General features: G+C 41.2%; 54 protein-coding genes, 4 tRNA genes, 1 pseudogene and 1 riboswitch (2 of these 60 cut by a window edge). Of the genes and pseudogenes, 5 read left to right on the top strand and 54 right to left on the bottom strand.

Annotated elements, in window-relative coordinates; translation table 11 throughout:
• From DW152_RS09460 to DW152_RS09360, 21 genes and pseudogenes are all read right to left on the bottom strand, one after another.
• A protein-coding gene (locus DW152_RS09460; RefSeq protein ID WP_025489603.1) for a CD3337/EF1877 family mobilome membrane protein crosses the window boundary here: on the bottom strand, nt 1-94 show its beginning. It extends 2,096 nt beyond the left edge of the window; only the first 94 of its 2,190 coding nucleotides appear in the window; it begins with the start codon at nt 92-94; the stop codon falls past the left edge of the window.
• Nucleotides 94-2,544, bottom strand: coding sequence for an ATP-binding protein (locus tag DW152_RS09455; RefSeq protein ID WP_025489602.1), 2,451 nt, complete (start codon nt 2,542-2,544; stop codon nt 94-96). Before DW152_RS09455 ends, DW152_RS09460 begins: the two co-directional genes overlap by 1 nt.
• Nucleotides 2,522-2,920: a conjugal transfer protein gene (locus DW152_RS09450; RefSeq protein ID WP_003061368.1), complete on the bottom strand. Its 399-nt coding sequence runs from the start codon at nt 2,918-2,920 to the stop codon at nt 2,522-2,524. The genes DW152_RS09455 and DW152_RS09450 overlap by 23 nt, the downstream gene beginning before the upstream one ends.
• Nucleotides 2,921-3,028: 108 nt before the next feature.
• Nucleotides 3,029-3,532 carry an antirestriction protein ArdA gene (locus tag DW152_RS09445; protein WP_002323345.1) on the bottom strand — a complete coding sequence of 168 codons (504 nt, stop codon included), beginning with the start codon at nt 3,530-3,532 and terminating at the stop codon, nt 3,029-3,031.
• 17 nt (nt 3,533-3,549) lie between these two features.
• Nucleotides 3,550-4,053, bottom strand: coding sequence for an antirestriction protein ArdA (locus DW152_RS09440; protein ID WP_025489601.1), 504 nt, complete (start codon nt 4,051-4,053; stop codon nt 3,550-3,552).
• Nucleotides 3,972-4,268 carry a conjugal transfer protein gene (locus DW152_RS09435; protein WP_074038079.1) on the bottom strand — a complete coding sequence of 99 codons (297 nt, stop codon included), beginning with the start codon at nt 4,266-4,268 and terminating at the stop codon, nt 3,972-3,974. Before DW152_RS09435 ends, DW152_RS09440 begins: the two co-directional genes overlap by 82 nt.
• 88 nt (nt 4,269-4,356) lie before the next feature.
• Entirely contained in the window at nt 4,357-4,983 is a 627-nt protein-coding gene (locus DW152_RS09430) for an alpha/beta fold hydrolase (protein ID WP_022620533.1), read from the bottom strand.
• A gap of 70 nt (nt 4,984-5,053) precedes the next feature.
• On the bottom strand, nt 5,054-5,275 hold the full coding sequence (locus DW152_RS09425) for a hypothetical protein (protein ID WP_002323342.1): 222 nt from the start codon (nt 5,273-5,275) through the stop codon (nt 5,054-5,056).
• Nucleotides 5,276-5,389, bottom strand: a pseudogene (locus tag DW152_RS13205) (DUF3789 domain-containing protein); the annotation flags it as partial. It lies immediately after the preceding gene.
• 33 nt (nt 5,390-5,422) lie between these two features.
• Nucleotides 5,423-6,619 carry a MobT family relaxase gene (gene mobT, locus DW152_RS09415; RefSeq protein ID WP_025489600.1) on the bottom strand — a complete coding sequence of 399 codons (1,197 nt, stop codon included), beginning with the start codon at nt 6,617-6,619 and terminating at the stop codon, nt 5,423-5,425.
• A 149-nt stretch (nt 6,620-6,768) separates the two neighbouring features.
• Complete coding sequence (locus DW152_RS09410; RefSeq protein ID WP_009905022.1) at nt 6,769-7,260, bottom strand: hypothetical protein; 492 nt, start codon at nt 7,258-7,260, stop codon at nt 6,769-6,771.
• A complete protein-coding gene (locus DW152_RS09405) occupies nt 7,253-8,644 on the bottom strand; it encodes an FtsK/SpoIIIE domain-containing protein (protein WP_004843351.1) in 1,392 nt (463 codons plus the stop codon). Before DW152_RS09405 ends, DW152_RS09410 begins: the two co-directional genes overlap by 8 nt.
• 91 nt (nt 8,645-8,735) lie before the next feature.
• Nucleotides 8,736-9,221 carry a DUF6560 family protein gene (locus tag DW152_RS09400; RefSeq protein ID WP_004843350.1) on the bottom strand — a complete coding sequence of 162 codons (486 nt, stop codon included), beginning with the start codon at nt 9,219-9,221 and terminating at the stop codon, nt 8,736-8,738.
• 86 nt (nt 9,222-9,307) lie between these two features.
• Entirely contained in the window at nt 9,308-9,691 is a 384-nt protein-coding gene (locus tag DW152_RS09395) for a YdcP family protein (protein WP_004843349.1), read from the bottom strand.
• Between the two features lie 15 nt (nt 9,692-9,706).
• Nucleotides 9,707-10,033 carry a YdcP family protein gene (locus tag DW152_RS09390; protein WP_004843348.1) on the bottom strand — a complete coding sequence of 109 codons (327 nt, stop codon included), beginning with the start codon at nt 10,031-10,033 and terminating at the stop codon, nt 9,707-9,709.
• A gap of 81 nt (nt 10,034-10,114) precedes the next feature.
• Nucleotides 10,115-10,255 carry a hypothetical protein gene (locus DW152_RS09385; protein ID WP_118288496.1) on the bottom strand — a complete coding sequence of 47 codons (141 nt, stop codon included), beginning with the start codon at nt 10,253-10,255 and terminating at the stop codon, nt 10,115-10,117.
• 12 nt (nt 10,256-10,267) lie between these two features.
• Nucleotides 10,268-13,312 (bottom strand): SrtB-anchored collagen-binding adhesin, encoded by a 3,045-nt coding sequence (locus tag DW152_RS09380; RefSeq protein WP_009273766.1) that lies wholly within the window; start codon nt 13,310-13,312, stop codon nt 10,268-10,270.
• A gap of 436 nt (nt 13,313-13,748) precedes the next feature.
• A tRNA-Leu gene (locus tag DW152_RS09375) sits at nt 13,749-13,833 on the bottom strand.
• 136 nt (nt 13,834-13,969) lie between these two features.
• On the bottom strand, nt 13,970-14,524 hold the full coding sequence (locus tag DW152_RS09370) for a DUF5662 family protein (protein ID WP_118288495.1): 555 nt from the start codon (nt 14,522-14,524) through the stop codon (nt 13,970-13,972).
• Nucleotides 14,525-14,625: 101 nt separating this feature from the next.
• The gene (locus DW152_RS09365) at nt 14,626-16,284 is read right to left on the bottom strand and encodes an alpha-amylase family glycosyl hydrolase (protein ID WP_118288494.1); all 1,659 of its coding nucleotides are present in this window, start codon (nt 16,282-16,284) and stop codon (nt 14,626-14,628) included.
• Between the two features lie 29 nt (nt 16,285-16,313).
• Complete coding sequence (locus tag DW152_RS09360) at nt 16,314-17,315, bottom strand: sugar ABC transporter substrate-binding protein (protein WP_021860703.1); 1,002 nt, start codon at nt 17,313-17,315, stop codon at nt 16,314-16,316.
• Between the two features lie 128 nt (nt 17,316-17,443).
• On the opposite strand from DW152_RS09360, the gene DW152_RS09355 reads away from it, so the two are divergent.
• A complete protein-coding gene (locus tag DW152_RS09355) occupies nt 17,444-17,743 on the top strand; it encodes a DUF1292 domain-containing protein (protein ID WP_021860704.1) in 300 nt (99 codons plus the stop codon).
• On the opposite strand, the gene DW152_RS09350 is transcribed toward DW152_RS09355, so the two are convergent.
• The 22 genes from DW152_RS09350 to DW152_RS09245 all read right to left on the bottom strand — a co-directional run bounded on the left by DW152_RS09350 (nt 17,738) and on the right by DW152_RS09245 (nt 44,842).
• On the bottom strand, nt 17,738-19,570 hold the full coding sequence (locus tag DW152_RS09350) for an ATP-dependent helicase (protein WP_118288493.1): 1,833 nt from the start codon (nt 19,568-19,570) through the stop codon (nt 17,738-17,740). The two genes, DW152_RS09355 and DW152_RS09350, sit on opposite strands and share 6 nt — an antisense overlap.
• Before the next feature lie 8 nt (nt 19,571-19,578).
• Entirely contained in the window at nt 19,579-21,039 is a 1,461-nt protein-coding gene (gene gltX / locus DW152_RS09345; RefSeq protein WP_021860706.1) for a glutamate--tRNA ligase, read from the bottom strand.
• Between the two features lie 23 nt (nt 21,040-21,062).
• On the bottom strand, nt 21,063-21,548 hold the full coding sequence (locus DW152_RS09340) for a threonine/serine exporter family protein (RefSeq protein WP_021860707.1): 486 nt from the start codon (nt 21,546-21,548) through the stop codon (nt 21,063-21,065).
• Nucleotides 21,545-22,774: a GNAT family N-acetyltransferase gene (locus tag DW152_RS09335; protein WP_118288492.1), complete on the bottom strand. Its 1,230-nt coding sequence runs from the start codon at nt 22,772-22,774 to the stop codon at nt 21,545-21,547. The genes DW152_RS09340 and DW152_RS09335 overlap by 4 nt, the downstream gene beginning before the upstream one ends.
• A gap of 54 nt (nt 22,775-22,828) precedes the next feature.
• Nucleotides 22,829-23,974, bottom strand: a complete 1,146-nt coding sequence (locus DW152_RS09330) for an InlB B-repeat-containing protein (RefSeq protein ID WP_118288491.1) — start codon at nt 23,972-23,974, stop codon at nt 22,829-22,831.
• A gap of 130 nt (nt 23,975-24,104) precedes the next feature.
• Nucleotides 24,105-25,259, bottom strand: a complete 1,155-nt coding sequence (grdD, locus tag DW152_RS09325) for a glycine/sarcosine/betaine reductase complex component C subunit alpha (protein WP_118288490.1) — start codon at nt 25,257-25,259, stop codon at nt 24,105-24,107.
• Nucleotides 25,260-25,273: 14 nt separating this feature from the next.
• On the bottom strand, nt 25,274-26,812 hold the full coding sequence (grdC, locus tag DW152_RS09320) for a glycine/sarcosine/betaine reductase complex component C subunit beta (RefSeq protein WP_118288489.1): 1,539 nt from the start codon (nt 26,810-26,812) through the stop codon (nt 25,274-25,276).
• Nucleotides 26,813-26,945: 133 nt separating this feature from the next.
• Nucleotides 26,946-27,416, bottom strand: a complete 471-nt coding sequence (grdA, locus tag DW152_RS09315; protein WP_118288488.1) for a glycine/sarcosine/betaine reductase complex selenoprotein A — start codon at nt 27,414-27,416, stop codon at nt 26,946-26,948.
• A 77-nt stretch (nt 27,417-27,493) separates the two neighbouring features.
• Nucleotides 27,494-27,811: a thioredoxin TrxA gene (gene trxA, locus DW152_RS09310; protein WP_021860714.1), complete on the bottom strand. Its 318-nt coding sequence runs from the start codon at nt 27,809-27,811 to the stop codon at nt 27,494-27,496.
• Between the two features lie 48 nt (nt 27,812-27,859).
• Complete coding sequence (gene trxB, locus DW152_RS09305) at nt 27,860-28,804, bottom strand: thioredoxin-disulfide reductase (RefSeq protein WP_021860715.1); 945 nt, start codon at nt 28,802-28,804, stop codon at nt 27,860-27,862.
• 40 nt (nt 28,805-28,844) lie between these two features.
• Nucleotides 28,845-30,155: a glycine reductase complex selenoprotein B gene (gene grdB, locus DW152_RS09300; protein ID WP_117537329.1), complete on the bottom strand. Its 1,311-nt coding sequence runs from the start codon at nt 30,153-30,155 to the stop codon at nt 28,845-28,847.
• A 20-nt stretch (nt 30,156-30,175) separates the two neighbouring features.
• Nucleotides 30,176-31,456 (bottom strand): glycine/sarcosine/betaine reductase component B subunit, encoded by a 1,281-nt coding sequence (locus DW152_RS09295; protein ID WP_021860718.1) that lies wholly within the window; start codon nt 31,454-31,456, stop codon nt 30,176-30,178.
• A 67-nt stretch (nt 31,457-31,523) separates the two neighbouring features.
• A complete protein-coding gene (locus tag DW152_RS09290; RefSeq protein ID WP_021860719.1) occupies nt 31,524-31,910 on the bottom strand; it encodes a GrdX family protein in 387 nt (128 codons plus the stop codon).
• Nucleotides 31,911-32,098: 188 nt separating this feature from the next.
• Nucleotides 32,099-32,211: riboswitch (glycine riboswitch) on the bottom strand.
• Between the two features lie 262 nt (nt 32,212-32,473).
• A complete protein-coding gene (locus DW152_RS09285; protein WP_118288487.1) occupies nt 32,474-33,838 on the bottom strand; it encodes an alanine/glycine:cation symporter family protein in 1,365 nt (454 codons plus the stop codon).
• A gap of 317 nt (nt 33,839-34,155) precedes the next feature.
• Nucleotides 34,156-35,589 (bottom strand): adenylosuccinate lyase, encoded by a 1,434-nt coding sequence (gene purB / locus DW152_RS09280; protein ID WP_118288486.1) that lies wholly within the window; start codon nt 35,587-35,589, stop codon nt 34,156-34,158.
• A 47-nt stretch (nt 35,590-35,636) separates the two neighbouring features.
• Entirely contained in the window at nt 35,637-37,064 is a 1,428-nt protein-coding gene (gene purF / locus DW152_RS09275) for an amidophosphoribosyltransferase (RefSeq protein WP_021860722.1), read from the bottom strand.
• Nucleotides 37,065-37,145: 81 nt separating this feature from the next.
• On the bottom strand, nt 37,146-37,832 hold the full coding sequence (locus tag DW152_RS09270) for an amino acid ABC transporter ATP-binding protein (protein WP_021860723.1): 687 nt from the start codon (nt 37,830-37,832) through the stop codon (nt 37,146-37,148).
• Nucleotides 37,833-37,843: 11 nt separating this feature from the next.
• Entirely contained in the window at nt 37,844-38,494 is a 651-nt protein-coding gene (locus DW152_RS09265; RefSeq protein WP_117537331.1) for an amino acid ABC transporter permease, read from the bottom strand.
• 75 nt (nt 38,495-38,569) lie between these two features.
• A complete protein-coding gene (locus DW152_RS09260; RefSeq protein WP_117537332.1) occupies nt 38,570-39,391 on the bottom strand; it encodes an amino acid ABC transporter substrate-binding protein in 822 nt (273 codons plus the stop codon).
• A gap of 113 nt (nt 39,392-39,504) precedes the next feature.
• Entirely contained in the window at nt 39,505-40,275 is a 771-nt protein-coding gene (locus tag DW152_RS09255) for a hypothetical protein (protein ID WP_021860726.1), read from the bottom strand.
• Nucleotides 40,250-41,533 carry a DUF5716 family protein gene (locus DW152_RS09250; protein WP_021860727.1) on the bottom strand — a complete coding sequence of 428 codons (1,284 nt, stop codon included), beginning with the start codon at nt 41,531-41,533 and terminating at the stop codon, nt 40,250-40,252. Before DW152_RS09250 ends, DW152_RS09255 begins: the two co-directional genes overlap by 26 nt.
• Nucleotides 41,534-41,551: 18 nt before the next feature.
• Nucleotides 41,552-44,842 (bottom strand): DUF5717 family protein, encoded by a 3,291-nt coding sequence (locus DW152_RS09245; protein ID WP_118288485.1) that lies wholly within the window; start codon nt 44,840-44,842, stop codon nt 41,552-41,554.
• A 128-nt stretch (nt 44,843-44,970) separates the two neighbouring features.
• Between DW152_RS09245 and DW152_RS09240 the strand changes: the two genes are divergently transcribed.
• The gene (locus DW152_RS09240; RefSeq protein ID WP_118288484.1) at nt 44,971-46,059 is read left to right on the top strand and encodes a pyridoxal phosphate-dependent aminotransferase; all 1,089 of its coding nucleotides are present in this window, start codon (nt 44,971-44,973) and stop codon (nt 46,057-46,059) included.
• A 29-nt stretch (nt 46,060-46,088) separates the two neighbouring features.
• Here DW152_RS09240 and DW152_RS09235 read toward each other — a convergent pair whose 3' ends face one another.
• From DW152_RS09235 to DW152_RS09225, 3 genes are all read right to left on the bottom strand, one after another.
• Complete coding sequence (locus DW152_RS09235) at nt 46,089-47,099, bottom strand: GNAT family N-acetyltransferase (protein ID WP_118288483.1); 1,011 nt, start codon at nt 47,097-47,099, stop codon at nt 46,089-46,091.
• Nucleotides 47,100-47,185: 86 nt separating this feature from the next.
• Nucleotides 47,186-47,734 (bottom strand): 2-C-methyl-D-erythritol 2,4-cyclodiphosphate synthase, encoded by a 549-nt coding sequence (ispF, locus tag DW152_RS09230; RefSeq protein ID WP_021860731.1) that lies wholly within the window; start codon nt 47,732-47,734, stop codon nt 47,186-47,188.
• Nucleotides 47,735-47,764: 30 nt separating this feature from the next.
• Entirely contained in the window at nt 47,765-48,151 is a 387-nt protein-coding gene (locus DW152_RS09225; protein WP_021860732.1) for a hypothetical protein, read from the bottom strand.
• Nucleotides 48,152-48,357: 206 nt separating this feature from the next.
• On the opposite strand from DW152_RS09225, the gene DW152_RS09220 reads away from it, so the two are divergent.
• From DW152_RS09220 to DW152_RS09210, 3 genes are all read left to right on the top strand, one after another.
• Nucleotides 48,358-48,430: transfer RNA gene (locus DW152_RS09220), tRNA-Val, on the top strand.
• A gap of 23 nt (nt 48,431-48,453) precedes the next feature.
• Nucleotides 48,454-48,527: transfer RNA gene (locus DW152_RS09215), tRNA-Met, on the top strand.
• A gap of 73 nt (nt 48,528-48,600) precedes the next feature.
• Nucleotides 48,601-48,674, top strand: a tRNA-Met gene (locus DW152_RS09210).
• A 153-nt stretch (nt 48,675-48,827) separates the two neighbouring features.
• Here the strand turns inward: DW152_RS09210 and DW152_RS09205 are convergent.
• The 8 genes from DW152_RS09205 to DW152_RS09170 form a co-directional block, all read right to left on the bottom strand.
• Nucleotides 48,828-49,355 (bottom strand): hypothetical protein, encoded by a 528-nt coding sequence (locus DW152_RS09205; RefSeq protein ID WP_118288482.1) that lies wholly within the window; start codon nt 49,353-49,355, stop codon nt 48,828-48,830.
• A gap of 38 nt (nt 49,356-49,393) precedes the next feature.
• On the bottom strand, nt 49,394-49,609 hold the full coding sequence (locus DW152_RS09200; protein WP_158549890.1) for an ankyrin repeat domain-containing protein: 216 nt from the start codon (nt 49,607-49,609) through the stop codon (nt 49,394-49,396).
• A gap of 140 nt (nt 49,610-49,749) precedes the next feature.
• Nucleotides 49,750-50,301, bottom strand: coding sequence for a hypothetical protein (locus DW152_RS09195; RefSeq protein WP_118288481.1), 552 nt, complete (start codon nt 50,299-50,301; stop codon nt 49,750-49,752).
• A 214-nt stretch (nt 50,302-50,515) separates the two neighbouring features.
• Entirely contained in the window at nt 50,516-51,847 is a 1,332-nt protein-coding gene (locus DW152_RS09190; protein WP_118288480.1) for a hypothetical protein, read from the bottom strand.
• Between the two features lie 33 nt (nt 51,848-51,880).
• Nucleotides 51,881-52,345 (bottom strand): ankyrin repeat domain-containing protein, encoded by a 465-nt coding sequence (locus DW152_RS09185; protein WP_118288479.1) that lies wholly within the window; start codon nt 52,343-52,345, stop codon nt 51,881-51,883.
• 39 nt (nt 52,346-52,384) lie between these two features.
• Nucleotides 52,385-52,900: a hypothetical protein gene (locus DW152_RS09180; RefSeq protein WP_118288478.1), complete on the bottom strand. Its 516-nt coding sequence runs from the start codon at nt 52,898-52,900 to the stop codon at nt 52,385-52,387.
• Nucleotides 52,901-53,079: 179 nt separating this feature from the next.
• The gene (locus DW152_RS09175) at nt 53,080-53,580 is read right to left on the bottom strand and encodes a hypothetical protein (RefSeq protein ID WP_118288477.1); all 501 of its coding nucleotides are present in this window, start codon (nt 53,578-53,580) and stop codon (nt 53,080-53,082) included.
• Between the two features lie 10 nt (nt 53,581-53,590).
• Nucleotides 53,591-57,671, bottom strand: the 3' portion of a protein-coding gene (locus DW152_RS09170; protein WP_118288476.1) for a DNRLRE domain-containing protein. 3,065 nt of this gene lie beyond the right edge of the window; 4,081 of the gene's 7,146 nt are visible here — the last part of the coding sequence; its start codon lies off the right edge, out of view; the stop codon is at nt 53,591-53,593.

The following is a 57,671-nucleotide window of genomic DNA, read 5'->3' as shown; positions in this document are numbered from 1 at the left end:
GCAGGATAAGGGAGAGTGCCACCACGAACAGAGCCATTTTGAGAAAGTGAAGTATCTTCCTTTTTGTGAACGCACCTTTTATCCTTTCTTTCATCACTCCACCTCATTTCTCTGTACGGGCGGTCTGGTATCAAAGGCGTGTAGCAGTTCTTCAAAAACTGGGTGTATCTGTACCACACCGACACGCCCGTATAAGTCCTGCAATAAGCATTGTCCGTTCTCCAAATCACGAAGCCGTTTCTGGTTGTTTTCATCGTCCTTGTCGATACCGAAAAATTCTAAGGTCTGTTTTATCTCGTTGATGTCAGTAGAACGGAAAGCGAATTTTAAGCCGATATTGTTTTTCAGACTTTCCTTTGCCACGTCCCCAGAAGATTGTGTAACGAAATAAACACCTGCCTGCATAGCTCGTCCAGCACGAACCAGCTTGTTAGAGAGCGTTTCTCCTTGTGCCACATTTAAGAACGCCCACGCTTCGTCCAAATCGACAATCTTAAAAATACTTCTGTCCGAATGGATAAAATCAAGGGCAAAGGTACTAATCACAATCAGCATAGATACCGACAATAATTCAATAGTCGTGTATTCTTCAAAGGTCGTGTCCTTATCTGGCAGTACAAGGTCGGCTACTTGAATGATATTGAGCTGGTTATCAAGGCTGATTGCATTTTCCACCGTACCGTCTGAAAACAGCAGATGTGCAAAGTCGTAGTCCGTGAAGCTGTCGATATGGTCTGCGATATTTCTTGATATGGGCGTATCTTCACGGCGTAGCTCGTCTATTACATGGAGCAAGCCCCGACTGTCGCTCTGGGTAACGGAACGAACCGCTTTTCGTAACACGGGGAATTTTTCGCCGTCCCTAGAGGAAATACCCGTAAGGAATGTCAAGATGTCGATTGCCAGACTTTCAGCGTCTTTTACATTCTTCATAATCACGAATGGGTCAAGAAGTCCTGCATTGTCTTTATCGCTGGTAAGATTTACGATATTGATTTCATGGGCGATTTCTGGAAGTGTTTCTCTCCAGTTGCCACGCTCGGCTTTGGGGTCTAAAATGACTGCTTGACCGCCAAACAACACCGAATAATACACCAGAAGATTGTTGCAGAACGACTTTCCACCGCCAAGCGAACCGACAAAAGCAGACGCTAAAGCGTTGGTAACTGTACCTTTTACGCCCTGCGAAGCTAAAGACGGTTGCAGGTACACATTTCTTCCCGTATCAACGGAATAGCCCATATAGATACCCGTAGTTTCCCCTAACTGCTGGGTCGCTCCAAAGCCAAGCCCTGCCAAGAAGTCTGATTTTACATACTGCACATAGTCATTGATATATCGCTTGCTGGCAGGTAAAAATTCAGAATGAAGCCCCAGCATATCCCCAGCAGGACGTACCAGCTTTACATTGAGGTCGTCGTAAAAGTCTTTGACTTCATCACAACGGCGTTTCAGCTCGTCAAGATCGGGTGCAGACACCCGTATAACGTAGCTTAACTTATACATACTTTCTTTTGTCTGGTCTAAGTCCGTTTCCAGCTCGTCCACGCTGTCTAAAGCGTCCACCACATTTGAGCTGGTTTCACCTCCTGCTTGATAAGCGTGATTGTCAAGGTCTTTCAATTCCTTTTTCTTGTTGCGTACGGTTGTTAATGCTTTTCGGTTCTCCACGATTTCTACATTCATAGAAGTATCAACGGGGAATGTGAATTGCTGTTGCTGGAAATAGAAGATTTCACTTGACGGAAAATCAAGCTCGCCGACAATCGCATTGACGGTAAAATAGGACACATAACTTTCCTTGTCCTCATGTTCCAAGCGTAAATACCGCTGGCTTTCTTCAATCACACACCTTGTCGGACGGATAAGGTCGTAGTATTTTATCAGCGTTTCTTTGTTCAATTTTTTTTTTGGTAGCTGGTACGCATAATCTTCATAAGCGATACCGTCCCTGCCGTAAAGATGTTCCATGAGATACCCAAAATCATTGATTTCCAAGCGACGCACCTTAAAGCGACGGGAGATTTTATTTTCCAGTAACTTTTCCATTTTCATGTAACGGTTGATTTCATCATTCGGCATGGAAACAAAATCATTCATCAGCGTATGGTTTACTTCATGGAGAAACTCTTTGAATGTCAGCCACGCCGATTTTTTGATGTTCTTCAGATTGAGCTGTTCTTCCGTAACCATGAGCTTAAAGCCAAGAAAAAAGCGGTAGTCCACTTGATTGTTCCCAATCATAGATACTAACGCTTCGGTCTGTTCGTCTATTTTCTGGTAGGCAACTTCCTTTAATTTTCCCGTTACCAGTTTCTTTGACTGCTCCTGCATACTTCGTATGGAGCTTTCTGTGGCAATCTGCAACGCATGAATTTTACCCTCACGGGACTGTGCGATTAGCTGTCGGAAACTGTCATGCACGATAAATTTCTGCTCTGCGGATAGAAAAGAATAGTTGTATGGTACCAGCTCATAATAGGCAAACACTTCATTGTCCTTGTTCCAGACAAGGTTATTGTCAATATATTTTATCGGGAACATAGTTCACACTCCTTACTGCCGTGATTGTTTCATTTAATATCTGCTTATGCAGTTTTACGGCTTTTCCTGCATAAGTGATTTTTGGTCGCAGGGCATAGGTTATCTGTGATTTCAAAAAGCTGTACGGCTTCTTTCCGTCAAAGGTTTTCTGCGACATGAACCAAGTGAGAGCAACGGGAATACCAAAGTATTTGAGAAATGCTCCCTCAATCATGGAAAGTGGGGGAATATCCCCAAACAGAATGATGATAAATTCCGTAATCACAAACCATGTAATCTGTGTAAAAGTAACGGGAAAGGGTAAGTTAAAGTCATTGATTGCATATAAGACTTTTTCCACGTTCCAGATACCCGTGTAGCTTTTAATCTTTTTCAAGTTCTTTCAGCTCCTTTCAAAATAGAAAAGGACAGCCATTTTCAGACTGTCCCTTAAAAGAGAAATACGCTGTCAGTAGCAACAATGCTTGTCGCTGATCTTCCAGCGTTAATATGGTATCTCGCACATACCTCGGCTTGTTTCAATAAAGCAACCGCCCATATCCAAATCTCGCCCGTAGGCTTCATAGTCAATGTAGTTCTGTAAGCTGGGTGGAATGTCGCCAAGTGCCTGCAATTCGTCTATGTAGTAGTAGGCAACGTCTGTCATGGTTTCACAGTCGGGATAATAATAAATATCGTCCTTGTGTTCCACGACTTCTTCCAGCGTCCCGTAGTGGCTGATAAATTCGTCCAGACACTCTACGATATAGTCGGGAAGTTCCTCTATCATTTCATACATCTCATTGAGTTCTTCAATGGAAACATACTCGCCAATCGCAATGGGGAAGTTGTCGGTATCATGGATTGCGTATTCCTCATACTGTTCATTCAAGCCGATTTTTTCTTTTACATCTTCCTCATCAATGGGAAACGTGAACCAAGCACCGACTAAATATCCCTCATTGTATTTGCCAAGATTAGCAATGTAAACCGCCATATCATCAATCATAACCACCACCTCATTTCCTACTCTGGCAGTTCAAAGATACCGTGTTCTGTTACTAAAAATTTCCCGTGTTCCTGCAAGTGAGAAGCATAGGCTTCAAAGTCAAAGTAATATTCTTGACAGTCCTCGGATAAATGCTTAAATGTCGGGTCGTTCATCAGCTTTTGCCTTGCAACATCTATCATGCTTTTGCAGTCAGGATAAACCGTAATCACGTTCCTGCAAATATAAAGTGCTTCTAAATTGTCATATACGGTCAGAAGTGATACATATTCTTCCTGCATATCACTTGAAAGCTGGCGGTACATAAAATCTAATTCGTTGAGCTGATACACGCTTGTATGTTCGTGAACTTCATCAGCATAAGGCAACACCTTTTCGATAATACAGTAATCCCCACTTTCTGCACCGATACCTAACTTTTCTTCAAACTCGGCAACATCTATCGGCAGGTCGAACCAGTATGATATTGTTTCTTCGTCAGTTGTTCCTCTCGTTTCCACCAGTACCCTTGTTTCCTGCATTGTTCCTCACGTCCTTTCTGTTGGTTCATCACATCTTTTAAGTTCTGGTATGAGATACCAAACACATATTTAGAAAAATCTTCTAACTGTCTTTCTTCATAGTCGGCAGGGTTCAGCCGTTTCATTTCATGCCACACCTTACGCTTGTAAGAGGGCAGGTCGGAAATGTATTCACAGCCGACTTTTGCCTGCATATCCTTAAAAATATCGTTCATTTCATCACTCCAATCTGAAATTTAGGTATGAAAAAAGCAGTCAATCCTAAGACTAACTGCTTTGTGTGTATGGATATGAAATTGTTTATCAGACATATTGTTTGAAAAATACATTTAACTTTTGCCCTAGTAGTGTTGGGTTATCTGTATTTACTTCATGTCCTGCATTTTCAATAATAGCTATTTCTGCGTTTTCTATCTGTTGTTGCAATTCTAAAGAAGCTTTTTTATTTATCTTATCCTTATCGCCACAGACAACAAGTACCGAACATGATATTTTTTTCAGTTCATGTTTAAAATTAAGTTCTGTCATAGATTTGCATAGATTGATAAAATCTGTTTTCTGAAAACCCATTTTTTCAAATGCTGAACAAGGCATAATACGGAATATCAGATTTTGCATTTTTAACAGATACTTTGGCATTTCATATTGTGTGCCTATTAACACTAATGAGTTCATTTTTTCTGGGTGTTCTATCGCATACTGCATAGCAAGAATACCACCTAAAGAAAGTCCACAAATATTTAGCGGTTCTTCAAACTGTTCACAGTATGTTTCCAATGTCCGATACAATGTATCATAACATGGTATTTTTCCAAAAAGCCAATCTGATAAATTAGGGCATAAAACTTCAAAATCATCATTGAATACTTTTACGGTATCACTCCAACTTTCAGAAGATTGTCCCAAACCGTGAAGCATTATATATTTCATTCCATCACTCCTAGATACTGTGTTTCATATCCACATTATAACATTCGCATATCAGCACCACAATAAAATTTTATGCACCGATAATCTTATTGAACAGCTCTAACAATACATCTTTCACACCGCCAGCGTTGAATACCAAACCGACAGCAATCAAGGCAACTACCAAGAAGCCGATAAGTTTTGAAAACTCACGCTTGAACCCTAAGTAGATACCGATAACCACAATCGCCATAAGCACTAAGCTCTGTGCGTTTGATAAAAACCATTGATACAAATTTTGTCCGAAATTCATTTAATTGTCCTCACTTTCTTCTAATTGTTTCATTTCATAGTCAGCTTCTTTGCCGACATTCAAAATACACATCAAGACTACGCCGATACCCATTCCCATAGATACCAGCAGGAAATCTTTTAATAATACCCACATTTTTTATCACTCCTAACTTTCCACCAAATCTTTTGCAGGGGTCGTCTGCTGTTTGATTATCATTTTATGCTTTTCTGTGAGCTTTGCCTGCTGTTCGATTGTTTCCATGTAGTCTGTACCGTTTCCTTTATCAATCTTTTTCAGCATTTTCAAGGTTGGTGCTACCTGCCTTTGTACCCAACGCAATGTGCGGTCTAAGGTGTAAGGCTCTGGCTTTGTCGTCAGCTTCAAGCTCTGTCTGTTATCGCCAATAAACCAAGCCCAGCGGTCATTGAGTTTCCATTCATTTTTTCGCTTGTCGGGTTCTTCATCAACAAACCGTACATACTGGTTGATGATAGAAAAGGCGGTCTGCTCTGCGTCATAATAGGTCAGCAAATCTCGTACTGCATAATAGGCACGTTCATTTCTAAGCCGTATCTCAAAACGGTTGATAATGTCGGCTTCTTCAAGCGGTGTCCCTAACTTGACGTACTGCTCATAGTCCTTTTCATAGATACAAAAATACACATCTGATTTCAGCGAACCAAGATAAAGGGTGCGTCCCATATATTCTCTGTCGTCCTCTCTATGCTTGATAAGCTCGCCCGACTGGTAAAACTTATAACTTCTGGACTTTCCGATATATTCCCGTTTTCTGCATTTTTCCGCAAGCTCTGGAATATCCAAAATGCCCGTATGGTCGTTGATAGCAAGGTCGATACGCTTCATCACGCCACCGTCTACGAGTGCGTCCATGAGAAAGTCATACCAGCTTCTTTGCTGTGCCAGCAGGTAACTTTCAAACTGCCTGCAACCACGCCCCTTTAACTCTAAAAGGACACCTTTTTCTTCGTCAGCCGACGTATAGATAAAGATGTCCCCTAAAGAGTAATGCTCCGTATAACTGTAATGTCCATAATCTTCATGGAGCATATAGTTGATATTCAGTTTTAATATGTCTTTGATGATATGCTGTATATCCAGCGTGGGAAAACGAATTTTCACATAATCAAACAGCATGGTAAGCGGTGCTTCTGGATTGAACCTTGCCAGTTCTTTATGCAGAGTTTCCAAAAGCTCCTTTGACGGCTTCATTTTTCCGCTTTCTATCTTATTGAGATATTCTCTTGTGATACCAGAAGCCACCGCCAGCCTGCCTTGTGAGATACCGTAAGCAATCCGTTTCTCCCGTAATTCTTTTATCCATTGTTCTTCATTCAGAACCATACCCCCAATCTGTAAAGTGTGAAGTTTTTTTAGGCGACTTCACAGCCGATTTTTGCTAGGAAACCATGCCAGAAGCCTTATGTTTCCTATGTTTTTTGTCTATTGTCTATTTGCAAACGTACCCCTCTGTTAGATACCGAGGGGTTTTATCAGCGGACGGGACAAGCCCCGTCCGCCAAGAACGGAACTTGCGGTTGAGAACCGCAAAACCCGTCCTTGTCGTCCGTGTCTGTGTCCTGCTGTGAACCTTGTATGCCCTCATAGATAACCGCAAAATCTATTCTTTCATCTGAAAGTGCTTCTTTCATTTCTTCAGACAGCCCTTTAAGAAATACATTACATTGCAGACAAGCCTTATCTAAAACTCGAAATCGAAAATAGATTATCCTGCTTTCAACGCAATGTCTACTTTCCAACCTCATTCTAAACTTATGAGGAATGTTGATTTTTTCACGAATAACATCATCAATGATTTTATCTATCCTTGAATGAAATCGCAGATTTGGATTGACAGAATAATCTAAAAAACAATCTAACATATATTTCCTGCAATCCGTTGTAAAAATATCTGTATTCAAGCACAAACAGAGGTAGTTTTTCTCTGTGGGTGCGTGATAAACATTTAATGTGTCCTTATTCAATCACATCTTCCTTTCCTTGTTGTTCTGGCATGACTTGTCTTTCTTGTGCAAGCCTGCCGATTGTTTGTAAAAAATCATGTCCTTTGGGGACTAAAGGCGTGTAAAATTCGCTTATCACGCTTGTTCCCATATCACAATAGCCACGCCCCTTGATACGCTTCTGGAAAAACTGCTTTTTCACATCTGAACCGAACAGCATACCGTAACCTAATTCGCTGATACGCCCAAGTCCCACACGGAAATTGAAGTTATCTCTGATACCGTCAGAGAAATACTTTGCGTCTGGACGCTGGCAGGCAACGATAAGGAAATAACCTGCTTGTCGTCCTAACATAACGATTTTCTTTAACTGGCTAAGCAAGCCCACGCTTTCCTTTGTCCCCAGCATTTCAAAAAATGCCACATATTCATCAAAGATAAGAAAGCAGGGTGGCAGTCCCAGATAGGCGTAGTTTTCGCCCGTCTTATAGTTCGGGTGTTGCTTCATTTCCTCACTTCGCTGTACCATTCCCTCATAAAAGGCATTGACACAATCAATCATTTCTTCTTTGGTGTGATACACATTTCCCATAACTGTCCCTAAGTCTGCAAGGTCAGCGTTCTTCGGGTCTAAGATGTAAAGGACAGCGTTGGTATGCAGTAAGGCTTCAATAAGCGTCAGCAGAAAATAAGTTTTACCGCCACCCGTTCCACCAGCAATCAGAGCGTGAGGGAGTGCGTCATATTCCCAGACAAGATTTTTCATCAGTTTCAGACAGCCGTTTTCTGCCCGTACTTCATCAATGGTAATGCGGTTCGCTATCATATCATAAAGCAGGGTATATTCAATATAGCCGTCATGCAGGGTCTTGTCGGTCAGCTCACAATATAAGCCACTTTCCAATTTATCCTCTAACCGTAAAAGCTGGTCTTGATATTTTCCCAGCGTAATTTCACAGCGGATATGAAGCAGTCCCTTTTCCATTTGATAATAAATCTTTGGAAACCAGACGATTTTTTCCCTTGATCTGCTTTGCAGGTCAGTAAAAAAACCGCTGTCTTGTACGGTATCGGCTTCATACCACTTATTTTCCAGTACCATTCTTGCCAGCTTTTGACGGTGCAGGAGCTTCTTGAAACTATCGTAACAGAAGTGGTAATACAGAAAAACGACCAATGCACAAACACCAGTCGCTATCAGTATAGTTATGAAGTTGTAAGGGGAAAGCGTCAAGCCGTTCTCTAACAAGCTGAAATGTTCCCAATCAGTACGCATGAGCTGTTTGATATTCAGTAGCAGGAGAACCGCCACGAATACAAACAGAAGCGTTCCTATGGAAAAGTGGTAGACAAGGTGCTTGTCGCTGGCTCTGATACGGTGTCCTTTGTTAAAAATCTTTTGCATAAATCAATCACTCCTTTCTGGGTATGAAAAAAGCAGTCAATCCTAAGACTAACTGCTAAAATAATATAACTGTTTATTTGGGCGAAACGTATTAGAGTAAATTTTTCTCTTTTAACATTTCAAGAAATTCTTTATATCCAACACAGTCGCAAGAAACTGTACAAATTTTTTTGTTTCCTACAAATATTTTCAATCCTATTTGCTCTTTTTCTGTGCAACGGGAAATATCATTAAATGAAATTTCTCTTGTTCTTCCAACAGCAGGAGTAATACGCAAATTATTTCCGTCAATTACTACCTTATGTCTTTTTAATGCCCACGCACAAAATTCAATCAATAGAACAAAAATAGCAAAAACAACAGAGTGTCCCACCGTATTATCAAATCCCATGAACAATCCTAAAGCTATTGCAATTCCTACCATTATCAATGAACAAATATGACATACTGTTTGATAGGCGTGTGATACAAAAACAGTATTTGTGAATTTTTCTTTTTTAGTTGCTTTTTGTGTCTTATCTAATACGAGAGATATAATAGGGACAACGAATACAGCAAATATAATAGCTCTTATCATAAACAGCACTCCTTATAATTAAATTTTTCATACCCATATTATAACAGTTTTATATATCCGCTACAACGAAAATCTATTCAGCAAGCCTATTTTTTCGGCTGTCCCTGCGGTGTATGGTTCTGTGGACTGCCTACGTTTTGATTGCCTTTATTCTTCAATACAATATCCTCTGCCTTTACATACCAGTCCACATCTGCACCCGTATAGGTCTTTCTTGATACCGTATCGGCTACTGGATTGACAAGCTCCACAACTGCATTGTACGGAAATTCTCTTAACGGTACTTCTGGCGGTACAGACACGGGGATAATTCCACCATGCAAACTGCACTTCAAATCATAGATACGCTTTTTAAGCTGGGTACTCGGTGTCCCGTCCTCATTCTGTAAGAACACATCACGCACCGCTGTAAATTTTAATTCTCCAAATGTTTTCTCTTTGTCAATAACAAACCCGTTTGATAATCTCATAAATTCTTCACTCCTTTACTTTTCTTCAACTGCTACAATATCATCAGCAACTAACACATAATCGGTATGTCCCATATCCCCGATTGCATAACCTCTGCCGTATAACTTCGGATTGACAAGTTTTACTTTCTGTTCATACTTGAACTTTTTTTCGCCAGCCTGCACGGGAATTTCTACCACAACATTTTCGCCTTTCTGTACGTCAGAATAAAGGTTATAGCTTCGTCTTGCTAAGACCCTGCGGTTATTTTTATCTCTTTCAAAGACTGGCTCACTTTCGCCTGCAAATTCAAGAGTTCCAAAAGACTGTACCATATCTGGCACGACATATTTCATTTCCATATTGTTTTACCTCGTTTCTTTCTATTTTTGATAAATTGATTGTGATTTCTTATTCTGGCGGTTTGGGAAGTACCAGCAATCCTACAGATAGTAAAGGGTAAAATCAATGCTTACGCACCCTTGACTATCCGTGTTCTTGCAGGTTGTTGGCAGACAAGCCAGAATAAGCGGAAGTCTGCCGTTTGACAACTTCGGCGGAGAGCGTGATTTTTCTTTTCTCATACCGTTACCGCCTTATGATTTTTTCATTTTACGGCGTTTGTAGAAGAAGATACCTGCCAGTCCAGCACCAGAGGTCAAAAGAAGTGCAAGCAGTCCGTAAAGGTTTGTGTTATCGCCCGTTTTGGGACTGTCGCTCGGTCTGTTTGGCTTTTCTGGTGTCGGTGGTGTTTCGGGTTTCTCTGGTTCTTTTGGCTTTTCCTTAAAGGTAATCGTCTGTCCCTTATCCTCAATATCCTTATGCTCGGTAACTTTCTTCGGATCGTCTGGATTGCTTAAATCGTACAATTCTTCAAAAGTTACAAGCTGTTTGCCGTCAAGGGAAGTAGCGTCAAGGGTAAAGGCAACTTCCACTTTCATAGTTTCGCTGTCAGCAGTAAAAGTGTAATCACTTTCCACACGTTTCCCATTGATAAGAAGCTCGGCATTTTCTTTTTTCAACATCTGCCAGCCCACCAGTTTGTACTGTGTACCGACTTCTAAGCCCTCTAAGGTTACGGTATCAATGATTGTTACCTCTTTTCCAGCTTCAAGCTCTTTGTTGCCGTCCTTATCGGTAGCAGTCGTATGAATTTTGATGATACGCTCTGTGATAAGTACGGTCTGCCCGTCGTCCTCAATGTCTTTATGCTCCGCAACTTTCACGGGTTCGTCTGGATTGCTGAAATCATACAATTCTTCAAAGGTAACAAGGTTCTTGCCACCTAAAGCAGACGCATTGAATATATAGGAAATTTCCACTTTCATTTCTTCATCATCAGCGACAAAGGTATAATCGTTTTCTACACGTTTCCCGTCAATGATAAGCTCGGCGTTTTCTTCCTTTAACATCTGCCAACCTTTCAACTGATACTTTGTGCCTTTTGTAAGCCCGTTTAATTTGACAGTATCAACGATTGTTACCTCTTTTCCTGCAAGGATAGTTTTTTCGCCGTCCTTGCTGGTCGCTGTGGTATGGATAGAGATTTCTTTTTCGTATTCATCAGTCAACGTTCCTAAATCAATCACAAGGTTATTTCTTGATACCACGATTTCAAAAGGTGGGATAAGTTCAAAGCCTTTGTTACTGTCGCAACGCATTTCTTCAATGATGTAGGTATCATAAGGTAATGCACCCTTGCTGTCGTCTGGTTCAGAAGTTCCAAACCACACACCGTCCTCGCTGGTCTTGCCTGCGTTGGTATTGTGCTTATGCGAAGCCCATTCAGAAGAAGTGGAAAACTGCCCGTTATCATCAGTTACAACTATATGATTTTCGCCCGTTGTCTTGCTTGTGATCCTAAAAGGAACATCAGCAAGACGCTTGTGTGTGCCTGCACCGATTTTTACACCCTCAATATCTCCACGCTTAATCTGATTATAGATAGAATGGGCTTCGTCGGTTAAGTCCACGATTTTTCCATTTTCTGTGATTGTAAAATCAATCGGTTTTGCACCGTCTGTCAAATATCCGTCTGGTGCTTCGCTCTCAACGATACGGAAGTTTCCATAAGGTAAAAGGTCAGCAGAAGTAGAAGCGATACCCTCAATATCGGTACGAATTGTCTTTACCACTTCATTTTTCTTATAGAGCTTGCCCTCAACCAATACTGCATTATCATTTAAGGAAATGATGTCAAAGGCAGTATCTTTTAAAGTTGCACTTCCTTGTGGTTTGGTATCGCCCGTTTCTAAATCTCGTTTCTGAATTTTCACACCGCCACGGATAACCTTATCTGATACGGAAAACTGGTTACTTCCAGATAATACGGCAAGGTCGCCGTCCTCGGTAATCTGTGTAAGGTATAAGTCTTTTATCTGTTCGGACTTATCGCCAGCCTGCATATATGCACCGTCTAACAAGTATCCGTTTGGAGCTTTTGTTTCTTCAACGGTTAGCGTTCCAAGTGGAAGAACCGCTTTACCGTCCTGCATATAGAAGCTATCGCCAGATACTTTGTATGCGTCCGCAAATTTTGTGATGTAGTGGGTTGACCCGTCGCTGTCTGTTTCAGCGATTGTCTTTGTAACCCATGTACGAGTAGCTTCGGCAGGGAGATTGTCTTTATTATAGAAGCCTGCATAATACTTCCATGTAAATTCCGCACCTGCTAGAGAAGCGTTCCCCTGCGGATTGTCTTTCTGTGTTTCCATATCAATCTTGAAAAGCTCAATCAACGTGTCCGTTACTTTTGGTGTATCAGATACTTTCAAAGTCGCTGTTTTTCCAGCTTCAACCTTTAAGGAATATATAGTTTTATCTACTTTATATCCTGCTGGTGCGGATAATTCCTTGATATAGACTGTGCCTGCTTTTACCTCTACAACATCTGTATTTCCGTTTTCATCAGTCGTAAGAGTGGCAAGCTGTTTCGTGCAGTTCTTATCAGAAAAGACACCGTATGTTGCACCAGCGATAGAGTAATTCCCGTTACCGTCTGTAATGCTGGTATTACTGGTAGCCTTTTTAAGTTTCGCATTTCCGATATTTAACTTCGCCCAGAATTGCCCCAATTCCTGCCCCTCGCCAGAGTAGATATAACCGCCACATTCATAACGTCCTTTATTTTCTTTGACAAAGGCTCTTGCACCAGAGAAAACTTCGTCCTGCGTTGCCTTTGGAATTTCATCATAAGAAGCTCTCACGTTGTCGCATTGCCAGCCAAGATGTACGCTCAATCTCTGCCAGACAACAAGCTGTCTTAAAAGGTAGGCGTGATTGTTGCTTATTCCGCTGTGGCTGTCTGTGTACTGTTTCACATATTCGATAGATAAGGCAACGTCGCTTATCTGGTCGGCACTCATACGGGTGCTTGCGTCAATTCTGGTCTTGTAGCCATTCCTAAAATCTGTGTTAATGTCGATACAGTAAGCGTCCTCGCCCTCGACGGTCAAATGTCCCTCGTTAAAAGTAGAACCAATCGAACCGTCATTCATTACTTTTTCAACGATACCGACACGCTCTTTTGACTCCGTCCAGTATTGCTTGCTTTCTGCATGAACGGGTGTCGTCGGTAAAGTAGTAACGACAGTTGCAAGAGCTAAGAAGCCAGTACACAATCGTTTTAACATCTTTTTCATAAATCTAATGCTCCTTTCATTTTGGGTAATAAAATAGCCGTCCAATAAGAACGGCTGGAAATAGAAAAGGAACGTCATGTTAGGCGTTCCATAGTCTATAAGTTATTCAATTTTTTCTTGTTTCAATACTGATGTGTTGTACCATATCTTTGCATATCTAGGAAAACTTGCGTATCAAGGCTCATTCGTTAGTAGTAAATAAGTAGTAAATTGATGTGTTTGTTTCCTTGAAAATGCTGATAGATACTGTGTTTTAGCGGATAATCAGATTTTTATTGTGTTTTTATTATAAAAAATTAGATTTTGTCCGTCAATGAACAGCAACTCTAAATTAAGGCGGGAATCACAGGAATCACAGGAACCATTAAAACAATCCTATTCAAAAAAAGAGCGGGAGCCCTTGAAAAAATCAAGGATTCCCACCACAAATAAAAAATGCGGAAGATGGGACTTGAACCCACACAAGCGCAATGCTTACAAGATCCTTAGTCTTGCTCGTCTGCCAGTTCCGACACTTCCGCATAGGACGTTGAGCTTATTTTTATTTATCTCTCTCGCTCTGTCCGTAGATTATAATACTATAGCCCAACCCAAATGTCAACATATTTTTTAAACTTTTTTAATTTTTTTAAATCTTTTTTCAATCGTGACATTTTCCTATATCATATGCTGGCGTTTCAATTCTCTGACCTGCTCTCTTACATACTTGAATGTTGCACGCTCACCTTTTTCTGCCAACATCTTCAAAAGCTTATGTATAAGTGCCGCTGTCTCCGGATGGATCATCTTGCCAAGCTTCGCCGCACCTTTCTCATAATACTGAAGCGGCTCTTTGTCTGTATACTTATCACCCAGATAAGTTTTGGATGCTGCGATCCGGTCCATAAACATCTCATACACATACTTTACCGGCATCTTCTGTCCTACAATCCCCTCTCCCGGAACTATACTGTAATCAATCCAGTATTCATAATGATGCTTATTACGACCTTTGTGATGCAGCCACGCTGTAGAATATCCGGTTGCTTCACGTTCTGCATTATTCGGGCTTCTTGTTCCCTGATAATACTTACAGCCGACCAGAAATTCTGTCGGAGAATATTTGGACAGATCATGAAGCAGCCCTTGCTTGTATAATCCAACTTTAAAACAATGTTTCATAACCAATAGTTTGTGGTGATTGATCGTTTGCAGATGTTTTAACGCCTTCATACTTATATCTCCATTCCTCTTCATTTATTCTTTGTCATTTCTTTCACATACTTTATTATGCACTTTTTTTCAATAACTTTCAAGAGAGTATCCCTGTTTTCTTATTTTGCAACCAGGACAACTATTGTTCTTTCTTCAATTTCGATAGATTTCTGTCCACCCAAACAGATCATTTCAGCTTTTATACCGTCTTTTGTGGAAGCGGCAAGATACCATTTTTTATTTTTCGGAAGAGATGGCAGAGCAAATGTATGACGGATCCAGTGCATATTATAAGCGACATAGCAGTCCTCTGCTTCAAGCGATGTTCCACTGTAATATACGCCCAGCTGTCTACTTGCGACTTCCTTCTCTATTCTCCATGCATATTCTCCGTGGTAGGATACATCCGGAACTCCGCATCTAGTCGTATCTGTTCCGCTCATTTCCTGCGCCGGATGAAATACTTTATAACGTTTGCGGAATGCGATCAGATCCCGCACGAAATCATGCAGTTCCTGATGCGTCGTCAGTTTTTTCCAGTTCACCCAGCCTGTTGAATTGTCCTGACAATAGACATTGTTATTTCCTTTCTGTGAATTGCCAAACTCATCCCCCGCCAGCAGACACGGTGTCCCCTGTGCCAGAAATACAAGAAACAGCGCATTATACAGCTGTCCTCTCCTTAAGCTTACAACCGCTTTCTTCCTTGATGGGCCTTCTGCTCCGCAGTTCCAGCTGTAATTATAATCCGGTCCATCCTGGTTATTTTCTCCATTCGCTTCATTGTGTTTTCCTTCATAGGATACAAGATCCATAAGCGTGAATCCATTATGTGCCGCAATATAATTGAAGCTTCCTTCTTTCTCCGACAGGTGACGTAGCCAGTAAGTCACTGCTTCCACCATACCCTCGTCTCCTTTTAAGAAACGGCGCATCACATTCTGAAATTCCGTATGATGTACCATCAGCTTGCAGTCCTGTAAATACGGATCTTCATACGCTGCTCTGGTTGATGCTGCTGCCGGATTCAGGATATATCCGTCTATATGATATTCCTGCCTGTAATAGCGCAGGCAATCCAGCACCTGATAGATCGGCGTCTCCGGACAAAAGGGCATTTCCAGCACGACTTCAATCTCCGCTGCATGACATGCTTTCACCATGTTTTTCAACGAACGCACACCGTCAGATATAGCAGAATAGCTGTTCTTCGGTGCAAAGAAATACCCAGGTCCATATCCCCAGTAATTTGGCTTTCTTTTTCCTTCCAGAAATGAATAAACCGGCATACACTGAATCTGGTTGATCCCCAGGTCTTTCAGATAAGGAAGCTTTTCTATGACACCTTCAAAGGTTCCTCTGTGTGCAACCTTTGAATAACTATCCTGTGTAAATCCACGCACATGAAGGCTGTACGCAATAACATCCTTATATGCATAAGCCGGATATCTGTCATCCTCCCAGTCATATTCTGGGATCAGGACCTGACTCTTATTCTCTTTTGTAAATGCTTTTGTGTACGGATCAGTCACAACTTCTTCATCCATCAGATACTCATAGGCATAGGCATATGCATCTGATTGGATATCCGTCACCTTTACTGTATATACCGCACCTTCACTTTGCCGCATCGGATATCTGGCACATGGTTCTTTTTCCCCTGCATGATACAGGAGAAGGCAACATGCCTTCCCCTTCTTCGCTGCAACGGAAAAACTGACTCCATCTTCCTGTACCGTAACCCCCATCGGTAACTGCTGCCCTTGTGTATTCTTCATTCTTTGTGTCCTTTTTCCCTTTCTGTACTCTATTGCCAACCATCTGTGCCGTACATATCTACATTATCTTTATTGATCATAAAGACTTCTTCATAGACTTCCTTCTCATAATCGTTTCCATCCAGAATATTGTCTGCTGTCTCTGCAGCTTTCTTTCCTATGTTAATCGGTGACTGTGCTGCTGTTCCTACAATCTGGTTCTCTCTTTTCTTTAATTCTTTCTTAATATCCGGTGAACCATCCACACCGTAAATCAGTACTTTATCATTACCGACAACATTCACTGCTGTCTTTGCCGCAACCGCAAGCTGGTCATTGCCACACATGATCGCAGTCAGATTCGGGTATTTCTTCAACATCTTCTCTGCTGCCTTCAATGCTTTGTTAAATTTTCCTTTTGTATCTGCTCTGTCTACTACTTCAAACCCTTTTTCTGCTTTGGAGATCGCCTCTTCAAATCCGGTGATACGTTCATTCATGGAATTCTGTGTCGGGCATTCCAGAATTGCAACGGTTCCTCCGTCCGGACTCTTTTTGATTAGATCTTCTCCGCAGATATATCCTGCATTCTTATTATCAGAGCCTACGTAGGCATCCACATAGGACATCTCTTTTACCTGCGTATCTACATTAATGATCTTCACACCGGCATCCTTAAGTTTCTTAAGAGATGGTGTGATCTTCTCCCAGTCTACCGGACTTAAAATAATGGCATTGATACCATCCTTGATCATCTCATCAATCTGCTTTGCCTGTTTGTCCGCATTCCCGCCTGGATCTTTTGTGATCAGAGTAGAATCATCTGCTTCCACAACTTCTCTCGTCGCACTTTCCAATGTAATAAAATACGGGTTCTCCATATCGATCACGGAAAATCCGATTAAGTACTTTTCCTGATCTGCATTTTCGTCTGTATCTTCTTCGGCTGTTGCATTATCTTCCGGTGTTCCTACATCTTTTTTGCACGCAGTCATTCCTAACATGCAGACTAACAGGACTGCCAGAAGCAGTGATATTTTTTTTCTTAACATGCTGTTTTCCTCCTTATGTACACGCAGATTTATTTTACAACATTTTTCTTAATTTGGCTACTACATCCTTGCTTTTTGCCTGTTCCTTTGATAGAGTTAAGTTATCTTAGAAAAAGGAGAATTATATTATGAGTGAACAGAATATGAACACAGATGAAGAGCAGATCACAGTAACTCTTACAATGGAAGATGATGAAGAGATTGACTGCGCAGTTTTAACTACATATTCAGCAAACGGAAGAGAGTATATTGCGCTGCTTCCTCTGAATGAAGAAGGTGAGAGTGAAGACGGTGATGTTTATCTCTACCGCTACGAAGAAGTAGACGGCGAGCCGACACTTGGCAATATCGAAGACGATGACGAATACGACATCGCTGCCGATGCATTTGACGAGTGGATGGATGAGCAGGAATTTGAAGAATTATAAGAAGAGCTCTTTTACAAAACGGGAAGGACTGCAGTCTTTTCCGTTTTTTTCTTTTACATAACTGATGACAAGCTGGCGTTTTGCCCGTGTCATCGCCACATAGAACAAGCGCCTCTCCTCTTCCGTCTCATCCTGCATGACAGCCCGCCTGTATGGCATGCTGCCCTCATTTGCGCCAAGGATAAATACGGTATCATATTCCAATCCTTTCGCCCCGTGCATTGTCAGCATACAAATGCCTTCTTTTTGCGTTTTTCTGCTGTTTTCCCATAAATTTTCTTCATATTGTTCAATGTGCGCAAACCACTCTGGAATTGTCTCATACGCTTTTGCTCTCTCCTGAATCTCATCAAGCACCTCAAACAGTTCTTCTGTACACAGTCTGCGGTAAGCGGCATATTCTTTCAGAAATGCATCATAACCGACTCTTTTTCGTATATACTGGATCACTGCATACGGACTTTTTCCTGCAATCATCTTCATATCCCATTCCAGTTGATCAATGCGATCCTGCATCCATTTTTTATTCTGGTAATATTTCCTCAGGCTTTCATAATCTGCCCTGTCACTGCGCATGCTGTCCCGGCTGATGTAGCGGTTCGGGCGGTTTGCAATCCTTAAAAGGTCTTTCCTTGTGACAATTCCTTCTGCCAGATGCAGATAGCTTTTGATATCCTGTCCGATAAAATGTTCATATATATTATATAAATGTTCTTTCATCTGAAACGGTATCTGATGTTCCATCAATGTTTCCGCCATCACTCTTGCCTCAGCAGCAGTGCGGTATAAAACCGCAATTTCTTCATACTGTATCCCACTTTTTAAAGTTTCCCTTATCCGGTCCAGAATATACCTGCTTTCTTCAAACGGATCTCTCACTTCCTGTACATGAACTGTCAGATCTGCTTTCTGTTCTGCCTTGATTTTCTTCAAAAAGCGATTTTTATTATTTGTGATCACACGCAGCGCTCCATTCACAATATGTGCTGTTGAACGGTAATTCACATCCAGCAGGATTTGCTTTGCCTGCGGATAATCTTTCATAAACTGCTGCATAATTCCCGGACTCGCTCCGCGGAATCCGTAAATAGACTGGTCATCATCCCCCACTACAAACAGATTGGCGTTTTCGCCCGCCAGCATCCGCAGGACATCATACTGTACCCGGTTAATATCCTGAAATTCATCCACCAGAATATACGGGAAACGTTTTTGCCATTTTGCCAGTATATCCGGTCTGCTCTCAAACAGGAGGCTGCACTCCAGCAGCATATCTTCAAAATCCAGCTTATGAAGACGCTTCTTTTCCTTCTCATAAGCAGTATAAATATCCCGAAAACGATTTTCGCCATATTGCTTTGCTTCATATGTTTCTATATTGTAGCGGTGATTCTTCACATTTCCAATCTCCTCCGACAGATTCTTAAGAAAATCTTCTTCCCGGAGCAACTCTTCATCCTCACCCCAGTCCGTCTTCGAAACGATCCCTGTAAGCAGATTTTTTCGTTCTTCTTCTGTCAGAAGATTCGCGGAAGTAAGTCTGTAAGCCCACTTTAAAATTCCGTAATAAACACCGTGAAATGTTCCAAATGTCACCGCTGACGCCTGCTGTTTCATAACTTTGGCAAACCGCTGTTTCATTGACTTTGCCGCATACTTTGTAAAGGTAAGGACCAGAATTTCTTCTGGTCTTACCTTATAATTCATGATCAGATATTCAATTCTTTTTGCAATGGTAAGAGTTTTCCCTGAACCGGGACCGGCAAGAACCATACAAGGTCCTTCCTTATGGGCGACCGCCTCTTTCTGAGCATGATTTAATTGCATATATACCTCTATTTGCTTAATAATTCAATACCTTTTTTAATTCTGGCTACAGATTCTTCTTTGCCAAGAATCTCCATAATCTCTGTAGCACCGCCAGGTGTGCTCTGTTTTCCGGATACCGCAGTACGGATCGGCCACATAACGAAACCAGTCTTGACACCTTTTTCATCAACATATTTCTTCAGAAGAGCAAATAAAGCATCATTGCTGAAATCATACTGCTCTTCCAGGAGCGGAAGTACTTCTTTTAATACTTCCAGAGAATTTTCTTCGTTTGTTTTCATCTTCTTATGACAGTACATTGCTGTGTCATATTCCGGAAGTTCTTCAAAGAAATCAATCTGATCCTTGATATCCGGGAAAATCTCAATTCTTGTCTTTACTAATCCGGCAATCTTCTTCAGATCATAATCTTTTGTAATAACTTCCTGAATATACGGTTTTGCCATTTCAAAGAATTTGTCTTCGTCCATGGCTTTCAGATATTCTCCGTTCATCCATTTTAATTTCACAATATCAAATACAGCCGGAGACTTGCTCATATGACGGTAGTCAAATGCTTTCACAAGTTCTTCCAGTGAGAAAATCTCCCGATTATCAGATGGGCACCATCCAAGAAGTGCAACATAATTTACAACTGCTTCTTTCACAAATCCCTGATCGATCAGATCTTCATAAGAAGAATGTCCGCATCTCTTACTCAGTTTCTTATGTGTCTCGTCTGTGATCAGCGGACAGTGCACATAAGTCGGAATCTCCCATCCAAATGCTTCATAGATCTTGTTGTACTTCGGTGCAGAAGATAAATATTCATTTCCACGTACAACGTGTGTAATTCCCATCAGATGGTCATCAATAACATTCGCAAAATTGTAAGTCGGATATCCGTCAGATTTGATAAGGATCAGATCCTCCAGCTCATTATTCGGAACCGTAATATCTCCATAAATGTCATCTTTGAAAGTTGTTGTTCCTTCTGTCGGCATATTAAAACGGATAACGTAAGGCTTACCTGCATCCAGATTTGCCTGTACTTCTTCTTTGCTCAGTCCCAGGCAGTGTTTATCATAGACAACAATCTCTGCACTTCCCTCTCCGTCTACTTTGCTTTTCAGTGATTCCAGACGTTCCTTATCGCAGAAACAATAATAAGCATCTCCCTGCTCAATCAGCTGTTTGGCATATTTCAGATACAGTCCGGATTTGTTTCTCTCGCTCTGTACATATGGTCCAACTCCACCATCTTTGTCCGGGCCTTCATCATGAACGAGTCCTGTCTCTTCCAGTGTATGGTAGATGATCTCCAGCGCTCCGTCAACGAAACGCTCCTGGTCTGTATCTTCAATACGAAGAATAAAATCTCCATCCTCATGTTTTGCAATCAGATATGCATACAATGCTGTTCTTAAATTCCCGACATGCATTCTTCCTGTCGGACTTGGGGCAAATCTTGTTCTTACTTTACTCATGATTCTTATCTCCTAACTATATATTAATTTAAAATATTTTTCTTTTTTCTGTGATATTTCAGCTGCTTCCAGTAGCCTTTCTGGAACACATCTCTCGGAATGGATAATACAATGGCAATTCCAAGGACTATTCCAAACGAAACCTTGACTGCTTCCAGGCCTTTTGATGCTGCCATTCCCAACTGATTCATAACCAGATAATAAGTTGTATAATAAATCCCGGCACCCGGCACCATCGGAATCACTCCGGATACAAGGAATATCGTGATTGGGCATTTCATCCGCACGGTCAGCATACGTGATAATAATACCACTACCAGTGTACCACAAAAAGAAGCAATTGCAGCCGAAAGTCCTGCATATTCTTCCAGTATCAAATACACACACCAGCCTGCTGCACCTGTAATTCCACATCCGATGTAAAAATGTCTCGGTACACTAAATAATACTGCAAACGCAACCGCTCCTGCAAATGCACAGACTCCATTGGCAATCAGTTCTACTATCATCCGACAATTCCTCCTAACGTGTGATAAATGCTAAGAGTCAGTCCGACGCCGATCGCAATATACACAAATACTAATAATGTATCAATCATTCTGACTGTTCCCGACAGAAAATCACTGTCTGCAATCTCGCGGATTGAATTGACAAATGCCATTCCCGGAACCAAAGGCATAAGCGCACCAATGATCATACCATTTAACTGCACCGGTGCAAGCCATGGCACCTCTCTCGCTGCAAGCGCCAACCCGGTAATGATCACGCCACCTGCAATATTACTGATAATCTTAGACATATGATATCTTCTCGCCAGCAGTACCCAGCAATAGAGGATACAGCCAATAAAGAACGCAACAACGCTTTCTCTCGCCGTCGCTCCAAGAAGATATCCAAGACATCCACTTGCAAATCCGGCACCTATGATCTGTACACCCGGATGTATCGGCTCAATTTTGTCGATCTCTTTTAATCGTTTCTGCGCCTCTTCCAGTGACATCCTCCCGGCTGATATCGCTCTGGAAAGCGAATTTACTTCCGCAACAATCCCCAGATGTGTTCCCGATAAAGGTACATTCTTCACCTTTGTGTACACTTCCTCTTCTCCGCTCTTCGCCGTAACAAAGATGGCATGACTCAGAGTAAATATATCTACCTGATCAATATGAAAACGGTTGCATATCCGCGTCATCGTCTCTTCTACACGGAAGATCTCGCCACCATTCTTCAAAAGGATCCTTCCTGCTTCCAGTGCCACATCCACGACTTTTTTTATATCAATCTCTGCTTCCAGCCGCTTCTTAAAATATACCATATCTGTAAGCGGAATACCATCATCATAAACAGGTTCTTTGTATTTTTTCAGAAAATATCCTGCTAAAATATGAGAATTAGAAAATCCACATTTTTCAAAAAAGCCAAGCAGTTTTCTGCAATTTCCGATTCCCACATACAATTCGTCACACCGGTCACTGTAATGCTCACAAATATAATGAACCATATATTTACCGTAGCCACATCCACGCGCTTCTTCCATGGTTACAATGCTCAAAATCTCGCACTTCCGGTTTTTCCGGAATCTGACAGCACAGATCGTTTTGATCACTCCGTCTTCCTTTAACAGAAACAGATCCATTGTATCCAGTTCTTTTTCCAAAGCTTCTTCGTTCGGATCCGCAAACTGTAATAAATCAAGATATTGGATTTTGTTGTCTTTTACTTGTTGAATTCTCATGCGTAGCTCCTATGTACCTAATCCAACACATTATATCACCACATTTTCCAAATATCAACCTCGCGGTGTTGCAACAATTTCTCCATTTGTTCTGTACAATACACCTTCTTCACTGTAATAATAAGGATTTCCGGACGCTGCTTCTATATAAAGAAGATTTGGAAGTCTGTCAAAAATTCCTTCTGCGATATAATGAATGTTCGCCGGAATATATACTTCCATGATCCGATCTTCCACTCCATCAAATGCACTTGCCGCAATTCCTGTGCATGAAGCAGATGTTGGAAGCACAAGAAATCCGTCTCTCAGCATCGTATCTGCATTGGTACATGCTGTTACGTAACCATTTGCATCACATACAAATCCATCAAATTCTTTCCAGCCGGCATACAAACGGATATTTTTCACATCTATTACTCCTGAAAATGGCTTTGTACATCCTACATCTTCATACCATCCGGTAAATACTTTTCCAGGTCTTGTCGGTACTTCAAAATCCTTTTCTGAAAATGTCTTTTCTGCAAAAGAATACTCACGAATTGCCGGAATACCACCGTTAGCATCAAGTGTCACACTCCATGGAACTTCCGTCTCCAGCTTTTTCTTTGTATCTTCTGCCACCGAAGAATCCGAAAGAGCCGTCTTCACAGATTCTTTGACAGTTGCCGCCTTTGTCTCATTTTCAGATTCGCTAACTGTTGCTGCATACGATCTCTTCACAGACTTTTTCATAGCAGGCTTTGAAACTCTGGTTGCTGATCTCGCAACTGATGATCTCGCAACTGGTGCTTTTGCAGCGGTCGATTTTGCAACTGATGCTTTTGTTTTAAGTGCTGATTTTACATCTGTCTTTCCAGACACTGTCATTCCCATAGCTGCTTTTCTATGTTCAGACATATCTTTAAAATTAACTTTCGCTCCTGCTGTTCCTGCAAATAGGTTCGCTCCTGCTGTTCCTGCAAATAGGTTCGCTCCTGCCGGTCCTGTATGTGTTTCTTCTATCACCGCCTGGTGCATGGCGGCCCCATCCGGCAATCCTTCTCCTTTTCCCTTCCAGGTTGTCACGCCCAGATATAAGAGTGCCAGACTTACCAGAACAAATATTCCGGTCACAGTATTTCTTGTTGTCATCTTACTGCGGAATGCACATATTCCTTCCACTTCCAATCCCTGATTTAATTTCTTTAATACGAGTTCCATAATGCCACCAGCCTTTCCGGTTCTTTCTCTTATAAGTTCATTATAAATTGACTCACAAATAAAAGAAAGTGGCGTCTTGACACATTGTCAAAACGCCACCCGGTCAGACTATGACTTTTTTATCATCAGACTAATTAATATATCCGGCTTTCTTTAATTCTTCTTCAGCTTTTGCAAGATTTGCATCCGATACACGGATGATCGGTCCGGTACATCCCATTCCGCTCTCTGCATAAATATTGAGTTTCCACAGGACTTTAACTGCATCCTCAAGATCCATAACTTCGATTCCTGCGATCTGGCTTGTAACGATCTCCTTCGGTGGCTCTTTTACATCTTCTTCAGCCGCTGCCGGTTTGTTCGCTGCCTTTCTTGCTTCAAGAATCGCTTTTAATCCAGCTTTGTTTGCTGCTGCAAACTCTGCTTTTGCAATATCAAATACTTTGCTTCTTACAAGCTGCGCTGCATAGCGGATTGCTCCTGCGATAAGCGGTGCTCCACTTGCTCTGGATACGATCATGACTAACTGGTCATATCCTTCTCCGATTCCAGGTCCATATCCGTAACCTGTTGCCTCATAGCTTCCTCCCGTTGTGTATGAAGACAGCATCTTAATCAGGATATTTCCTGTAAGGGAATCTGTTACCATGATATCCGGAGTTCCCTGCAGTACGTCATTTCCTCTCATGACACATCCACCGTCTGCTCTTGCTGACTCTGCAAATGTAATGTCATATCCGTTTTCTTTTAATTCTTTTAATGCTTTTTCTGTCTGGCGTGCACCGTCTACATTCAGAATTCCAACTGTAGGATTTACTTTTCCACATGCTTTTGCTGCAATGATTCCGTAAATCGTATTCTTGATCATTCCTTCGATACGGTCTGCACTGGATGTTCCGGTTGTATTTGCCACGAACATTTCTTTTCCCTTGGATGGTGTGATCGCACGTCCGACTGTGGATACTCCGATCGGGAATGGGAAATGCATGGTGACTGCTCCGTCTACTTCCTTGTTTGCCAGCATTTCTTCCATCTTTTTGTGGCCTTCCTCATCATCTGCCACTTTGACGGTTGTAACGCCTTCTGCTTCCAGAGATCCGATGTAATAGACATCAATCCCTTCTTTTGCAGCCATGAGCGCTGCTTCCATCGCATTCTCTTCGCCATGCTCAGATCCCATTCCTGTAAGCGCGATCTTCGGTCTTTTACCAAAGCTTCCTGTTTCCAGTCCCTGCGCCATCTCAAGGAAGGTCTCTGCGATCATTTTTTCAATTTTATCTGCCATTATAATGTACCCCCTTATTCTGCCATCAGGGTCGCTGCAAAATCTTTCATTGCTTTTGCGATTAAGCCTTTTACTTCTTCCTCTGATACTCCGGATGCTGCTTCTTCTTCAGCTGCTGTATTTCCGTGAATTACGAAAGATACTCCATCGAATAAGTTTGTCATACGTCCAAGGAACAGACTTCCTTTTCCGATGATCATGGCATTTTTGATCTTTCCTTCTAAGATATCTTCACGTGCAAATCCTACAAATGGTACTCCTGACGGGATATGTCCCTGTGTCGGTGCCCATCCGGTCAATCCGTGATCTTTTGTAAATGCTGCCAGCTCTTTTCTGTCAAGCTCGCCTCTCTTTACTGCCAGAGCAGCGATCATCTTATAGTTTGCAAGCGGTACATCTCCTGCTCCTGCCGGTTTTGTGATATCCGGGTTCTGCATCTCCGGTGAGAATTTATCGATATCTGTAATCTTCATTCCTGCTCTGTCAAGCGGATCAGCTACCAGGCTTCCGATTACGTTCTGCGGTGCAGATCCAGTTCCTACTGTGTGGCGTCCTAACATGTTCAGGTCGATCTCCGGGTTTACTCCGTCGTTCTCTGCGATGATCACACAGAATCCACCCAGGCAGTCCTCTAAGATCGGAAGTTCTTTTTTCACATGGTCTTTTCCGTTCATTCCTAATTTAGCTGTACATCCACCTGCTGTAACAGCTACGCATTTGTATGCTCCGGATTTAACGAGTGCTGCTGCTTCGATCAGTGCGTGTGTCGGTGCTGCACAGAATCCTCTTGCGTCAGATCCTGTAGCGTTAGACAGTCCGGCAATCTCAGCTGCTGCTTTAGCGAAGTTTCCTCCACCTCTCTGGTTCATATCTCCACATGCTTCCTCAGCACAATCGATAACATACTCTACGTCAGATTTTTCAATTCCTGCATTTTTAACTCCGTAAAGCAGTGCTAAAACACTAGATGCTTTACTCATTAAGTTTTCATGCATAACGTGAGAAGATAAGTTTACATCGATATCATGAGCTGGTTTTACACATCCAACTAATTTGTCTTCGAAGTAAAGAGGCTCTGCGTGATCGTCTTTAATCAGTGCTTCGATCTCATCGATCTCTACACCTTCATGTAACAGAGCTACAATATCTTCAGTGATAACCGGGTCAGCTGCAAATGCATCTTTGTGTGCTGCTACGAATGCTTTCTCCAGTCTTACTACTTCAAACATATCACAAGCCTGAACTAAAAGAAGGAACTCTTCTTCCGGCATGATCTCACCATATTTTCCATAACGCTCTGCGCCTTCCATCTTCTTGTCGAAGTATGGGAACTCAACCTCAGCTAACTGATCCGGATGAGCATTTCCGATGTATGTCTGGTTCGGCCAGTAAGCTACAACATCCTCGTAAGAACGTAAGTGCTTCGGTACCTCTTTCAGATACTCTGATTCCGGGTTAACGATTCTTTCTGTTGTCTGAGTTGTTCCATTATATAAAACCATATCTGGAGTGTGTGCTAATACATAGCTTGCTCCCTTAATTACACTGTTCATTGGTTTTCCACCTTTCCTTTTACGTAAACTTTTCCTTTGTCGTATACAATCAAGACAAAAAGAGGGCTCCCCTTATGCGGGGATCGCACCGGGTTCGCCCTCTAAACACAACATGATCTTTAACAAAAAACGATTAGTTTTCTGCTGCCTGCTCTCTGATAGCATTCATCTCATCTACGATGTCGTCTACGTCAAGAACCATTTCCATCATGCTTACCTGTTCATCATAAACTGCTTCGTCAAATTCCTCTTTGATCTCTGGCTCACATACGTGATAAGTCGTAAGTCCAAGCTGGACTCCTGTCAATGGACCTGCGAAAGTAGGATCGCCTAACATTACAGTCTCAGCTGCAAGACCTGCAGCTTCGCCTTCTGCTGCACCAAGAACTACTACTAAGTTCTCTGCACCATACTCCTCTGCGAACTCTTTTACTCTCTTCTGGTTTTCCAGATCCATTGCGCCTGCGCTTGTTCAGACGAAACATTCCGTTGATGAGAAAATTACTTCAGCACCAGCTGTTTTTACGCATTCTGCGATAGCCGGTCCCGGAATTCCATCACGGTCTCCGATAATTATTGCTTTTTTGCCTTTTAAAATAGCCATAATTACTCTTTCTCCTTTCTTGTATTGTATACTAACAACTTGATCAAACATCTATGATTATAGAAACAACATCCAGATTAGATGTATTTCTTAATCAACTCTTCGATAGACTCTGGTGTACAATCATCTTTTACCAGCTCTTCTACTTTCTCTCCGTCTTTGTATATTGCCATAACCGGCAGACCTAAGATTTTCTGAGAGATTGCAAGACGACGTGCCTTTGTTGTATTCAGGCATGTGAATTTCATCTTGTCACCATATGTATCTGCATATTCATGTACTTTTGGCATCAGAGCCTGGCATGGAACACATCCATCACCGAAAAAGTCTACAAATACATATCCTTCTGCTTTTAATACTTCTTCTTCAAATGTTTTCTTATCTACTTCTAACATTGCTTATCTCTCCTTATTAAATACAAAATTTGACGAATTAAAAAGTTTTTAGAAATAATCTGACATACTTCTCTCAACCTGAACGGCTGCGATTGCTCCGTCAGCTGCTGCAGTTACTACCTGTCTCAGGCTCTTCACGCGAACATCACCTGCTGCATATACACCCGGGATGTTTGTATGCATGTCTGCATCTGTCTTGATGTATCCACGCTCATCCATGTCGATAATTCCTTCAAACGGTTTTGTATTCGGTACTGTTCCGATAAATCCGAACACACCAAACATTCCGTCTTCTTCATCTGCTTCCACTGTTGTAACTTCACCAGTTTTCACATTTTTCACTTTCATCCACTGGAGAATATCATCTCCACCGACTTCTTCTACAACTGTATCCCACATAAAGTGCAGTTTTGGGTTCTTGAAAGCCTTTTCCTGAATGGATTTTGCAGCACGAAGTTCGTCACGTCTGTGAATGATTGTAACTTTTCTTGCAAATTTTGTCAGATACATAGCTTCTTCTACTGCGGAGTCTCCTCCACCAACTACGTATACCTCGAAATCCTCAAAGAAGTTTGCATCGCATGTTGCACAGTAAGAAACACCTTTTCCTGTGAACTCTGCTTCCCCTTTGCATCCGATTGGTCTTGCATGAGCTCCTGTAGCGAGGATGACATGTCTTGCTTTGTATTCTGCTTTTGAGCTCTTTAACACTTTCACATCTCCCTCAAGAGATACTTCTGTAATTGTGTCAGATACACGCTCAGCTCCGAATTTAGCTGCCTGTTCTGTCATTCTTGCGATCAGGGACGGTCCGGACTCACCTTCTACGATCTGTCCCGGATAGTTCTCGATCTCATCTGTGATTGCAATCTGTCCTCCGTCCTGTCCTTTTTCAAGAATCAGTACAGAAAGACGACTTCTTCCTGCATACAGTCCTGCCGCTAATCCGGCAGGTCCTGCACCAAGAACGATAACATCATAAATCTTATCCATGTCTGTTACGTCTCCTTTTCATTAATAGTATTCTCATACTCTACTCGAAAATAGTCTGTCCGTCAACCTCTGTTGTAAGAGCTTTCAGAGCTTTCTCTACGATCTTACGACGAAGTTCTTTTTCCTCATCTTTATCCAGTGCCGGATTTCCAAGTGGATGAGGGATTGCGATAGCCGGAACGATTCTGTTAGCACCAACTGTCATGGAAATTGGTGTTACTGTACAGATATGTACTACCGGAATTCCTGCTCTCTCAATTTCTTTTACCATCGTTGCACCGCAACGTGTACAGGTACCTCAAGTAGATGTGAGGATTACTGCATCTACCCCATCAGCTACCAGTTTCTTGGAGAATTCATCAGCAAATGCTTTTGCAGATGCAACAGCAGTACCATTTCCTGTTGTAGTATAGAATAAGTGATGTAACTCACCGATAATTCCTTCTTTTTCCATATCACGAAGAACGTCAACAGGAAGTACACGGTCAGCGTCTTCATTTGCGTATACTGGATCGTATCCACCATGAGCTGTCTCATATGTGTCTTCTGTCAGATCCGTAACCCCTGTAATATCATACTCACCATAGTGGGAAGCACTTGAACTTTCGATGTGATCCGGATTTCCCTTCGGAACGATACCACCGGAAGTAACTAATGCGATCTTAGCATGTGCAAGGTCTTTTACAGCCGGATTCGGATCAACTCTGTCGAAGTCTGGCATTGGGAACTCTGTCTCGAAAGGTTTTCCAGCCAGTTTCTTAATGAGCATCTTAACAGCTCTCTGAGATCCTCTTTCTTTTTCAAAGAAGTTTACACGAATACCGTTCGGCATATATCCTTCTTCTGCAGAAGAACCGATTTTCTCACCTTTTCCAAGTTTAACAGCCAGAGGAGCCATCTTCTTAACAGCGTCTCTCATACCTGCTGCACTGTTCTTTGTAGAGACCATGTATACCTGGTTTTTAAACATATCAGCACCTGGGTTCTCTACATACATACCAGTCAGGGAAGGAATACCAAGTTCTTCCTGAACTGCTGCTGCGATAGTACCGCAGGCAACTCCGTAACGTCCAGCGTTGAAAGCCGGTCCTGCAATAAAGATGTCCGGAGCCTGTTCTTTAACCATCTCAAGAATCTCTGCTTTTGCTTTTTCAAGATTCTCGTTGAAATAAGAGTCACCACATACGATTGTTGCAATGATCTCTGCTTCATCTTTAAAATTCTGTGTTAATGCCATACCTGGTCCAACAACTTCGCCAACACGCAGTTCAACCGGGTAATCTGCTTTTTCTTCTCCACCAATCTGTGCAAAGAACTGATTGATGTAATGAACAACTTTTAATTTAGCCATTATTCTATATCCTCCATTCCTTATCTTGCACTCAGTTTATTGAAACCAGTTTCGTTTGTTGCGCCTGTCAGAACCTGAAGCTCAACTTCAAGAGATCCGTCCTCGCGCAGTGTCTCTTCACTTGCACCAGCAATCTTTGTTACATAGTCAAGAGTTCCAATTACTTTGTCAAGTTTCGGCAGGATAACTACCTGGTTTGCATTTCCGCCTGTTACTACTGCATCAGCAGCCTGATCAGCATCAGCAAGTGACTGAGATTTTCCATCACGTCCGGCATACTCGTCTGTGATGATTACAGTCTTAACGCCTTCTGCTTCAATCTTCTTACAATTCATGATAAGGTCTGTATCCGGGTTACCGAATCCTTCCTGAGATACAATAACTCCATCCAGGTCTAACATCTTGCAAAGTTTTGCTGTCCAGTCAGAAGAACGCTGTTTATCAGCAAGATATACGTTCTCGTTTGTGATAATCTGGCAAACAAAGTTTAATGTTTTTCCGTGCTGTTCAAATAAGTCATGTACAACCGGGTTGTTCAGATGAACATATGTAGGGTTCTTATCACATGCAGATACACAGTTACCGGAAACAATTGCTCCGTCCATGATCTCTGTAGGGCTTAAAATTGTAGGAACGATTTTCTTAGCATCTACACCATATACATATGTGTCATGAAGAAGTCCCTGGCTCTGAAGCATCTGTACATATGCAACTCTCGGCAGATCCGGATATTTTTCCATTCCTTCTTTAATTGTACATGTCTCGTAAACTTTTGTCTCATCCGGTGTCAGATCACGTGCTAACTCACCAATGTAAGTTGCAACTCTGAATCCAGCGAAACGAACTGCTTTTTCGTATTCATGCTGTTTGATATTGTCAATTGGCTCACATACCATAACCAGGTTTAATGTCTTGGAGAATGGTGTGTAATCTGCTCCAGGACCTGTCATATCAATGATACCTTCCTGGAATCCCACGATCTTACCAGCTGTAACAACAGCCATTCCTTTTAATGCGTAAGTCTTTCCTTCTCCAACTGTGTCTACTTTAGAGATAACTCCCGGGAAGATTCCTCCTCTTCCTTCAACTTTAACTCTAGGTTCGATAACATCTTTAACAGGTGTGATTCTTACAGACTCACCCGGTTTTGCAATGTCAAATGATACGCTCTTAATCTTTTCGTCCTCAAGAGCTACTGCCTTAACGGCTTCTTCGGATACATAAAGGATTCCGTCTTCAATCTTTGACTCAGATGCAAACTGAATATCCTTGATGTAAATGTGTCCCATTTCTAATCTCACTTTAAGTTCCCTCCTTAAAAAAATTATATTGTTTAAGCTGCAACGCTCGACAACCTCACTCAATGACTTACCAGGCATCTGCTGATGCCAGGCCGCTTTCCAGCAGAGTCCAGTCAATCAACTGAAAATCTTCCAGTACGCTTTCTCCATATCGTCCAGTCTTATCTTGGAATTTATGGCATGCATCGATTGCATTTTCTATAATCGTAAGCGACCTTCTGTCCACTTCCTCCTTTCCAGCTGAAATCAAAACCGATTTGTATGGTGTCTCATTTGGCTTCACGCTTCCGGATAACGGATGCGTCAGAAGTAAATGTCCGTCATGTATTCTGTCTCTGACTTCCCGGAGAAGTCCTTCATAAGTAGTTTCCAGATATATTACTTCGTGCGTCTTCTCAAGCTTATCGAAGACCAGTGGATTATTGGTCAAGACTATATATTTCCCCCTGTTCATCCTGAACCGTATCCTCCTTTCCGGCCTGTTGCCTCGGCAATCGATAAATACAATAAAAGTCATCGGTATTCCAAATAAAAAAGGACGTCCAGATATACCATTATATCTACGGCGTCCTTCCTGTCTTTTGCCCTGATAAATTGAAATCATCGATAAGCTTTATCACACAGCACAAGATTCAGAATGTGGTACATTTTCCAGTCCTTTTGCCTGAAAGTTTCACCTTTTTGCATACCCACCATGTATGTCCGGCTTGCCTCTTCGGCGGCTGATCCGTTCAACTCTCTCTTGGAAAACATCATCCCACGAATATTCTTTTCATAGAAAATCATTACACAATTTTCATAGACATTTTTTATATTATTTATTGCCTGTATCTATAATAACTTATTGTAACTTTTTTTGCAACCCATTATACTAATTAATATTATTTTAGTGAGTATGCACAATTTCCATTCCTGATTTTTGTTATATTTATTAGTCGATTTTATAATATTTATTAAAACGTCTATAAAAAACAACATTTATGATTGTCCTGCATTTCATCCACTTATAGATAATATCTATTTATTCTTTTTAAAGTTCTGATAGTAATCATCATGCAACTTCTTAATCGTACCGCTCAGAACAATCAGACCGATAAAGTTCGGAATTACCATCATGGAGTTGAAGCAGTCTGCCATATTCCATACGAGATCTACCTGTGCAAGTGATCCAAGCACTACGCACACAGCAACTAATACGGAATATACTTTTACAGCTTTTGGTCCAAACAGATACTTAATATTTGCCTGTCCAAAGAAATACCAGCCAATAATTGTTGAAAATGCGAAGAAGAACATACAAATCGCGATAAAGATATCTCCACCTTTTCCATACAATGTAGAGAATGCATACTGGCTTAACTCTGCACCTGTCTTACCACTTGGAATAGACTTCGTTGTAATAATTACAAATGCTGTCAGGTTTAGTACGATAAACGTATCGATAAATACACCGATCATTGCAACAAATCCCTGCTCGACCGGATGATCTACTTTTGCAACTGCATGCGCATGTGGGGTAGAACCCATACCAGCCTCATTAGAGAACAATCCTCTTGCAACACCTTTTGTAAGTGCAAGTTTTAATGTCGCACCCACAGCACCACCGGATACTGCTGACGGATTAAATGCTCCAACGACAATTGCCTGGAATGCATATGGAATATTCTTATAATTATAAATAATAACAATCAGCGCACCAAGAATATAGAAAGCTGCCATGATTGGTACGAGCGTCTCTGTTACTTTTGCGATACGCTGCATACCACCTACGAATACAAATAACGCGATCAGTGCAACTACAACACCAACTGCTGCCTGTGGCACACCAAATGCTGTATGGAAGGCTGCTGCGATGGAATTGGACTGTACTGCATTACCCATAAATCCAAGCGCCAGGATGATCAATATTGCAAAAATTCCGGCAAGTACTTTTCCAAACGTTCCTTTAAATGCTGCACGGATATAATATACAGGTCCTCCTGTGATCTCTCCGTCAACTCCTACCTGCTTATACTTCTGTGCAAGTACAGCCTCGCCAAAGATCGTTGCCATTCCCAGGAATGCTGCGATCCACATCCAAAAAATAGCTCCCGGTCCTCCGATTGCAAGAGCGGTCGCCGCTCCGGCGATATTACCGGTTCCTACCTGAGCTGCAATTGCTGTTGCCAGTGCCTGGAATGATGACATTCCATCTTTGTCAGCATTGCCTTTTTTACTGAACAGGCCGCCAAAAGTCCGGCGCATTCCTTCTCCAAATCCACGTACTTGAATAAAACCAAGCTTAAATGTGAACCAGATTCCACCTCCGAGAAGTGCGATGATCAACACATAATCAGACAGATAGTGCTGAATTGTCAGAACAAGATCGTTTAATGTTTTCATTGTTACATCCCCCTTTTCTTTGTATAGATTTTCCGTATATTTATACGAACTTATTCATTACACCTATCATAACACTTATCTATATACAGCGCAATATGTACAAAACCTTCTATATTTTCTTTGTGTATTTTATACATTGTGTGCAATCGCGCTTATTATTTTACATACAAAAAACGGCGTAAACTCGTTCGCTTACACCGTTTTTTTGTCAAGTTATTTTCATCATTAAAGATTTTTTCGTCACAATTACTATTGCACGTTTGTAACTTCTATCTATTCGTTTCATCTATAGATATTCTTTATATATTCCATATATTTTACACGTTAATTTCCGCTGTCATTCCAAGAATTTCTTTATTCTCTTCAAGCATTGGGCGTACAACATTGTTCAGATAATTGTCTACCTGAACCGGTGCGCGTCCAACATATTTGGACGGATCCATTGTCTTCTTCAGTTCCTCAACACTCAGATTAAATGCCGGATCTGCTGCAATCAGTTCCAGAAGATTATTGTCCAGCCCTTTTTCTTTTACATTGCGTCCTGCTTCCATAGAAAGCTCACGGATTCTTTCATGTAACTCCTGACGGTCACCGCCTGCTTTTACAGCATCCATCATAATATTCTCTGTTGCCATAAACGGAAGCTCTGACATCAGACGTTTCTCGATTACTTTCGGATATACAACCAGTCCATCTACAACATTCAGGCAGAGATCCAGAATACCATCAATTGCAAGGAATCCTTCCGGCACACTCAGACGTTTATTTGCGGAATCATCCAGCGTTCTCTCAAACCACTGCGTTGCAGATGTGATTGCCGGATTCAGCGCATCTACTATCACATATCTGGATAAAGATGCAATTCTCTCGCTTCTCATCGGATTACGCTTGTAAGCCATTGCGGATGATCCGATCTGTGTCTTTTCAAATGGTTCTTCTACTTCTTTTAAGTGCTGAAGCAGACGGATGTCATTGCTGAATTTGTGTGCACTCGCAGCAATTCCTGCCAGTACATTAATTACTCTTGTATCTACTTTTCTGGAGTAAGTCTGTCCTGAAACCGGATAACATGCCTCAAATCCCATCTTCTGTGCGATCATTGGATCGATCTTATCAATCGTCTCCTGATCTCCATCAAACAGTTCCTGGAAACTTGCCTGTGTACCGGTAGTCCCCTTTGAACCAAGCATCTTCAAGCTTCCTTTTACATACTCCAGATCTTCCAAGTCCATCATAAATTCCTGCATCCACAAAGTTGCACGTTTTCCAACCGTTGTCGGCTGCGCCGGCTGGAAATGTGTAAATGCAAGCGTCGGCAGATTCTTATGCTCATCCGCAAATTTGGCAAGTTCTGCAATTACATTTACCAGTTTTTTCTTCACAATATCCAGTGCCTCGGACATCAGGATAATATCTGTATTATCTCCTACATAACAGGATGTTGCTCCAAGATGAATAATTCCTTTTGCCTTCGGACACTGTTTTCCATATGCATATACATGAGACATTACGTCATGACGCACTACCTTTTCACGTTCCTTTGCGACATCATAATTAATGTCTTCTGCATGCGCTTTTAATTCATCAATCTGTTCCTGGGTAATTGGAAGTCCCAGCTCTTTCTCTGTCTCTGCAAGTGCAATCCACAGTTTTCTCCATGTGCGGAACTTCTTGTCCGGCGAAAAAATATACTGCATCTCTTTGCTGGCATATCTTTCTGAAAGTGGGCTCTGATATCTGTCGTTTGTCATCGTTTTTTTCTCCTTATTCTGAATTATATTTAAATAATTTATATCTTCTACTCAAAGGCAAGGGATACATCTCTGCCCGGCACTTTCATCGGATAATTGCCTGTAAAACAGGCATCACAGTAACTTAAATCCCCAACCATATCTTTCAACTTCTCAACTTCCATATATCCAAGAGAATCGGCTCCGATCATCTCCCGAATCTGTTCTGTCGTATGCGAATGTGCAATGAGCTGATCATCTGACGGAACATCTGTACCGAAATAACATGGATGCAAAAACGGCGGCGAGCTGATTCTTACATGCACTTCTTTTGCCCCTGCTTTCTTCAACATCTTAATAATATTCGCACTTGTTGTTCCGCGAACAATCGAATCATCTACCATAACAATTCTCTTGCCTTTTACAACTTCTTCAATTACATTCAGCTTGATCTTTACACTACTCTCTCTCTGGCTCTGTTTCGGCTTAATAAATGTTCTTCCGACATAGCTGTTCTTATGAAATGCCATTCCATAAGGGATTCCTGACTGTTCAGAATAGCCTTTTGCAGCCACCAGACCGGAATCCGGCACACCAACAACCAGATCTGCCTCTACCGGATAGGACTCTGCCAGTGCCTTTCCGGCAAGGATACGTGCATGATAAACATTCACATTATCAATCGTACTGTCCATACGCGCGAAATAAATATATTCAAAAATACATCTTGCCTGCTTCTCAGGCGAAATTGCCATAGACTTATCAGAAGTAATACCATTCTTCGTAATTGTTACGATCTCTCCCGGCTCCACATCACGTACAAACTCTGCATCTACAGCAGCAATTGCACAACTCTCTGATGCAAGAAAATATGTATTGTCTCTCTTACCGATACACAGTGGTTTCAATCCAAATGGATCTCTCGCTCCGATCAGTTTACGCGGTGAACTCACGACCAGCGCATAGGCACCTTTGATCTTCTTCATCGCATTTTTTACTGCATCTTCTGCGCAGGAAACATTCAATCTTTCACGCGCAATATGATAAGCGATCACTTCCGAATCAATCGTTGTCTGGAAAATAGCTCCGGTATACTCCAGTTCTCTTCTCAGCTCGATCGCATTCGTTAGATTACCGTTATGCGCAATTACCAGTGTACCTTTGACATATTTCAGTACAAGCGGCATCGCATTCTCTGCTCTCGTTCCTCCTGCTGTTGAATACCTGACATGTCCAACGCCCAGATTACCGTGCAGTGTCTGTAACGCTTCTTCATCAAACACTTCATTTACAAGTCCCAGTCCTTTTTTTGAATGCACTTTGCGTTCACCATATGTATCTGTCACAGCAATGCCGCAGCTTTCCTGTCCTCTGTGCTGTAACGCAAAAAGCCCATAATATACAGATGGGGCAACATCGCCTCCGTCCATATCATAGGCTCCAAACACTCCGCATTCCTCGCTCAAACCTGTTGTCATTTTTTCCAATTCACCCATGAATGCAAGACTCCTTATTCGTTTTCAATTTACTCCATTACTCGATTAGTATAATACAAGGTCTGCCGAAAATCAATACATTTAATTTTCGGCAAACTTTCCTAAGAACTCTTTCATACGCTCGTTGTCCGAACCAAATACTTCTTCCGGCGTTCCCTGGAGTGCGATCACACCGCCGTCCATAAATATGATATGGTTGGATACATTCTTTGCAAAATTCATCTCATGTGTAACAATCACCATCGTCATATGCTCTGCCGCAAGGTCTTTGATAACCTTCAATATCTCACCTGTCAGCTCTGGATCAAGTGCTGATGTAGGTTCATCAAAGAAGAGAATATCCGGTTTCATTGCAAGTGCTCTTGCGATAGATACACGCTGCTGCTGTCCTCCCGACAGTTGGAAAGGATATGCGTTTTCCTTATCAGCAAGTCCCATCTTTTTAAGAAGTTCCCGTGCCTCTTTGTATACTTCTTCTTTGTTTCTTTTTTGCACACGAAGTGGCGCATCCACAATATTTTTCAGAACTGAAAAATGAGGGAACAAATTAAAGTTCTGGAAAACAAGACCGAATGTACCATTATAATGGATCTCGCCGGAATCCGGTGTCTCCAGTCCCGTTGCACAACGCAGCAGTGTGGATTTTCCCGAACCGGACGGTCCAATAATACCAAACACTTCTCCTTCTTCTACTTTCATGGAAATGTCTTTTAGAACTTCCACTTCTCCGAAACTTTTTTTCATATGATTAATTTCCAATAAGCTCATGACATCTCCTCCTATCTATAATAATTCAGTTTCTTTTCCAGAAGCTCAAGCAAAAATGCCACAATCAGGTTAAATACATAATAGAAAATTCCCGCAAATACATATGGAAGCATCGTCGTCTGTGATGCAGCCAGTGCTTTAGAGATTGTAAACATCTCCATAATTCCGATTGTAAATGCAAGGGATGTATCCTTCACAAGTGTAATCGTCTCATTCGTAATAGATGGAAGGATGATCTTAATTACCTGCGGAAGAATAATGCGCATAAATGTCTGTGCCTTGCTGTATCCTAATATCTGTGCAGCTTCATACTGTCCTTTCGGCATGGATTCAATGCCACCTCTGTAGATTTCGGCAAAATATGCCGCATAGTTTAACACAAATCCGATTGCTACTGCACTGTTCTTCCAGCTTGGACTGTTTGTGATGCCGAATATATAATATGGGCCGAAATAAATTACCATAAGCTGTAACATGAGCGGCGTTCCACGCATGATCGATATGTATGCCTTAAAAATAGTACGGATAACTACATTTTTTGCCATACGGCCAAACGAAACCAGAAGCCCAAGCGGTAATGAAAACAACAGTGTCACTGCAAAAAGCATTAATGTGACTACCATTCCTTCCCCCAGCTTCGATAACATAATTGATACTGTCATAGGAATGTCTCCTCTCCTAGAAAAATGGGCCGTCTGTAAAGACAGCCCCTTTTGATTATTTTATAATTATTTTAATTATTTACCAATGATCGTAATATCTTTCTTAAACCACTTTTGGGAAATCTTAGCCATCGTTCCGTCTTTTGCCATCTCTTCCAATGTGCTCTCTACCTGATCACGAACTGCTTTATTTCCTTTGGCAAATCCTACTCCGTATTCCTCTGCTGCAATCTCATAATCCAGGATTGTAAAATCAGCTTTTCTCTTCTCAATCTGGTAAGCAGCTACAACTGTATCCATAGCAACTGCATCTGCGGATCCGGATTCCAGATTCATAAGTCCTGTATTATAATCTGCTACAACTTCCAGATTGCCAAAAGTTGAAGACAGATCTGCCTTTTCTTTTAACGCAGCCTGTGCAGAAGAATCTGTCTGAACGTCTACGACTTTTCCTTCCAGATCTTTTTCGGATTTGATACCAGAATCTTTTCTGACTACAAATACCTGTTCATTGTTAAGATATGGTTTGGACCATGTATACTTATCTTCTCTTCCATCCATGGTAAATCCGTTCCAAATACAGTCAATTCCACCGGATTTTAATTCTGCATCTTTAGAATCCCATGCGATTGGTTTTGCGACATACTTCCATCCCTGTCTCTTGCACACTTCCTGTGCCAGTTCCAGATCGAATCCTGTATATTCGCCATCGTCACCAACAAATCCCATCGGTGGGAAATCTTGGTCAAATCCTACGGTAAATTTGTCACCAGACTTCTTCTCGGTATATTCTTTCTTACTACTTTTGTCAGAGCTATTATCCTTGCTTCCACAGCCTACGAACACTGTCATTGCAAGTAACGTCACTGCAAGCACCATTGCCAGTCTTTTTTTCATAACTTCATCCTCCTGTATTCATGGTATGTCTGCTTTGCATACTGCGTTGTTTTATCAATTCATCAATTGATTACTTTACCACGCTAAATTGCTCTGTTATAGTATCATATTCTTTATTTCTTGTCAATCCCACGATATAGGCGCTTTCGGTATTCAATTTCTTTTCCTTCTTCTCCAATCTCAATATCGGCACGGATATCCGCTCTTTTTTCTTTTAATTCCGCATCAATACCAAGATATCTGGAATTGCCTGACAACATCTTTGTATACTCTTCCTCCGGAAGCGCATGATAGTTGCAGTAAAGATACGCTTTTAACACATCTTCGTTCTCCTGCAGTTTGTAAGATTCTTCATACGCCTGTGCCGCTTCCTCATACAAAAAAAGTCTGCCGTATGCACTTCCCAGACAACCATACACTTTTGCATAAAACGGCTTTCCTACCGAATCATCCCGCTTACCATCAATGATCGTCCGGTAAACAAGAATCGCATCTGCGTATTCTCCGTTTTTCATCAGGCTGTCCGCTTTCAGCTTGAATCTCTCCACTTCTCTCTGATCCTGCAGCTTTTCCAGAATACTCTGTATCTTTATAATCTCCGAAGATGCATACATTGTTGACTGCTGCAATATCTTAAGAATAAAATCTTCTTCCGTGCAATGGTTATCCAGCTCTTCCTGCAGCGCATCTGCAAGCTCATACATCTGCAGCTCCGTCCTGATCCACTCACACAGCTGTCTGTTGATCAGTGTATAGTCGATCAGATAGAGATTATTACAGATGAAATAACACAGCTCCTCTAATGTATAGATCCTGATATGGCCTCTGGCAATCACATATGGTTGTCTGGCATGTTTTTTATGACATAGAATTAAACTGCCCATTGATTCCTCCTAAATGTATAACCTTTTCCACCTGAAAATCCGAAGCTTCAAAAAATTCTCCAAAGCCGACATCCTTGAATGTCATCTTACAGGTTCTTTCATCCAGAAACATCACTTCGATCCGCAGGCGGAGCGAATAATCTCTCCGCTCTTTCAGACCATCCAGAGATACTTTTTCTACCTGGAGTTCATCTCCGGCAAGAGTCTCCACATGAATCTCAATATCAGATGTATCTTCCAGGATTACCTCCCATTGTCCATCTGCTTCATACCAGTGTGTTCCCCAAGCAACGACCGGATACCATCCTTCTTTGCCACCAATGCGCATACGCAGACTGATCTGTTCTGTCATGCGTGTGTCATCCAGATATACCGGTCCTTCATTATAATTGCGGTATTTTCGCATGGAAGTGTAGCAGGCACCTTTACTGTACAGATTATCACCCACAAATGCACGTCTTCCGTTGCAGAGCACTTTCAATGAATTCGGATACCATTTATTTTCAAATGCCGCCCCGGTCAGATACACAGACGATACGACCTTTTTCTCAAACACATTCTGGATAAACAGCCGGAAACTTTCATCCGCGCTCTTCGCTTTTTCCCTATTCAGCACAGGGTAAATCGCTTCCATCTCCTGGATCTGCGCACTTGCGACTTCATCTACCGTCACAAACATATCACGGTTCTGACCATTTGCCACATTCATCCTCCGGAGCATATACGCTCTGATCGTCTGTCCATCGCAGAAAAACATTGCTGATTCATACTGCCACAGCTCTTTTGGCTGATAAAACATATAGTGGCAGAATCCTTCTTTGTAATCCTGCACGTAAATATTCTCCTTGTCTACGCCAAGATGCCTGCCGATTCCTTTGAGCATCTTAGACATATCAATATTCGTATATGGCGTAGAAAATGTAATAAACCGGATATCTTCAAAATCCTCCAGTGTAAGTCCTACGAATTTTGCCAGAAGCCAGACTGCATCGTGGACTTTACTTCCAATCCGCACTTTCTTACGCTGCACTGCCTTGCCGAACAGATCTGACACCACGCAGGACGGATTCTTCTGTTCCAGCAGTTCTGCTTCCTTTCCATATACCCATTGTTCTTTTATATAACCTAATTTCAGAGGGATCAGCGACTGTCCCTGTGCATACTCAAACGTCTGCGGTTCGTCGCTTTTCTCATCGTAATAACTGATCTGACAGGTATTTTCATTCAGATCATAGCCAATAATACTGCCTCTTCTCACGTTATTTCTTCCTCTCTGTTATTCATACATCCTAAAAAGACTGTCTGCCATCTTCTCTTCCTCTTCAAAATCCATGATCGCTTTTCTCTGGTTCGCAGGGGACATAGAAAGCATTGCATTCAGTTTTCCGTATTTGCCGGTCTTCACTGTATGCGCATTCGTCAGCACTTTCTTCTCCGTTGTTGTGATTTCATTTCCAATCGTATCCTGGAAATAATAATGCAGTTCTTCATCTTCATACAACACGAACTGTTTTACATAAATATTCTCATATGCCGGGAGCAGATTCTCTGTCTTATATCCAAGTGTCTCTTTCCCACCTTTGCGGATCTTGTAAAACAGCTTCACCTTATGTCCCGGCTCCGCACGGTATGCCAGCATAGTACGATCATACAACTGAAGCTCTGTCAGCCACTGCGCACGGTACTTCATATAGAACGGAAAGATCAGCTGCTTTTCCGTCAGTCTCCGAAGTTCTCTGTGCAGAACTTCTTCCAGTTCATCCGGATATTTTCTGCCGGCATAGTACTTAAGTAGCGCAATCTTGCAGATATCCGGCAGCGTTTCCTTCTTCTCACACTCGTTAGCAATGATCTCAAAAACACTGGATTTCGTATCTCTGCCATTTATTACATACTCTCTTGACGCATACGTCAGGTATGCCTGTTTCAGTCGAAAATATACATTATCAGACAGATAATAATCTTCAAAAATAGCTTCCTCATCAAACATATCTTCTGAAAATAACATCTGCGTAATGATCCGTTCACTGATCTTGCCGGATGCAACCTGATATTCCCGCAGCACTTTCCAGAGCCGCTTCATATCTGCAGTTGCACCACAGTAATAATTTGCCAGATAAGTCAGCGTTGCTTTGTCATACTGATGTCTGCGGAACATCTCAAAACACAGATACGTCAGGAAATCATCTTCTTCGTAATTCTCTTCCCGGATTCTTCTGCTGCAAATGCAGAACACATCTTTATCTTCGAAATAGCTTAAGCCTTTAACATAAATATTTTCAAAAGTCGGAGTCTCTTTCTCCTCGCTGTCTTTCCATTTGCCGACAGATGCACCATATTTCTTGCAGATTTCCAGAAATCTCGGTTCATAGAACAGACGCTTTGTCTCATATGGAATAGAATCCGTATAATAACGTCCCTCTATCGACTCCCAGATGATCCTTGCTTCTTTGTCATACAGATAGACAATCACCGGCTCATCTTCGGTATATGGGACACGCTGTCTGATTTCTCCATTCTTCTCAATGACAAGCACACAGTTCATATGTGGCACTTTCGTTGAGATCGAATATGCGTAGCAGACATCGCGCATTGCTTCCATATGCTCGGAATCCATATCTTCAGTACAGAAATGCTTATATAAAATACGAAGATATTCTGTGATATGTCGCTTTCTGAGCTGATCCATCGCAAATGTCTTCATCTGCTCTTTGTATCCTTCATACAGTTCTTCACTGTCTGCTTCATAAGTCAGAAGATTAGCGTAAAGAAATGCAGCCTTCTCGTATCCGAGTGTATTTCCATGCATAAAATACAGGAAAACAGACTTCGGAAGCGGTCCGTTTACACTGGATGGATCCAAAGTATTCATATAATACTCATATAACTGGGCAATCTTAAGCTCGGAATCTACTGCTTCCTGATACCAGTGAAAATATTTTTTCTGATTCTTATTTCCCTTGATCAGAAGAATACAGATCGTATTGAGTATCATCGGATCTTTATAAACCTTATAAATCCGCTCTAAAATGCGGAATAACAAATCACTGTAGGACTTATGCTGACTTGCAAAATTCGCCACATATAATGCCAGTTCCTTCGTCATCAGCCGATATTTGGTTGCAAAATTCAACACCTGTAATTCAAATTTGCCAAGCTTTTTCAGAAGTGTCGGCTTCGACTGATAGCACAAATAAGCTTCCAGATAGAACATAACACCATGTGTTTCAAACTCAAACTGCTGTTCCAGCACTTCCAGTCTCTTGTATGGATTCTTGTATCTTCCGTCTATCTGTAAAATCATATAGAGAAGCAGCCAGGAATCCTGATGGCGCATATAGGTCTTGCCAATCTCATCCAGTACACGCTCCATATGGCTGTCATTCTCACGGATCAGCGCCGTCAGGAACAGGTAATAACAGTTTGTGATCGGATCCTTTCCGATTGCGAAACGGTTATAGTTATAATTCTCCAAAATCCATTTTGCTTCTTCAAACTTCTTACCAATAATATAAACATGTGCCTGCAGAAGCTGGTAAATCTCACTCATCGGCTTAATTCTGCGGATAGCGGCAACATTTTCAATCGCATTCTCCACCCATGTATCCAGCTCGATACGTCCTGCCATATAGCCGATATATTCTTTTAAAGACTGCGCATATAACAGTTCCGGTACATAATGTTCCTCATCATATTCCTGATTCTGTAATACTTCAATCTCGTAGGACAATGCCTCATACGGAGTAATGAACCGTATTGTTCCATAGTTTCTTCCGCCATGCAAATATTCCGGACGTACCAGATATTCCATCTCATAACTGTTTCCGACAAAATCTTCTGTTGTCAGATCCGGCTTGGTAACACGTAAAAACGCTCCTTCTGTCTCAATATGGATCGGCATGAAGCCCCATGTGTTCTTTACGATCGTAATCGTTCCTTTATTCGGTTCTTTGATATCTTCAAAGAGCATTCCTTCTCCCTGCAGCGTCAGGAAAATACATTCCTTCTGCTTAATACCGACAAGGAACTCTTCCATTGCCTGTTCGCCGAGCGACCATTTTCGCATATTATCATAGAGATAAAACGTCCGCTCATTCTCATATTTGACAATCTCGTAAAATTCTCTGGAGCGGAACAGTCTTCCTGCTTCTGAGAAATCCTTGATCGCAAGCTTCCTGAAATCATCTGTACTCTGTACTTTACCATAAGTTGTCATAACATATGGCTTTTCGATGATCGCTGTAAAAGCAAGCTCATATTCACCTCCGGAACATACGACCGTGATCTTACCGCGTTCTACATGTCCCGGTTTTAATCCCTTCCCATCATAAGTAAATTCAATCCTGGATGTGACTCCGTCAAATCCCTGATCTTTAAAATGGATACGAAAAGAAGACGGGTATAATATTCCCCGTATCTTTCTGTCATTATTGCTTTTTATTAAGAAACTTCCTCTATATACTTCTCCCTCGCCGATAATCATGACCAGATTCGTCTCTTCGAACACAACTTCCGGCTGTTCTACGCTGAAGTCTCCTTTAGAAAATCTTTGTATCTTATTTTTCAAGACTTACACCTGCATCTTTCGTTGCTTTTTGTAAAAAACATACTATAATGAATTATAGCATTGTTTGTTTGGTAATTGCAATGCTGTTAGAATAAAATCTAAGGATAACCCCGGAAAGGAACATAGATATGGATAAAAAACCTGAATTTCACGGAAGCGATCTGGAGCAGATTGAAGCCTATTATCATATTCCGAAAGAAGAAATCGTCTCTTTCGGTGCAAATGTAAACCCGCTTGGATTGTCCGAGCAGTTAAAGAAAGATCTGGCTTCGCATCTGGATGTGATCACACGTTACCCGGACCGTGATTATAGATCTCTGAAAAAAGCAATCAGCAAATACACCGGTGTATCTGCCGATCATATTGTTATAGGAAACGGATCGACAGAGCTGATCTCGCTTCTCATTTCCACACGCACCCCGAAAAGGGCACTGGTACTTGGACCTACTTATTCTGAATATGCCAGAGAATTATCTTTAAATGGTGGTTCCATGGATTTTTATAATCTAAAAAAGGAACAGGATTTCCAATTAGATATCGATGACTTTATAACGACGTTAAAAACAGACTATCAGCTTGCGATCATCTGCAATCCGAATAACCCGACTTCTTCTGCGCTCACAACAAGTGAGATGGAACGTATCCTCGTAGCTTGCCGGGAATACGGAATCTTTGTTATGATCGATGAAACTTATGTAGAATTTGCACCGGATATTGAAGCAGTCAGCGCAGTCAGTCTTATTCCAAAATACGATAATTTCATGATCATCCGCGGTGTCTCCAAATTCTATGCCGCCCCGGGGCTTCGTTTCGGATATGGTATAACAAGCAATGAGGCTTTCTTAAAAGATCTGCTTCTCTACCAGAATCCATGGAGTCTGAACAGCATTGCCGCATATGCCGGTGAACGCATGTTTTCCGATACTGATTATTATAAGAAAACCCGCGAACTGATCTGTTCCGAACGCACATACATGTTTGATGAACTCAAGAAAAATCCGAACTTCAAACCATACAAAGCCTATGCGAACTTTATTCTTGTTGAGATTTTGAAAGAGGGCGTTACTTCCTTTGATGTATTTGAAAAAGCAATCAAAAACCGGCTCATGATCCGGGATTGCTCCTCTTTTGAATCATTAGCCGGTGAATTTTTCCGTTTCTGTATCATGAATCCTGCCGATAACCGACGTCTTCTTGATGTATTAAACCAGATTTAAGTACTTTTCTTTTATTTTCCGGTTAAGCATTATACAACTTCATTTAAGTATATTTGGGAAAGAGGGATGATTTTTTTCATTTCCTCTTTCATTCTTTCGGTCATATGGACGCCATCTTCCTCACAAAGTTCTTCCACTGTCTTTGCACCAAATACAAAGCTTGTAAGTGCCGCAATCGGGATCTCCCCTTCGGAATTTTCCGGTTTGCCATCCATCAGCATTGCCCCGGAAATCTCTGTTCCGGTGAGCACCAGTGTGCGGTTATTCTCTTCAATGGCAGAATCGGTTACTGTAAAACATACGCATAACAATTCCTGCAATCTGAGCGACATCAACATCCGGCGTACATCAACAATCCTTGTCATAATCTTCGGGGTCTCATCTTCATCCTCATCCGGGAACCAGATCCTGCAATCCTCAATCCCCGTTTCATTCTGAAACAGCATCAGTTTTCCACCGTCACTGTCACATTCCCGCATTAACCTTAGGTAGTATGCGCCGTCACGTTTCACATATACATCTTTATCTGCCGCAAGCTTTTCATTTGCCCACTCAGCAAGTGTATCGCAATCTTCTTCCGTAAGCGGGCGAATACAAATGCCTGCCGCTTCTTTCATCGCCACATCTGCTAAATTATATACTCTGCGTTTCTGTTCATAAACCGTCCGGAAATCATGTGGTGTATAGATTGCTTCTGCTGCCGGCATCAGAAATGTAAAATTCTCTCCTGATGCATACATATCCTGAAGTGCCCGCCTTAACAGCGCCGCCATAAACCCACGTCCGCGATACTCCTTTCTTGTCGCTACTGCAACGATGTAATGCGCCTGTTTTTCCACACCATTTACCATTAATGTATATGGATTCAGGTGCAGCATTGCGCAGATCTCACCATCTTCTTCCACTACATATATATCATTATCTCTCGTTTTTTCCGAAAAATAATAATCCACAAATCCTTTGCTGTCCTCCGTAAATACTTCCTCATACAATGGACGCACTTTGTTATGCTCTTCCTGACTTAACTTACGAATCTCCATTCTTCTTCCAATCCTTTATATTTCATATAATGATATAGTAATTTCCCAACTCAACTATAATACTTGCATCTTGTTCCTGCCCGCCTTTACTTTCCCACATTCGGGCAGCCACCACATCCTGCGCAGCCGCCGGTCTGCGGACCAACCTGGTAACTGTAATTAGCAATCGTATCCAGTGATGCGATAGCCTGTGAGGAGATTCCTTCACCTGTTCCGGTAAATCCAAGTCCTTCTTCTGTAGTTGCTTTAATATTTACCTGATCTACATCAATGTGAAGTGCTTCTGCCACATTTTTACGCATCTGCTCAATATGAGGTGCCATCTTCGGTCTCTGCGCAATAATTGTTGCATCAATGTTACCGATGACATATAATTTCTCGTCGATCAGCTTTCCAACATGTTTCAAAAGTTCAATACTGGACGCTCCTTTATATGCCGGATCTGTATCCGGGAAATGTTTTCCGATATCACCAAGAGCTGCCGCTCCCAGAAGTGCATCCATAATCGCATGCAGCAGCACATCCGCATCCGAATGTCCCAGAAGCCCCTTCTCATAAGGGATCTCTACTCCTCCAAGAATCAGTTTGCGGTTCTCTGTCAGTTTATGAACATCATATCCCATTCCAACTCTCATACTGTTATTTCCTTTCCCAGAATATATTTCTTATTCTGTAACATTATTGTGATCTGTATTCTCTTCCTGTTTTTTGGCTTCACTGTGATCTGCTCCCACCGGTTCATCACTCTTCTGTGTATCTGTATTGCCTAACAGCTTGTCCCGGTTCAGTTTACCGTCTTCATCCACATCGCTCTCTAATAATTCCTCGCAGTCCAGCTCTTCTCCGTCATTTTCCACATACTCATGCTTCACTGCCATCACGACTGCCTTCGCACACCATACGATTCCAAGTACAGCAAATGCCACACCCAGCACCAGATAAAGCGTTGCATTCTCCGGCCTGTTTGTCATCGTCTTCTTTATCAGATCAATTCCCAGATATCCAAGATATCCCCCTACAATAATTCGAAAAAATACGCGACCTTTTGTCATTTCATGTCCTCCTGCCTGTGTTTTATTAATGTCTGCCGATTTTATAACTTCTATAAAACTTCTTATAATTCGCATAAATCGGCTGTTTTTCGCACATCTGAGCATATTATATCACATACTTACAATTTTTTGCAAAAAAAGTGTTGACATTTCCTCACTTTTGATTGTATAATAACGAAGTCGGTTTGAGAGAGCCGGGTAAATATGGGATCATAGCTCAGCTGGGAGAGCATCTGCCTTACAAGCAGAGGGTCATAGGTTCGAGCCCTATTGGTCCCATACTTATAAAAATATTTCTTTATGGCGGGATAGCTCAGTTGGCTAGAGCACACGGTTCATACCCGTGGTGTCGCTGGTTCAAATCCAGTTCCCGCTACTTTAAAAAGACTTGTTCTTGCAAGTCTTTTTACATCCGTAATATTAGCAGTACTTACGGGCAATATTTTTATGGCGGGATAGCTCAGTTGGCTAGAGCACACGGTTCATACCCGTGGTGTCGCTGGTTCAAATCCAGTTCCCGCTACTTCAAAAGACTTGCAATTGCAAGTCTTTTTTCAATTCATATCCGGAATATATTCCATTTATTTATCTTTTTATTCTAGTCTGCTTCTTTCGGATCATGAGTTTCATATATTCAGAAATAGTCCTGCTGTCTCATTTGCATTATACTAATACACTAAAACACGTCCAGGCCCAGTTTCACTTTAAGTGTTGTAAACCATCCATATGCATTCCACTTATCATATTTGATAGTAGCTTTTGATTCTATTAGCTGATTTGATTTATTGGTCCATTTGATGATAATAGGTATTTCCGTTTTTTCTTCCGCACCGCTTTCCGCTTCTATAAAATCATATACTTTTTTCCCTTTTAATATATTTTTTTCTGCTGGCGTTTCTAAATCATCAGCTATATACATTTTTGTAGTTGCTTTATCAAATGAACCATATTCTTTTGTTAAAACTGTAATCTCTTTTGGCGTATGATTTTCTTTTGGAATTATGTAGCCTCGCACAAATCCTAATGAATCTGGAATTAAATATATTTTCCACACTTTATCATCACTCACTGATTCTACATAATCACTTTTCATACCCGCAGAATTTAAATAAATAGGAAAAATATTAAAAAATATAATTAAAATCAAATAGAATATAAATATTATTCCAACTATTATACATATCCATTTCTTTTTTACTTTCATTACTTCATTCAACCTCCTTTGTGTTCACCCCAAACACCCTACTTCAAAAAATCAACATCTGAAAAAAACTGATTTTTCTTCGCAATGTCATATGCCGTATTCCCATCACCGTCCTTCTTGTTCACATCCGCTCCGTGCTTCACCAGATACTTTGCAATATCTTCGCTTGTGCACTCTGCCGCCACATGCAGAACGGTATGTTTTACTGCTGACTCGGCATCATCATCCGGCGAAATCTCTGTCAACACTTTCATATTCTTCTCTTTTGCATATCTTTCCCCACTTTGCATAAAATGATGTTATATATATAATAACGTTTGTTGCTCTTGTTTTGTTACAGAAAAGCTTAAAAAATCCGAAAGAATTTCTTAATTTTGGTCGAAATAGAAGAATATTATTTTATAATTCCCCTTGTTTCTTTATTTTCAACTTTCACTCCTGCAAAATCTGTTGGATAAATACCTTTATGGCTTTTGTTATCTTTTATTATTACCGGTCGGAAATATTTTTTATTTGCCCATAATTTTTTCCCATTGCAAAATTTTAATATGTATTTATCCGATGTCTCTACCATACTCTCTAAATTATCTTTTTCAAATTTTCTTCCTTTTGTCTTGCAACCGCAATAGCATATTATTTCATTATCCTCAATTTTAATTTGATAAATCATACGCGCATGCATTCGTCCAACACACACTATGACACTTAGCACTGCTGCAATAAAAACATACAAGAAGATTTGTTCTTCCAGTGTAATGTCGGTTATATAATTCATTGACACACAAAGTGTTACTATAACAAAAAAGCAACAAATAATTTCAAATATTTTATCAAAAATCAGAAACCATCGTGCGTTATTTATACATTCTTTTTTCATATCTGTATCTTCCTCCCAAAAACTGCTTACTATAAATATAGCGGTAAACATTGCCTTACTATAATTCATCCCCCTTCTTTCATCCAATCACACCCCAGATAATTTATCTTACATATATAGTAACAATCCACAGCTCCATTTTGTGACATATAATTTCAAAGTTTTTTAGAAACAGCAGGGGAATTCTGTTTCATGTATTCAGAAATCGCCCTGCTGTCTTATTAGTCAATTATTTACTAATTAATATAACTACTAAATAATCTACACATGCTAATGTTTTATATTAATTGTTCAACTCCATCACATCCATTATCTGCATGTTCTCCCCGCTTTCATCATTCACGTACATAACATACAGCTTGTCTCCATATGTCTGGAAATCATAACGGATAATCTCGTCACCTTTACCGGTCTTGTAACCTTTTATCTTCTTTGTCCAAAGCGGCACATCCTGCCCGGCTTTATAATAGCTCACCTTACCATCTTTGAATGTCGCATAAGCATCCGTTGACATGAAAACAGCCTGTTCTTTTTCGAGTTCATACTTCGCTGTAATCTTCTGCTTCTCCATATCATAGTAAATCAGTTCACCGCCACTGTATCTTGCCGCTTCATAATCTGCTCCTGTGTAATGTTCCATGCCACCAAAACGGTAATCTTCCAGTTGAAGCATGAGCATATTTCCGGATACTTTCATATCTACCGGTTTGTATTTTTCTGACTGATACAGCTCTTCGCTCTTTCCATCGGCATTTGTTTTATAAATACGAAACTCCTTTGATTCATTACGAAAATCCCATGCATACAAGGTGTCTTTGTAAGATGCCAGTAATTTTCCATCTTGCAAATCAGATTCCTCTTGATGTACACGCTCTCCTGTTTGCTTATTTACCATAACCAGATTGAAGAAATATCCTTTGGAGGCATCTTTGATTGTCAGACTATAACTCACTTCTCCGTCTTTTACCTTTTCCCGCTGACAACTGCCAATATAGTAAAGGTTCACATCCGGCGTCGTAATCTTCCTATGCTCTGCCCAATGTTTGTCCTTATCTATAAATGCACCTTTACCAGACTTTTCTTTTAATTCGCCTAAATCCACTGTCTTCCGGACATCTGCTGCATCTAACACATATAACGTCTGCTGATATGAGTCACCTTCATTCGCACCACAGATAATATAAATGTATTTTTCTCCGAGAAACGCCTGCAAAATTCTTTTATCCGCATCCAGCTTCCTCTCAACAACCAGTTTCCCATCCGCATCATACTGGCGCAGAGCATCCCAGGAATTCACATATATGTATTTTCCATTCGTATAAGTTCCTGCATCTTCCAGCGCCGACCGAAGTTTTCCACTTTTCGAATCCACAGTTCTTAGTTTCTTATCCGAATAGTCATAATAATATGTCTTATCTCCCAGCATTGCCAACATTCTCGCATCACCGGTTCTTGCGTTATGGAGAACCCTGCTGACATTATAATTTCCTTTTGCTTTCTCTAGATAATAGCTGATCGGATTTGTCCACATCCAGAACAGGTAATAACCAGCCAGATAAATAATTACCAACAGACAGACTAACACGATCCATAAACTCTTCCTCTTCTTTTTCATAGCCGTCCTCCTTTGTGTTCACCCAAAACACTCCTACTTTAAAAAATCAACATCCGAAAAAAACTGATTTTCCTTCGCAATGTCATATGCCGTGTTGCCATCACCGTCCTTCTTGTTCACATCCGCCCCGTGTTTCACCAGATACTTTGCAATATCTTCGCTTGTACACTCTGCCGCTGCATGCAGAACGGTATGTTTTACTGCTGATTCGTCCTCATCACCTGCAGACTCGGCATCATCATCCGGCGAAATCTCCTGATTCACATCTACGCCGATTTTTATCAGCTTCTTCACCATATTGTAATCGCCAAGATTCACCGCACATTCCAGTGCTTTCGCAGCCGATTCGTCACTTGCGTCCAGTGTTTCCATCATAAATTTTCTTGCTAAATCTCTGTCAACACTTTCATAGATTCCCTCATAAATATCGTCAAGCTTCTTAGAATCTAAATCTTTCTTATAAAGCTCATATGCAAGTTCCGTGTTAAAATAAGCCAAATCCTCCCATCCGGAAAATGCTTTCTCTCCGTCTTCTTCTCAAAGTCTTCTTACATCTTTGACCATTGTGACGTTTGCCGATCTCAGCTCAATTCCGCTCTCACACAGCCACCGATCAATTGCTGTATATCCTTTCTCATCTTTCCGGTTCGGATCAGCGCCATTCTCCAGCAAAATCTTTAATACTTTCTCCACTCTGTCGCTGTATGGACTCTCTGCACCTCGAATGATATCGCACAAATAGTTGCCGGTCTTACTGTTTACTTTCGTTCCCGCATCGACCAATGTCTGAATCATCTCTACATCCAGTGGATCTTCCGAAATTACCTGCGCCAACGCTCTTTTATCGTCTTCGCCTCTGACCTCAATCTTCACCTTCATATTTTCCAGGTCGAGCTTCTTATCCCGGGTAGCTTCTTTCATTCCCTGTAAATTCGATGTCTCGATCGATTCCCGCAATTTCCATTCCGGGCTGTTCATCGCAGTCCGCATACAGCCTGTCAGCAATAACGCCGGAACCATTACTGCTACTATTCCTTTTCTTCTCTTTTGCATATCTTTCCCCACTTTGCATAAAATGATGTTATATATATAATAACGTTTGTTGCTCTTGTTTTGTTACAGAAAAGCTTAAAAAATCCGAAAGAATTTCTTAATTTTAGTTGGAAAAGGGGATTTCTAGATATATATCCAGAAATCCCCTTTTAATTCATGCTTCCTTTTCCTTCATATCATTACATTACATAATTCGTTTTCTCTTTTCCTAATTTAAATGTCCTTTTTGAAGTCTCTTCATCGAGCAAATGTCTACATTTCACTTTACTATTAACCAACCACTCCCCCTTTTTTTCAATAATATCAATATTCCAAAATAATACAGCACAGTCAAACTCTTTAGTATTGTAATATGCCGTTTCACATCTTATTATTGGCGAATTATTTTTTAAAATATTAGAAGGTATTTTTACTGTATACAAATTTTCCGTCAAACCTTCCGCAGTATGTATTAACAGCACTTCATCTTTTTGGCTTTGTTCCCATAATCTTTTTGCTTTTTTTGAATCATGTACAATTTTCAATTTTATTTGATCAGCATTTTTTATTTTTTTTCCATTATACGTTACATTGATTTTGCACATAGTCATATTACTCACTTGCAAGCCAATATAAAATAATAACACCATAAATAGCCCAACAATAATTATCACTACATTTTTTTTCGATTTTCGTTTCATATACTCCCCCCTAAAATTTGATTCGATGTATAGGATTTTTTCCAGCATATTTCTTATAATTTTTTAAAATAGTTTTTAACCTATATCTTGGATAATATTTATCTTTCACCCAATTATACTGAAATGAAACACTTGCATTTGATGCATATATCTTTGCTTTCGGTGCAATTTTATGAAAAGCTTTCGCTACACTATTACTTCCTTTATTAGCTTTACAAATAACAAGTACTAATTTTTTAATTTTTTTCTTTTTTTTCATTTTTTTAATAGCGGAAGCCTTCATTGTTTCATTTTTAAAATATAGTTTTCCTTTACCACCATGTAAATACAAATATACTTTTCGATATCTCTTTGATATTTTATTCCATTTCTTTTTAAACCCCTTTATTTTACTAACACCTATAAACTTAGCATTTTTATATTTATAATAGTTTGACTTAATTGCTTGTTGTTTTAAACTCTTTCCTTTTGCATTATAATATATTGACAATATGGATTTATGCCCACTTGGATCCACATAACTAATCGGATTATTCTTGCAGTATGCATACAGATGTAATGTATCCGGATCATTCACCTCTCCCCGGTAGGTATCTTCTGTCAGGAATCTTCCATTCTCCGGATCGTAGTATCTTGCATTCAGGTAATAGAGTCCGGTGCTCTCATCGTAGATGCCGCCTGTGTAGCAGATCTCATTCTTTAAAGCACTGCTTCCGTGGATACTGGTCTCTCCGAAGTCGTCATATTCGTAGGAAAGTTCTCCCTTTGTATCCTTATTCAGGATGCTGGAAGTGCTGCCCTGGATGTCTTTGGTATACAGGAAATCCTGATAAGAGGCTGTTGTTCCGTCTTTTCCGGTTACTTTCTGTTCTGCATAGATCACATTGTCTTCCAGTCCGGACAGGTTCTGGATCAACTTCTCCCCGGTATCTGCTCCGGTTGTATAGGATACCATGCCGTCTTCGTAGAAGTAGTTCGTCACTTCTCCGGCTTCCTTCTTCTGGATGCGCTGTCCGTCTCCATTGTACAGGTTTTCCTGTGTCAGGCTGACAGTCTCATTGCCGGATGTACCGCTCTTCTTCGTTACAGTTGCCGTACTTAAGCGATTTTCCACATCATAGGTGTTCTCCACGCTGTCTCCCGTCTCTTTATCGGTCTCTTTGATCTGGTTTCCGTTGACATCATACTCATAAGAAATGTCATTCTTTACGGTATTTCCTTTGGTTGTCTTTGCCTTTAAGAGCTGGTTCAGACCATTGTAGCTATACGCTGTCTCCTCTTCACCTTTGACTTTCTTTGTGCGGTTTCCTGCAAAATCGTAGCTGTAAGTCGTAGTGGTCTTCTCATCATTCTTCTTATGGTCAGTCACAACACTCTTCGTCAGTCTTCCCAGTGCATTGTATGTGTATTCCGTTGTCTGATCAGTATGGTCTTTTTCCTCTTTGGCAGTACTGTTCTTCTCAGTCTTCTTTACAATGTTATTATTCTTATCATAAGAATAAGTATAAGCTTCCAGAACAGTTGTACCACTCTTATAGGTCATAGAAGATACACGGTCCAATGCATCATACTCATAGAACCTTGCCACATAGCTTTCGTTCTTATCTCTATAATCAGTAAAGTCAACGATCGTAAACAGTTTTCCTCGTTCGTTATAGCGGTATTTGCGGATCAGTTTTTCCTCGTCACTGCCTTTGATCTTTGCTTTGATAGCGATCAGATACTGGTTCTTGTCATACGCATAGTGCAGGCTTTCCACTCTTCCGTCTTCTGCCAGCGCATAAGTGACTTCCGTGATCTTATCTTCCGTATCATAGCTGTAAGAGATCTTGTGTTTTGCGATCTGTGCATCAATCGGCTCTGCTTCCTGTGAGACTTCTGCTGTCCATGCAGTTCTTCCAAATCCGTCATAACCAGTATAAGTATAACGGTATGCTTTCCTCTCACTGCCGGACTTCTTCGCATCCGTCATCTTTGTAAGACGATACTGGTCATCATACTGATAGTTTGTCTGCAATGTCTGGGTTCCGTCTGCCTGATAATATTTCGATACCGTCTTCAGATTCCTTGCATCGTAAGTATCTTCCCGGTAGTCTCCATTTTCATAAGTAACCTTTGTCTGGTTTCCACGGCTGTCATAGCTGTACGCGGTTGCAATGCTTTCGTCTTCCTTCACGCCCTGATCCTGACTGCTCTTTATAAGACCTGCCGCATCTGTGACTTCGATACTCTTTCTGCCGCCTGCATCGGTAACGGTTGTCTTATTCTTCTGATTTTCTGTGTCCGCTTCATAGGAGGCTTTTGTTACAACAGCTCCATCTTTGCCTGCGTTCTGTGTCACTTCTGTCACACGGTCAGAATCATCATAGGAATATGCGGTTGCTGTTCCCATGGCATCCGTTTCTTTTGCGACATTTCCTTTCGTGTCATAAGACTGCTTGGTAACCAGACTGTCCTCACTGACCTGATAGGCTTCCCCGAATACACCCGGATTCACAATCGTTGCAAAGTTTCTGCCCTCTTCATCATAGAGTGCCAGTGTCACTTTTCCTTCTGCTGCGTCTGCACCGGTTCCGTTCTCATATGCAACGACCTGATTGCCGGAGGCATCATAAGTGTAATCGGTATACAGACCGTTTGCTTTCTCTCTGACAACATTGCCGGAAGCATCGGTATACGTCTCGGACGCTGTTGTTCCACTTGGATAGCTTTCCTTCTGGATCGATGCATTCTTAACCGTTCTGGTTCCCCTGCCATCCTGTACCGTAACATCCCCATAAGAATAGGCGGTAGTGTAAGTAAGAGAAGTTCCTTTCGTGACTGTTCTCTTCACAACACGGTTTAGGGAATCGTATACATAATCCGTTTTCACTCCGTCCGTTCCGGTCTCGGAAACAACCGTTCCATTGACATCATAAGAGGAGGTTGTTGTCTGGCTCTTTCCATTCAGCGTGCTGACAGACTTGATCTGTCTTCCTAACTCATCATAGGTATATTCCGTCACTTCTCCGGTATCCGGATCGGTCTTCTTTGTCACGCGTCCCATGACATCATAACTATTCTCTTCTTTAGTTACAACATCTCCACTGGTTGTTGAAGATTCTTTCGTATTTCCATATGCATCATAAGAAGATGTAGTCTTAGAAGTTTCAATTCCCGCTTCTGTTGTTTTCGTTTCAATTTCATTTCCAGAATCATCATAAGCATTTTCTGTAACTGTCTTATTCTCTGTATCTGTAACTTCTTCCTCTTTTACAGACTCACCATTTTCATTATATTCATATTTTTCATCACTAATAAGAGTATCTCTTTTTTCCTCTTTTATTTCTGATGGCTGATCCACAGTCCACTCACTCGTTGTATCACCATAAGTATACGTTGTTACGGTTCCATCTTCATCTGTTTCCGTCTTTTCATTTTCCTGCTCATCATAAACTGTTTCACTTACTTTTTCTTTCGTTTTCCACTCTACTTTTCCATTGGTCAAACTTTCATAACCAACCGTTTTTGTCGTTTTTGTAACCAGATATGGATTTTCCTCATATTCATAAGCATAAGTTGTTACACTTCCATCCGCTTCTGTTTCTTTTGTTACTTTTCCGCTCTTTGTGTCATACTCCCGGCTATTTGTGCGGACTTCTATCCCGTCAGAAGCTTTCTTTGTAACAGTTGTTTTTCCACCTGCGTATCCCCAGTTTTCTTTCTCTCCGTTCGGGTAAGTCACTGCGGATACTTTTTCGCCATTATAAGTGATCGTATACTTTTGTCCCTTTCCATCTGTTACACTGTTCAAGTGATCGCTGTCATAGTCATAAGCATAAGAAACCAATGTTTTACCATCCTTACCGCAATGGCTCATTTCTGTTAATCTTCCATTATCGTAAGTATAGCAAAGTTTTGTTGCATCTGGAAGCGCAATCTCTTTCAACAATCCCGAATCTTTCTGATATTTTAATTCAATTACTGTTTTTACTTCTGTTGAAACACGTTCCAGTCTTCCATCTGGCAAATAATCATATAAAAGGAATGTACCATTTGGATCTAATGCAGACACCAACTGTCCTTCCTTATTAAAACGATATAAGATTCCC

Origin of the sequence: Dorea sp. AM13-35, assembly GCF_003473885.1 — a bacterium.
Classification (GTDB): Bacteria; Bacillota; Clostridia; order Lachnospirales; family Lachnospiraceae; genus Dorea_D; species Dorea_D hominis.
Note: the sequence above shows the minus strand (reverse complement) of the source record. Positions and strands in the feature narration are given on the sequence as shown.

Coding starts and splice junctions, on each gene's coding strand:
- DW152_RS09455 (WP_025489602.1), bottom strand. CDS start 2,544: ATGTTCCCGATAAAATATATTGACAATAACCTTGTCTGGAACAAGGAC.
- DW152_RS09445 (WP_002323345.1), bottom strand. CDS start 3,532: ATGATTGATGATATGGCGGTTTACATTGCTAATCTTGGCAAATACAAT.
- DW152_RS09440 (WP_025489601.1), bottom strand. CDS start 4,053: ATGCAGGAAACAAGGGTACTGGTGGAAACGAGAGGAACAACTGACGAA.
- DW152_RS09435 (WP_074038079.1), bottom strand. CDS start 4,268: ATGAACGATATTTTTAAGGATATGCAGGCAAAAGTCGGCTGTGAATAC.
- DW152_RS09430 (WP_022620533.1), bottom strand. CDS start 4,983: ATGAAATATATAATGCTTCACGGTTTGGGACAATCTTCTGAAAGTTGG.
- DW152_RS09425 (WP_002323342.1), bottom strand. CDS start 5,275: ATGAATTTCGGACAAAATTTGTATCAATGGTTTTTATCAAACGCACAG.
- mobT (WP_025489600.1), bottom strand. CDS start 6,619: ATGGTTCTGAATGAAGAACAATGGATAAAAGAATTACGGGAGAAACGG.
- DW152_RS09405 (WP_004843351.1), bottom strand. CDS start 8,644: ATGCAAAAGATTTTTAACAAAGGACACCGTATCAGAGCCAGCGACAAG.
- DW152_RS09400 (WP_004843350.1), bottom strand. CDS start 9,221: ATGATAAGAGCTATTATATTTGCTGTATTCGTTGTCCCTATTATATCT.
- DW152_RS09395 (WP_004843349.1), bottom strand. CDS start 9,691: ATGAGATTATCAAACGGGTTTGTTATTGACAAAGAGAAAACATTTGGA.
- DW152_RS09390 (WP_004843348.1), bottom strand. CDS start 10,033: ATGGAAATGAAATATGTCGTGCCAGATATGGTACAGTCTTTTGGAACT.
- DW152_RS09385 (WP_118288496.1), bottom strand. CDS start 10,255: ATGAGAAAAGAAAAATCACGCTCTCCGCCGAAGTTGTCAAACGGCAGA.
- DW152_RS09380 (WP_009273766.1), bottom strand. CDS start 13,312: ATGAAAAAGATGTTAAAACGATTGTGTACTGGCTTCTTAGCTCTTGCA.
- DW152_RS09370 (WP_118288495.1), bottom strand. CDS start 14,524: ATGAAGGCGTTAAAACATCTGCAAACGATCAATCACCACAAACTATTG.
- DW152_RS09365 (WP_118288494.1), bottom strand. CDS start 16,284: ATGAAGAATACACAAGGGCAGCAGTTACCGATGGGGGTTACGGTACAG.
- DW152_RS09360 (WP_021860703.1), bottom strand. CDS start 17,315: ATGTTAAGAAAAAAAATATCACTGCTTCTGGCAGTCCTGTTAGTCTGC.
- DW152_RS09355 (WP_021860704.1), top strand. CDS start 17,444: ATGAGTGAACAGAATATGAACACAGATGAAGAGCAGATCACAGTAACT.
- DW152_RS09350 (WP_118288493.1), bottom strand. CDS start 19,570: ATGCAATTAAATCATGCTCAGAAAGAGGCGGTCGCCCATAAGGAAGGA.
- gltX (WP_021860706.1), bottom strand. CDS start 21,039: ATGAGTAAAGTAAGAACAAGATTTGCCCCAAGTCCGACAGGAAGAATG.
- DW152_RS09340 (WP_021860707.1), bottom strand. CDS start 21,548: ATGATAGTAGAACTGATTGCCAATGGAGTCTGTGCATTTGCAGGAGCG.
- DW152_RS09335 (WP_118288492.1), bottom strand. CDS start 22,774: ATGAGAATTCAACAAGTAAAAGACAACAAAATCCAATATCTTGATTTA.
- DW152_RS09330 (WP_118288491.1), bottom strand. CDS start 23,974: ATGGAACTCGTATTAAAGAAATTAAATCAGGGATTGGAAGTGGAAGGA.
- grdD (WP_118288490.1), bottom strand. CDS start 25,259: ATGGCAGATAAAATTGAAAAAATGATCGCAGAGACCTTCCTTGAGATG.
- grdC (WP_118288489.1), bottom strand. CDS start 26,812: ATGAACAGTGTAATTAAGGGAGCAAGCTATGTATTAGCACACACTCCA.
- trxA (WP_021860714.1), bottom strand. CDS start 27,811: ATGTTAGAAGTAGATAAGAAAACATTTGAAGAAGAAGTATTAAAAGCA.
- trxB (WP_021860715.1), bottom strand. CDS start 28,804: ATGGATAAGATTTATGATGTTATCGTTCTTGGTGCAGGACCTGCCGGA.
- DW152_RS09290 (WP_021860719.1), bottom strand. CDS start 31,910: ATGAACAGGGGGAAATATATAGTCTTGACCAATAATCCACTGGTCTTC.
- DW152_RS09285 (WP_118288487.1), bottom strand. CDS start 33,838: ATGAAAACATTAAACGATCTTGTTCTGACAATTCAGCACTATCTGTCT.
- purB (WP_118288486.1), bottom strand. CDS start 35,589: ATGACAAACGACAGATATCAGAGCCCACTTTCAGAAAGATATGCCAGC.
- purF (WP_021860722.1), bottom strand. CDS start 37,064: ATGGGTGAATTGGAAAAAATGACAACAGGTTTGAGCGAGGAATGCGGA.
- DW152_RS09270 (WP_021860723.1), bottom strand. CDS start 37,832: ATGAGCTTATTGGAAATTAATCATATGAAAAAAAGTTTCGGAGAAGTG.
- DW152_RS09265 (WP_117537331.1), bottom strand. CDS start 38,494: ATGACAGTATCAATTATGTTATCGAAGCTGGGGGAAGGAATGGTAGTC.
- DW152_RS09260 (WP_117537332.1), bottom strand. CDS start 39,391: ATGAAAAAAAGACTGGCAATGGTGCTTGCAGTGACGTTACTTGCAATG.
- DW152_RS09255 (WP_021860726.1), bottom strand. CDS start 40,275: ATGGGCAGTTTAATTCTATGTCATAAAAAACATGCCAGACAACCATAT.
- DW152_RS09240 (WP_118288484.1), top strand. CDS start 44,971: ATGGATAAAAAACCTGAATTTCACGGAAGCGATCTGGAGCAGATTGAA.
- DW152_RS09235 (WP_118288483.1), bottom strand. CDS start 47,099: ATGGAGATTCGTAAGTTAAGTCAGGAAGAGCATAACAAAGTGCGTCCA.
- ispF (WP_021860731.1), bottom strand. CDS start 47,734: ATGAGAGTTGGAATGGGATATGATGTTCATAAACTGACAGAGAACCGC.
- DW152_RS09225 (WP_021860732.1), bottom strand. CDS start 48,151: ATGACAAAAGGTCGCGTATTTTTTCGAATTATTGTAGGGGGATATCTT.
- DW152_RS09205 (WP_118288482.1), bottom strand. CDS start 49,355: ATGAAAGTAAAAAAGAAATGGATATGTATAATAGTTGGAATAATATTT.
- DW152_RS09200 (WP_158549890.1), bottom strand. CDS start 49,609: ATGAAAGTGTTGACAGAGATTTCGCCGGATGATGATGCCGAGTCAGCA.
- DW152_RS09195 (WP_118288481.1), bottom strand. CDS start 50,301: ATGAATTATAGTAAGGCAATGTTTACCGCTATATTTATAGTAAGCAGT.
- DW152_RS09190 (WP_118288480.1), bottom strand. CDS start 51,847: ATGAAAAAGAAGAGGAAGAGTTTATGGATCGTGTTAGTCTGTCTGTTG.
- DW152_RS09180 (WP_118288478.1), bottom strand. CDS start 52,900: ATGCAAAAGAGAAGAAAAGGAATAGTAGCAGTAATGGTTCCGGCGTTA.
- DW152_RS09175 (WP_118288477.1), bottom strand. CDS start 53,580: ATGAAACGAAAATCGAAAAAAAATGTAGTGATAATTATTGTTGGGCTA.